We start from the raw sequence: 57,377 nt of genomic DNA on the forward strand, positions 1-57,377 counted from the left end.
ACTCCAGCAGACGTGTCTTCCGCGGCGGACGCCTGCGCCGCCTCGCCGACCACCAGGGCGTGCGGATCCTCTACGAGGGCGAGATCGCCGGCGGTGACCTGCGCCACGAGGTCGGCGGCTCCACCGACTTCGCCGCCTGGCAGGACCTGGACACCCTGCCGGGCCTGAACCGGGTGCGCCTGGTCGACGTCGCGCTGCGGCTGTGGCGGGAGCGGCCGGCGGCCGGACACCTGGACCCCGGGGCCCGTCCCCTACCCCGGGAGATGAACGAGGAGTAACCGTCCTCCGGACGCTCGCAATCGACTCCGTGACCGCACCTCTACCCCGAGATCCACGTACGGTGATCGGCGCTGCGCGTTGCTGTCGTGTTCACGCACAGGTCATCCCCGGTGCCAAGCATCCAGAGCGAGCGGGATGTTCGCGAGAGCGATCGCCCGCGACCACTGCCGACGCGTTCGCACTCGGGGAGATCGCGCCATGTCGCGCATACGCTCTGTCGCCACCTCCGCCATGGGGGTCCACCGCCGTACCGTCCTCGCCGCCGCCGGAGCGGTCTCACTCTCCGCGGGCGTCGGCTACGCCCTGCGCCCCACCGACAGCCAGGCAGCCGCCAGAACCGCCGAGGCGCCCGTCGCCCACTCCCGGCAGGCCGCCGCGGCGACCGCGCTCGCGCCCTACACCAAGGGCACGACCCTCTCCTCCGTCGCCGCACCCCGCAACAGCTCCGGCTACCGGCGCCTCGGCGACGGCGCGGGCTGGAAGCGGGTCGTCCGCAGCGAGCTGGCGGCCCCCAAGTCCGGCCGCGCGTCCCGCCGTACGCCCCTCGCCGCGTTCGTGCAGTTCACCGACCTGCACCTGCAGGACGTCCAGCACCCGCTGCGTCTGGAGTACCTGCGCTCCACCGACCCGCACGCCTGGCGCCCGCAGGAGGCGCTGACCGTGCAGGGCGCCATCTCGCTCGTCGAGCGGGTCAACGCGCTGCGCGGCGCCCCCGTCACCGGCTCGCCGCTCCACTTCGTCATGACCACCGGCGACAACACCGACAACAACGCCCACTCCGAACTGGAGTGGTTCATGAAGGTGATGAGCGGCGGCCGCATCACGCCCAACACCGGTGACCCGCGGCACTTCGAGGGCGTGCAGAACAGCGGCCTCAAGCTGTACTGGCAGCCCGACTCCACCACCCGCGACGGCGACAAGGCGCTCGGCTTCCCGTACCTGAAGGGGTTCCTGGCCGCCGCCATCCGCGAGGTGCGCAGCCCCGGCCTCAACCTGCCCTGGTACTCCACCGTCGGCAACCACGACGCCCTCCCGCTCGGCTGCTACGGCTCCCACGGCGACCCCTACCTCGCCGAGGCGGCCATCGGCGGCAAGAAGCTGATGAACGTCACCGCGGCCGAGGCCAAGAAGATCCAGGACGCCATCAAGAAGGCCACCGACCCCAAGGGCGTCGGCTACCGCGACTTCCTCAAGGCGCACGCCCGCTCGATGCACTCGGTCACCCCGGACGAGAAGCGGGCGCCGTACACCTCCGCGGACTATCTGAAGGCCCACCTGGACCCCGCCCACCAGGGTCTCGGCCCGGTCGGCCACGGCTACTCCTCGGCGAACCTGGACGCGGGCACCCAGTACTACGCCTTCCGCATCTCCGAGGACGTCATCGGCATCAGCCTCGACACCACCGACGCCGGCGGCCACTACGAGGGCTCCGTCGGCACCGCCCAGCTGAAGTGGCTGGAGAAGACGCTCAAGGACAACAAGGACTCCTACGCCGTCGTCTTCAGCCACCACACCAGCAAGACGATGACCAACACCCGCCCCGACCCGGCCCACCCGGGGGAGCGCCGCCACAACGGCGCCGAGGTGGTCTCGGTGCTGTCCGCCCACGCCAACGTGCTGGCCTGGGTGAACGGCCACATCCACAAGAACGTCATCACTCCGCACCAGGCGTCCGGCGGCCGTTCCTTCTGGGAGATCTCCACCGCCTCGCACGTCGACTACCCGCACCTCGCCCGGATCATCGAGCTGGTGGACAACAAGGACGGCACGGTCTCCCTGTTCACCACCCTGATCGAGTCCGCGGCCCCGCACCGGACCGACTTCGCGGACCTGTCCCAGACCGGCCTCGCCGCCCTCTACCGCGAGCTGGCCTACAACGCCCCCGGCGCCAGGACGACCCTCGCGGGCGCCGCGGCCGACCGGAACACCGAACTGGTGCTCAAGAAGGGCTGATATTCACTCAACCGGCCTACAGGCAGGCAACCTTCGCACACCACCACCAGGTCCCTTTCCCCGACCGAACCGAACGGCACAGTTGGGGGAAGACATGCGCGCACGTACGACCCTGGTGGGCGCCACCGCCCTGCTCCTGTCGGCGGCCCTGGTGGGCCCGGCCTTCGCGGCCGGCTCCGCCACGGGCGGCCACCTGGCCACACGCAAGGCCGTCGAGGCGGCCGTCCGGGCCGGCGTGCCCGGCGTGACCGCCACCGCGAAGGACACCCACGGCACCTGGTCCACGACGGCCGGCGTCGGCGACACCCGCACGGGCGGGCCGCGCTCGGCGGCCGACCACTACCGCGTCGGCAGCATCACCAAGACGTTCGTCTCCACCGTCCTGCTCCAGCTGGAGGCGGAGGGCCGGCTGTCGCTCGACGACACGGTGGAGAAGTGGCTGCCCGGGGTGGTGCACGGCCACGGCCACGACGGGAGCCGCATCACCGTCCGCGAGCTCCTCAACCACACCAGCGGCATCTACAACTACACCTCCGACGAGGACTTCGGCCGCACCTACTTCACCAAGGACGGCTTCTACGCACACCGCTACGACCCGATCACTGCGAGTGACCTGGTCGCGATCGCGATGCGGCACGAGCCGGACTTCGCGCCGGGCACGTCCTGGCAGTACTCCAACACGAACTACGTCCTGGCCGGCATGGTGATCGAGAAGGTGACGGGCCACTCGTACGCCGACGAGATCACCCGCCGCATCATCGCCCCGCTGCACCTGACGGCCACCTCCCTGCCCGGCACGCGGGTCACCGTCCCGCGGCCCAGCAGCCGCGCCTACTCGAAGTTCACGGAGACGACGGGCCCGTCGTACGACGTCACGAAGCTCAACCCCGCGATCGGCTCCTCGGCCGGCGAGATGATCTCGGACTCCGCCGACCTGGACCGCTTCTACAGCGCCCTCCTGCGGGGCAAGCTGCTCCCGCCCCGGCAGCTGCAGGAGATGAAGACCACGGTGAAGGGCACCGGGTACGGCCTCGGCCTGGCGGACATTCCGCTGAGCTGTGGCGTTCACGTCTGGGGCCACGACGGCGGCATCCACGGCTCCGTCTCCGCGGCGGTGACGACCGCCGACGGCCGTCACTCCCTGGCGGTCAATTTCAACGGGGACTGGACCGGGGACATGATCGCCGTGGTGGAGGGGGAGTTCTGTTAGTCAACGTTTCATTCGCGTAGTTCTGTGTTAACCCGCACGTAATGTCCGTACCGCCTCATTTTGGCTAACCCGCTGTGGACGGGGTTGGCTCGATCTTCTCGATCATTTATGCAAGGCGGGTGGTCGTGTGCGTACGAGGCACGGACTGCGTGTGCTGTCGGTCTACGAGGGCTTCTTCTCCGGAGGGGCCAGGATCGTGCACAGTGAAGTCGTACTGGGACTGGCCGAGGGCGGCCAGTCCCACCAGGTACTCAGCATCCATGGTGAGGTCCACCGCGAGGCCACCAGGCAGCGCATGGAGGACGACCACTGCTACCGCGCGTTGACGGCCGGCGAGGTCGGCGTCACATCGCTCGGCCGCACCGCGGGCCTGGTGGACGGCTCGGTCGCGGCGTCTGTTTTCAGCGGACCGGAGCTGGCCGAAACCGCCCGAGCCATGGCCGGGGCGGACGTGATCCTCTCCCTCAAGGAGCAGCCGCTCGCCCTCCTGAACCAGGCCGGGCTGCCCCGCCGCCCGGTCGTGGTCTGTCTGCACCGCTCCGACCCCGAGAACCAGGGCCCCGCCCTGGACGAGCTGAAGGCGGCGATAGCCGACGGCACGGTGGCTGCGTGCGTGTGCTGCGCCGAGTCGACGCGGGCCGCCTACGAGGCCGCCGGCATCCCGGCCGAGCTGCTGCACGTGATCCCCAACGGCGTCGACCTGCTCCGGTTCCGCCCGGACGCGGCGGCCCGGCTGGAGTTCCGCAGGTCCCTGGGCATCCCGGCCGCCGCCCCGGTGGTGGTCTTCGCGGCCCGGTATGCGCACATGAAGAACGTCCCGCTCTTCCTCCGGGCCGCCCGGACCTGGCTGGCCCGCGAGGGCGGCGGTCACGTGGTGATGTGCGGGGCCGGGATGACGGACGCCAACCCCGCCCTGCGGGCGGATCTGGAGGCCGCCTTCGCCGGGGAGCCGGGCCTGGCCGGCCGGGTGCACCTGCTCGGTGTGCGGCACGACATGGAGGCCGTCTACGCCGGCTCCGACGTCGTCGCCCTGACCTCCGTCTCCGGGGAGGCGGCGCCGCTGTGCCTGATCGAGGGCATGATGTGCGGCGCGGTCCCGGTGACGACGGACGTCGGCGACAGTGCGGCGATCGTCACCGGCCACGGCTTCGTCACCCCGCCCGACCCCGGCGCGATCGCCCTGGCGTGGTCGGCCGCGATCGCGGGCCGCGCCGAGCTGGCTCCCGCCCTGGAGCGCAGCCGGGAGCGCTTCAGCCGCACCCGCATGATCGCCGCGTACGCCGCGCTGCTCGACGAGGTGTACGCCTCACACGTGGGCGGGCAGCTGATCGCCGCGCAGCACGCTGTAGGCGACGCCGTCCCGCCACCGGCCGTCCCGGAAGACGATGCCGCGTAGTACGCCCTCGCGAGTGAAGCCGGCCTTCTCCAGGGCCCGCTGCTCGGCGAGGTTCTCGGCCTCGGTGTCCGCCTCGATCCGCATCACGGGGGTGTGGGCGAAGAGATGGCGGACGAGCTGTAGCTGGGCCCGGGTGCCGATCCCGCGCCCACAGGCCTCGGGCAGCAGCTGGGCGCCGATGTTCCAGCAGTGGGTGGAGGGCGAGACGACGCGCTTGCGCCAGGCGACGAACCCGAGCGGGTCGGCGGCGGCCGCCACCATCAGCAGGCCGCCGTCCTCGCCGAGCAGCCCGTTCTCGGCGAAGCGGCGCCGGAAGCGCCCGGGGTCCGACCAGCCGTACCACTGGAACGGTCCGGCGGTCTCCGGCTCCAGCAGGAACCGTTCCAGCACGGTCAGGTCGTCCTCGCGAGCGGGACGCAGTACGACGGCTTCATCGCTCATCCTGTCACGGTAACGCGCTTGTTCACGACGGTAGTTGGACATGAGGAGGGGCCACCGGCGTCGTCCCGGTGGCCCCTCCTCTCCCCTCCTGGTGCGCGCCCGGTCCGTCACTACCGGGGGAGCACCACGACGTAGGCGGCCGGGTCGCGGTCGCCGGAGGCCATCAGGGCCGTGCGGACCACCGTCGCCTGTTGCTCCAGGGACTGCCGGAGCTTCCTGGGGGTGATGTAGACGACCGTGATCCCCAGGCGTTCCAAGTGCTCGCGCTTGCGCGCGTATTCCGACCAGAGGGCGTCGTCGTCCTGCCGATGGCCTTGGCCCGGTGCCCGGGTGTCCAGTTCGACCGCGACCGCCTGCTCGGGCCAGTACGCGTCCACGCCGCCGAGGTGGGGGCCGCCGGGCAGGCGCAGGTCCACGTTCCAGACCGGGTCGGGCAGGCCGCACTCGGCGACCATCCGGTAGAGGCGGTCCTCGGCGATCGCCCGGCCCTCGGCCACCAGCGAGTCCACCGCGTCCACCACGTGCGGGCGGTTCAGCAGCTTCGCCTGGGTCAACTCCCTTACGACTGCGGCCGGTTCGCAGTGGCCGGCGCGTACCGCCTCGGTCAGCAGCCGGCGTACCGCGACCGCGTCCGTCAGCTCCGCCACCGCGTCCGCCAGCGCGCGCGGCACCGGCGCCACCGGCAGGCCCGTCACCGCGCAGGGGGTGGGCAGGGAGGGCGTGCGCAGGACGTGGACGTACCCGCTGGAGCGCAGCCGGCGCAGGCGGGGGATCAGGACGTCGACCCGGTCCAGGGAGAGGAGCGGCGGGGTGGAGGAGAACCCGTGCAGGGTGAGGGCCGCGAGGCCCGTGATGACGGCGTCCGCGTACACCGGGCGGTGCGGCTCGTCGGCCGTGGGCTGGGCCGGGACACCCGGGGCCGGCTCCCGCGCGGCGTACAGCAGGGCGCCGTGCAGCCGCTCCTCGCTCGTCGGCGGGCCGGGGTGGAGCAGGACCACGCCGGGCAGCAGCTGCTGCCAGGGGCTGCCGGGGCGGCACTGTTCGGTCAGCTCGGCCGTGGAGATGCCGTGGGACCGGAGCTGACCTACCGTCAGAACGCGGCGGTGGGCCTCGGAGAGGTGACGGAGGGGGCGGGGGGGAAGTGGGGTGTTGTGCGTCATGGCGTCGGGATTCCCGCGCCCCGTCCCCTCTTTAACCGCTGTTACACGGTCGTCGATAAATGCGGACAAGACGGCACTAAAGGACGCATGTTCGGGTGCCGAGTAGGCACGGAAAACCCCTGGTCCAATCGGGTGCGGACCAGGGGTTACGGCTGCTATTGCCTGAATTCCGTAACGGTCACCGACCGGGAAAGCTCAGGCCAAGGATCACGCTCCGGCGGCCGCCGTGTCGCACGCCTGTGCGCGCAGCGAGCGCGCCAGGTCGTCCCGCGCCTCCAGTACCAGCCGGCGCAGCGCGGGCGCCGCGTCCGCGTGGCCCGCGAGCCACGCGTCCGTCGCGTCCAGCGTCTCCTGCCGGTCCTGGAAGCCGGGGAACAGGCCCCGTACGACGTCCATGCCGATCTGGATCGACCGCTCCTGCCACACCCGCTCGATCGCCGCGAAGTACTTCTCGGCGTACGGCGCCGTCAGCTCCCGCTGCGAGGGCCGGTCGAAGCCCGCGATCGTCGCCTCCACCAGCGCGTTCGACAGGGCGTCGGACTCCACGACCTGCGCCCAGGCCTGCGCCTTGACCGCCGCCGACGGGCGCGCGGCCAGGCAGCGGACCTGGTGGCGCTTGCCGGACGCCGTGTCGTCACGGGCCAGTTCGGCCGCGAGGACGGACTCGTCGGCCACCCCGTGGGCCGCCAGCGGCTCCAGGAACGCCCAGCGCAGCTCCTGGTCCACCTCCAGCCCCTCGACCGTCTCCGTGCCGTCGAGCAGGCCCTTCAGCAGCGCCAGATCCGTCTCGCCGGCGGCGACCGTGGCGAAGAACCGCGCCCAGGCCAGCTGGTGCTCACTGCCGGGCTCGGCCGCCTGCAGCTCGCGCAGCGCGCCCTCGGCGAGCAGCTCCTCACCGGTCGCCCGCCACTCGGGGGCCGCGTAGTGCACCAGCGCCGAGTCCGCCCACGCGTGCAGCATCTGCAGCACACCGATGTCGGACTCCCGGCCCGCGAACCGCAGCACCAGGTCCACGAAGTCCCGCGCCGGCAGCAGGGCGTCCCGGGTCAGGTTCCACAGCGCCGACCAGCACAGGGCGCGCGCCAGCGGGTCGGTGAGCGCGCCCAGGTGCTCGCGCAGGGTGGCCAGCGAGGTCTCGTCGAAGCGGATCTTGCAGTAGGTCAGGTCGTCGTCGTTGACCAGCACCAGCTCCGGGGCCTCGGCGCCGGCCAGCTCCGCCACGACCGTGCGCGGACCCTCGACGTCCGTCTCCACGCGCGCGTACCGCTCCAGGGCGCCCTCGGGCGTACGGCGGTACAGGCCCACCGCGACCCGGTGCGGGCGCTCCTCGGGGTGCGACTCCGGTGCCTCCTGCACCACCGCCAGCTCGGCCACCCGGCCCTCGGCATCCAGCAGCACCTGCGGGGTCAGCGAGTTCACCCCGGCCGTCTGCAGCCAGGAGCGGGCCCACGCGGACATGTCCCGGCCGCTGGTCTCCGCCAGCACCGACAGCAGGTCGCCCAGGCGCGTGTTGCCGTACGCGTTCCGCTTGAAGTAGCGGCGGGCGCCCTCCAGGAACGCGTCCTGGCCGACGTACGCCACCAGCTGCTTGAGCACCGAGGCGCCCTTCGCGTAGGTGATGCCGTCGAAGTTGAGCTTGGCGTCCTGCAGGTCGCGGATGTCCGCGGTGATCGGATGCGTGGAGGGCAGCTGGTCTGCGCGGTAGGCCCAGGCCTTGCGGCGGTTGGCGAAGGTGATCCAGGCATCGGTGAAGCGGGTCGCGCCGACGTTCGCGAACGTGCCCATGAAGTCCGCGAAGGACTCCTTCAGCCACAGGTCGTCCCACCACACCATGGTGACCAGGTCGCCGAACCACATGTGCGCCATCTCGTGCAGGATGACGTTGGCCCGCGCCTCGTAGGACGCCTGCGTCACCTTCCCGCGGAAGATGTACTCCTCGCGGAAGGTCACCATCCCCGGGTTCTCCATCGCGCCCAGGTTGTACTCGGGCACGAACGCCTGGTCGTACTTCCCGAACGGGTACGGGTAGTCGAAGTGCTCGTGGAAGAAGTCCAGGCCCTGCTTGGTGACCAGGAAGACGTCGTCGGCGTCGAAGTGCGGGGCGAGACCCTTGCGGCACATCGCGCCGAGCGGGATCTCCAGCTTCGTCCCGTCCTCGAGGATCCGCTCGTAGGAGTCCGTCACATAGTGGTACGGACCCGCCACCACGCACGTGATGTACGTCGAGATCGGCTTCGTCTCCGCGAACCGCCAGACGCCGTCGGCGAGTTCCCCGGCGCCGTTGCTCCACACGGTCCAGCCCTCGGGCGCCTGCACCTCGAAGCGGTACGGCGCCTTGAGGTCCGGCTGCTCGAAGTTCGTGAAGACACGGCGGGCGTCGGCCGGCTCGTACTGGGTGTAGAGGTAGACCTCGCCGTCCTCGGGGTCCACGAAGCGGTGCATGCCCTCGCCGGTGCGGGAGTAGGCGCACTGCGCGTCGACCGTCAGCTCGTTCTCGGCGGCCAGGTCGTCCAGCGCGATCCGGGTGCCGTCGAAGACCTCGCCCGGGTCCAGGTCCTTGCCGTTCAACGTGACCGACGTCACGCTCGGGGCGACCAGGTCGGCGAACGTGGACGCGCCCGGCTCGTTGCAGCGGAACCTGATCGTGGTCACCGAGCGGAAGGTGCGCGGCTCGCCGCCCCCGTCGCCCACGGCGGAACGCAGGTCCAGCGCCACCTCGTACCCGTCGACGGACAACAGGGCGGCCCGCTCGCGGGCCTCGTCGCGGGTCAGATTCTCACCGGGCACGGGCGGCACTCCCTCGTGATCGCTTGGATGGGACGGATCAGGACCGATCCTGCCACGCACTCCTGACACGGGACACCAGGGAATGAGGATGGTGAAGGGAATGTTGACCTTTCAAAAGCCCATTCCGCTGAGGAGACGCATGTCCGAGACCGTGACCACGAGCGGCAAGACCCCCGTGGACTTCTGGTTCGACCCGCTGTGCCCGTGGGCCTGGATGACCTCCCGCTGGGTGCTGGAGGTGGAGAAGGTCCGCGAGATCGAGGTCCGCTGGCACATCATGAGCCTCGCCGTCCTCAACGAGAACAAGCTGGACGAGCTGCCCGAGGAGTACCGGGAGATGCTCGCCGTCAAGGCGTGGCAGCCGGTGCGCGTGGTCACCGCGGCCTGGCAGAAGCACGGCGCGGACATCCTCGGCCCGCTCTACACCGCGCTCGGCACCCGCTTCCACAACAACGGCGAGGGCGCCACCCTGGAGGCCATCGCCGGTGCGCTCGCGGACGTCGGCCTGCCCGCCGAGCTGATCGAGTACGCCGAACAGAAGGACTTCGAGTTCGACGCCGAGCTGCGCGCCTCCCACAAGGAGGGCATCGAGAAGGTCGGCCAGGACGTCGGCACCCCGGTCATCGCGGTCCCGGGCCCCGACGGTGAGCAGATCGCCTTCTTCGGTCCGGTCGTCACCCCCGCCCCCAAGGGCGAGGAGGCGGCCCGCCTGTGGGACGGCACCCTCGCCGTGGCCTCCGTCCCCGGCTTCTACGAGATCAAGCGGACCCGCACCAAGGGCCCGGACTTCAGCAACCTGTAAGCCCTGAACCCGGTAAGTCCTTCCGGAACGGGCCCGGCGGTCAGCGCCGGGCCCGTTCCCGTGCCTCCGCCAGGCGCCCGAGGTGCTCCTCGTATCCCTTGGCGTAGTACGCGGCCCGGTCCGCGTCCGGCTCGACGACCCGGGTCGGCTCGGTCCAGGCCGCCGCGTCCAGGGCCGTGCCGAACCGCTCGGCCGCCGCCAGCACCGCGCCCCGCGCGCCCACCTCGCCCTCGACCACCCGCAGCGGGCGGCCCAGCACGTCCGCCAGGAGCCGCATCCAGGCGGGGCTGCGGGTACCGCCGCCGCACACCGCCAGCGTCCCGGTCAGGCCGGCCGCCGCCAGGCAGTGCCGGGCCGCGTAGCCGATCCCCTCGCAGGTGGCCCGGATCAGGTCGGCCGGCGTCGACTCCAGGGAGACACCGGTGAGTTCGGCCCGCAGCCGGGGCTCCACGAAGGGGGCGCGCTCACCGGAGGGTGCGAAGTACGGCAGCACGCGCACCCCGTGGGCGCCCGGCGGGGTGGCGGCCAGCAGGGCGTCGACCTCCTCGTGCCGCACGCCCGTCGTGTTCAGCACCCAGTCCAGGGCCGCCGTGCCGACCATCGCGGGCATCGCGCGCAGCCAGTGCCCGGGCCGGTCGGTGGAGATGTACAGGCCGGCCGGTTCGCCGTCGAGGTCCAGGTCGGTGGTGGCGACCAGCGCGGCCAGACAGGTGCCGACGATCAGCAGGCCGTCACCGGGCGCGGTGACGCCCGCGCCGAGAGCACAGGCCGGCAGGTCGTACGGGCCGTTCGCCAGCCGGGTGCCGGGCGGCAGCCCGGCGCCGCGCGCCGCGCCCGTCGCCACCGGATCGCTGACCGGCGCGAGCAGGCCCCGGCGGTGGGTCAGACCGAGCAGCTCCACGACCCGGTTGTCGTAGGACCGGGTGCGCGGGTCCAGGAACGGCATCGACGCGTCCGACACGTCCGTCACCGCCCGTGCCGCGCCGGTCAGCCGCTGGAAGACCATGTCCTTGCAGTAGACGGCCGCCGCGGCCGCCTCCAGGACCTTCGGCTCGTACCGGTCCAGCCACGCCAGCAGCGGGCCCGGACAGCCCGGGAACATCGCGCCGCCGGTGCGCCGGAACACGGTCTCGAAGGTGCCGTCCGCCAGCCACTGGTCGACCAGTTCATGGGCCCGGCCGTCCATCCAGGAAGCCGCCGGCCGCACCGGCCGGCCCGCCGGATCCACCAGCCACACCCCGTCGCCCTGCCCGGTGAGTCCGGCCAGCTCCACCGGCTCCGGCACCCGTGCGGTCAGCGCCCCCAGCACGGCGACGACCGCCCCGTACACCTCCTCCATGTCCTGCTCCACGGCCCCGCCGCGCAGGTCGAGCCCCACCGGCCGTGCCTCGACACCCAGTTCGCGCCCGCCGCCGTCGAACGCGGCGGCCTTCACCATGGACGTGCCCACATCGATCCCGACGAACATGCGGCTCCCCTTTTTTTGGCTTCGTTCGCCTGCGGGGGCGCCTCAGCCGGTGTCGAGAGCGCGATCGTGCTCAGCCCTTCGGGCCTCCGCGCTCCCCCAAGCTCTCGGCTTCGCTCGAGCAGGGGGGACCCCCATACACTCTCGACACCGGCGCGCCCCCTCCGGCTCTCTTCGCGGCCGACGCGTCGGCACACCGTGCGCTGGTGGGCCGTTACCGGAGGCAGTGCGCGAGCGGCTCCCCGCGCACCCAGCGGCCCACCTCGGCGGCGGCGATCCGGGCCGCCTTCTCCGCGACCGCCCGGCTGGCCCCGCCCAGGTGCGGGGTGAGCACGACACGGTCGGCGAGAGCGGGCAGCCGGGAGTCCGGCGGGAGCGGTTCACGGGCGTAGGTGTCCAGGGCCGCCGCCGCGAGCCGCCCGCCCTCCAGCGCGTCGCACAGCGCGTCCTCGTCCAGCAGCGGTCCCCGGGCCGCGTTCACCACCACCGCCCCGGGCGGCAGCAGAGCCAGCTCGCGGGCGCCGATCAGACCACGGGTCTCGGCGGTGAGCCGGGCGTGCAGGGTGATGACGGCGGAGCGGCGCAGCAGGTCGTCCAGCGAGGACACCCGCAGCCCGTGCACCTCCCCGCGCACATAGGGGTCGTACACCAGCACCCGCGCCCCGAAGGCGCACAGCACCCGCGCCACCCGGCTGCCCACCGCGCCGTAACCGACGAGTCCGACCGGCAGGTCCTCCAGCTCCAGGCCGCTGTGCTCATAGGTGTAGTACGCCGATCCGGCCCAACTCCGCTCGCGGGCGAGGAGTTCATGGGCCTGGGGGATGCGGCGCAGGGCCGCCAGGAGCAGGCCGACGGTGAACTCCGCGGTGGCGGCGGCGTTGCGCCCCGGCGCGAAGCACACCCGGACGTCGTGCCGCCCGGCCGCCTCCAGGTTGACGTTGACCGGCCCGCCCCGGCAGACCACGACCAGCCGCAGCTCCGGGCAGGCACCGAGAACGCGTTCGGTCACCGGGCCCATCTGCGTGACCAGGACCTGCGCGCCGGCGAGGGCGCCGATCAGCTCGTCCTCGGCGTCGCTGGCCTCGCTCACCTCGGCGACGGGGCCGAAGGGCTGCAGCGGCCAGCCGAGGGTCAACTCCCGCACATCACAGGCCGCTTCCTTCCCGAGCGCGGCCGTGATGAGGGACGGCAGGACGAAGTGGTCGCCGGCGGCCACCACACGCACACTGGAGGTCATCGCAGGGTGTCTCCCGTCTCGGCGTCGAAGACATGGGTGAGTCCGGCCGCCACCCGGACCCGCTCGCCGTGCGCGAGGCGGACCTCGGGCCCGGTGAGCACCACCAGGTGCCGCTCCACCCCGTCGAGGGCGAGCGTGGCGATGCCCGACTCCAGCAGGGGTTCGTGGGCCACGACCCGGGCGGGGATGCCGTCGGCGCCGCCGGTGAGGCTCAGGTCCTCGGGGCGGACACCGACCACCACGGCCCGGCCCTCGGCCACCGGCACGGGCAGCGCGATCCGCACCCCGGCGGACAGACGGGCGTGGCCGTCGGCGGTGGCGGCGCCCGGCAGCAGGTTGATCGCCGGCTCGCCGACGAAGTCCGCCACGAAGGCGGAGGCGGGGCTGTCGTAGATCTCGTAGGGCGTGCCGAGCTGCTGGATCACACCGTCCCGCATGACGGCGATCCGGTCGGCGAGGGACAGGGCCTCCTCCTGGTCGTGCGTGACCAGGATCGTGGTGTGCCCCAGATCGCGCTGGATGCGCTTGAGCTCCCGGCGGGTGGTGTCGCGCTGGGCCGCGTCCAGATGGGACAGCGGCTCGTCCAGGAGCAGGACGTCCGGCTCCCTGATCAGCGCGCGGGCCAGGGAGACGCGCTGCTTCTGCCCGCTGGACAGACCGGCCGGGCGGGCGTCGAGGACGTCGGTGAGGCCGACCCGCTCGGCGATCTCGGCGACCTTGCGCCGCACGTCGCCCCGCAGGCGCCTCGGGCGGGCCCGCAGCCCGAAGGCCAGATTCTCCGCGACCGTCAGCGGCGGGTACAGCGCGTAGTTCTCGAAGGCGACCCCGATGTTCCGCGCCTGTGCCGGACGGCCGGCCACCGAGGCGCCCCCGACCAGGATGTCCCCGCCGGACACCGCCTCCAGACCCGCGATCATCCGCAGCGTGGTGGACTTGCCGCAGCCCGACGGCCCCAGCAGCCCGAGCAGTTCACCGGACTCCAGACTCAGGTCCAGGCCCCGGACCGCCTCCACCGCCGGGCGGCCCCGCGACCGGTAGGTCTTGCGCAGCTCACGTAACTCCAGCGCGGTCATCGCCCTCCCTCGGATCCGTGGCGCACACCTCGTAGCGCACCTTGTGCTCGTCCAGATCGCGCAGCGCGTCCGGCGACGCCCCGTCGTCCACCAGCAGCAGGTCGAAGCGGGAGAGCGGGGCGACCCGGTGCAGGGCGACCCGGCCCAGCTTGGTGTGGTCGGCCAGCAGCACGTTGCGCGCGGCCGCGTCGAGCATCGCCCGCTTCACGGAGACGATGTGCTGCTCCTGGTGGTAGGCGTAGCCGCCGTGCACGCCCGACGTCGACACGAAGCCCACGTCCACCCGCAGCTGCTCGACCGCCTCCACGCACGACACCCCGAGGAACGACGAGTGCAGCTCGTCGTAGTCGCCGCCCAGCGCCATCAGATGGATGCCCCGCCGCCCGGCGAGCAGGTTGATCGCCTCCAGGAAGTTGGTGACGACCGTGAGCGGGGTGATCTCGCCCAGCCGCAGCCGGCGGGCCATCTCCAGGGTGGAGGTGGAGTCGTCGAGGAGGATCGCCATGCCGGGCTCTATGGACTTCAGCGCCCGCTCGGCGAGCGCCGCCTTCTGCGGGCGCATGGTCTTCAGCCGGTACTGCACGTTCGACTCGAACACCCCGGACGGCTGCGCGGTCACCCCGCCCCGGAACTTCCTTACGATGCCCTGCCGTTCGAGTTCGTCCAGGTCCCGGTGGATGGTCATCAGGCTCACCCCGAACCGCTCGGCCAGCTCGGCCGCGGAGGCCGAGCCCTCGGCCAGCACCAGTTCGGCCATGGCGGCCTGCCGGGCCGCGGGTCCCTGCTGTGCACCTGTGCTCATCACGTGCTCTTCCCGATCCGTCGTCCCGGACGCCCTGGCCGGTCGGCCTCGAACACCAGCAGGTTCTCAGGCCGGACGGCCGGACGGACCGGTTCGTCGGGACGCAGGCCCGCCGCCTCGCTCCGGGGCGCGACGAGCGACAGGTGCTGCGCGCCGATCCGCACGGTGACCTCGACGGACCGGCCGAGCACCTCGGTGACGTAGACCGATCCGGAGAGCCGGTGGCCGTCCCCGGCCGGCCGGACGTCCCGGGGCCGTACCCCGACCAGCACCTCGCTGCCGGCGGGCGCCCGCACGGGCAGCGGCAGTTCGACCGCGCCGTCCGCCGACCGGAAGGCCCCCGCCTCCGTCACCGTCCCCGGCAGCAGATTGATCCGGGGCCGCCCGAAGGCCCGGGCGACCTCGGTGTCGTGCGGCCGGTACCAGATGTCCTCCCGGGTGCCGGTCTGCACGATCCGTCCGTCCCGGATGACCCCGATCCGGTCCCCGAGCGCCAGCGCCTCGACGGAGTCGTGGGTGACGTACAGCGTGGTGGTGCGCCGGACGGACCCGATCGCCTTCAGCTCGGCCCGCATCTGCTGGCGCAGCTTGGCGTCCAGGTGGGAGAGGGGCTCGTCGAGGAGGAAGGCGCGGGCCGGGCGGACCAGCACCCGGCCGAGGGCGACCCGCTGCCGCTGCCCGTTGGACAACTGCCCGACGGACCGGTCCAGCAGGCCGCTGATGCCGAGCAGTTCGGCAGTCGCCCCGACCCGCTCCCGGGCCTCGGCGGCGGGCAGCCGGTGCCGTGGGGAGCGCAGCGGCGAGACGAGGTTGTCGTACACCGAGCGGTGCGGATAGAGGGCGTAGCTCTCGAAGCACATGGCCACACCCCGGTCGTACGGCTCCACGTCCCGCACGTCCCGCCCGTCGATCTCGACGGTTCCCGAGTCGGGCCGCTCCAGCCCGGCGACGGTCTTCAGCGTGGTGGTCTTGCCGGCTCCGGACGGTCCGAGCAGACAGAAGAACTCGCCCTCCTCCACCCGGAGTTCCAGCCCGTCGAGGGCGGTCGTCCGGCCGAAGGACTTGTGGACGTCCCGCAGCGCTACGCTCACGACTTCACCGCCCCGAACGACAGCCCGCGCACCAGATACCGCTGGATGGCCAGCGCCAGCAGCAGCGGCGGTACGACGGAGACCAGCGCGGCCGCGGCCGTGAGGTTGTACTTGGGCCGGTCGCCGCCCAGGAAGGACAGCGCGCCCACGGTCACGGTCTGCGCCGAGCTGGAGGTGAGGATCAGCGGGAAGACGAAGTTGTTCCAGGCGAAGATGAACGCCAGCAGCGACACGGCCGCGACACCCGGCTTCACCAGGGGCAGGGCGACCTTGAAGAAGGCCTGCTTGCGGGAGTAGCCGTCGAGCAGCGCCGCCTGCTCCAGCTCCGGGGTGAGATCGGCGAAGTACGACCGCATGATCCACACCACCAGCGGCAGCGTGACCAGCTGCAGCACCCACACCATGCCGACGTACGTGTCGAACAGCCCCAGCTTCTGGTAGAGCACGAACAGCGGGATGATCACGGTGAGTTCGGGCGCGAACCGGAACGACAGCAGCGTGAACATCAGGTTCTCCGAGCCCCGGAACCTCCAGCGCGCCGAGGCGTAGGCCGCCGGCAGTCCGACCACCAGCGAGAGCGCGACCGCGCCCACCGACACCACCAGGCTGTTGACGAAGAACCGCACGAAGGGGATGCCCTCGCTGCCGCCCAGCACGGTCCGGTACGAGTCGAGCGTCGGGGTGAACGAGAAGTAGGTGCTGAAGAGCTGGTCGGCGGGCTTGAGGGACAGGATCACCATCCAGGCGACCGGGAAGAGCGCGAAGAGGAAGTAGAGGACCAGGGCGGCATCGGCCAGCCAGCCCAGCAGGCGTTTCTTGTACGTCACTCGACCTCGGCCGCCTTCCGCTGGATGCGCCCCAGATGCCGGACGAGGACCATCGCGGCCAGGTACACCACGGCCCACAGCACGATCGTGTAGCTGATCCCGAAGGAGTACCGCTGGAAACGGATCGCCTCCAGATACGCCCGGATCTGCAGGACGAGCGTGGAGTCGCCCGGACCGCCCTCCGTCAGGGCGTAGATGATGTCGAAGACCTTCAGCGAGTCCATGAACCGGAAGATCACCGCGACCAGCACGTACGGCCACAGCATCGGCAGGGTCAGCCGCCGGAAGGTGTACCACCGGCCGGCGCCGTCCACGGCCGCCGCCTCGAACGGGGAGGCGGGCAGCGACCGCAGACCGGCCAGCGCCAGAATCGCCACGAACGGGGTGTAGACCCAGACGTCCACGGCGATCGACGACAACAGGGCGCCGGCGGGCGTGTCCGTCCACTGCACTCCGCCGAGCCCGAAGGGCCTCAACAGGTGGTTGACCACGCCGACCGACGGCTGGAGCATCAGTTTCCAGATGATCGCCGCGATCACCGGGGCGATCATCAGGGGCAGGATCAGGATCTTCTCCAGCACCCGGCCGACCAGGGACGAGCGGTGCAGCAGCAGGGCGACGGCGACCCCGAGCACGGTCTCCGCGGCGGCCGCGCCGACCGCGTACAGCACGGTCACCCAGGCCGAGTTCCAGAAGGCTTCCTGCGTGAACACCGTCTCGTAGTTGTGCAGCCCGACCAGGTCGGGCTGCGGCTTGCTCGCCGAGAAGTCGAACAGCGTGTAGTACAGGCCGAGCCCGAACGGATACAGAATCCCGCAGGTCAGCAGCAGTGCGGGGACGATCAGCAGGTACGGCCGCAGGGCGGCCCGCCGGCCCATCGCCCTCAGCCCACCTTGGACTTGAGGTCGCTCGCCAGCCCGTTCAGCACGGACCCGGCGTCCTTCCCGCCGTAGATCTCCTGGAGGGCGGCGGCCCAGCTGGTGGTGGCGTCGAAGAACTGGGCCTGCGGGGTGAACTGGATCTTCGTCTGGTCGACGACCGTCTCGAAGGTCTCGATGAAGCCGGGCAGGTGCCGCATCTTGTCCTTGTAGGCGCCGTCCTGGCTGACCGACTTCCGCACGGGGTCGATGTGGTTGTTCGTGAGGGCGGCCCGGCGCAGGTGCTCCTTCCCGGTCGCCCACTGCAGAAAGAGCCAGCCGGCGCTCTTCCGCCTGCTCCTGGCGTTCATGCCGAGCGACCAGATCCACATGTTGGTGGCGAGCGACCCGTCCGGTCCCTTCGGCCCGGGGTGGAAGGCGATCTTCCCGGAGGCGGGCGAGGCCCCCTGCACGGCCTGGAAGTAGGCGGCCGTGTCCGCGTCGAACAGCATCCCGGCCTTCTTCGCGCCGAGGTCGCTGGAACACTGGTACCAGGTGTACGACGTCCAGGACGGCGGCCCGCCCTGCTTCACCATGCCGGCCCAGTCCTCGGTGAAGGCGACGGCCTTCGGGGTGTTCATGGCGGGGGTGAGCTTCCCGCCCCCGACGGTGAAGTCGTGCAGCCCGTTGCGGGCGTACATGGTCATGAACCCGGGGTGGATGGTGGCCCAGCTGCGGGACCCCCGTACGGCGATCCCGTACATGCCGTCGAACCCGGCACCGGGAGCCTTCTTCTTGATCACCCCGGCCAGCTCGCGCAGCTCGTCGAAGCTCTCGGCCGGCTTCAGCCCCAGCCTGCCGAACACCTCGGTGTTGTAGGCGACCACGTTGGTCTCCCAGCCCCACGGCAGCGCGTACTGTCCGCCCCGGCCGAGCGGGGCGCCCGCCTTCAGGGACCACTGGTCGGCCTGGAGAAGGTTCGGGAAGAAGTCGGCCCGGTCCCATTCGGCGCCGGTCGCCGAGGAGTTGCGCATCCACGGCCCGAGGTCCTCCAGCCACCCCGGTGGCCCGTACTGCCACACCATGTACGCGCCGAGCATGAAGACGTCGTAGGAGGCGCGCCCGCTGGACAGGTCGACGGTGAGCTTGTCGAAGTAGTTGTCCTCGGGGAAGACGTCGTACTTCACCTCGATGCCGGTCTTCTCGGTGAAGGCCTTCAGGTCGGCGATCAGGGCGTCGGTGTACGGGTGCTTGTTGAGCAGCGCCTTGACGATCGTGCCCTTCTCCCGCTTCCAGTCGAAGGAGCCGGTGACGTCGTCCGCGGCCGAGCCGCCGCCGTTGTGACTGTCGTCGCCGCCGAAGCCGGTACCGCAGGCGGACAGCAGCGGGGCCGCGGCGGTGGCGGCGGTGAGGGCTCCGGTGAGCGCGAGGAAGCGCCGGCGGTCGTGCACGTGCCTGTCCATCCGTGACCTCCGTCGGTGGGGCGGTGGGGTCGGGCGGGGTTAACAGCGCGAATCGACTCGATAACAGAGGGTGTAACGGCGAGAGAAGGCCGTCAATCCCTTGTGCACGGGGAAATCAGGGGGAAATCTCGGAGGAGCATGGGAAGTTCACAGACCGGTTCGCTATCTGCGGGAGGTCCGGATGGGGTTGGCGTGGCTCGGGATCGACCTCGGGACGCAAGGGGTGCGCGCCCTGCTCGTGACGGCCGACGGCGGCGTCCTCGGCAGCGGAGCGGCGCCCCTGCGGCGCGGGCGGCGGGACGGGGTGCGGCACGAGCAGGACCCGGGGGAGTGGTGGGAGGCGGTGTGCGCGGCCTGCGGGTCTGCGCTCGACGGGGCGCGGGTGCCCCTGGGCGGGGTCGCGGTGTGCGGGACCTCCGGGACCGTACTGCTCACGGACGACGCCGGCCGCCCGGCGAGCCCGGCGCTGATGTACGACGACGGGCGGGCGGCCGCCGAGGCCGGCCGGCTGCGGTCGGCGGGGCTCACCGTGCAGGACACCTGGGCGCTGCCGAAGGTGCGCTGGCTGGTCGGCCGGTACGGCCCCGGCCGGGTGGCCCACCAGCCCGACCTGGTCAACGCGCGGCTCGTCGGCCGGCCCGTCCCCGCCGACTCCAGCCACGCCCTGAAGACGGCGTACGACGCGGTGCGCGACCGCTGGCCGGACCTCACCGGCCTGCCCGCGGGGACCCTCCCGGACGTCGTACGCCCCGGCACCCGGCTCGGCGAGGTCTGCCCGGCCGCCGCGGCGGCCACCGGCATCCCGGCCGGCACCCCGGTCGTCGCGGGCATGACGGACGGCTGCGCGGCACAGATCGCCTCGGGTGCGCTGCGGGAGGGCGCGTGGAACTCGGTGCTGGGGACGACCCTGGTCCTGAAGGGAGCCGCCGCGGACCCGGTCCACGACCCGGCCGGCGTCGTCTACAACCACCGTGCGCCCGACGGCACCTGGCTGCCCGGCGGCGCCTCGAGTGTCGGCGCCGGTGTCCTCACGGCCCGCTTCCCGGGTGCCGACCCGGCCGCGCTGGACGCCGCGGCCGCCGCCTTCGAGCCCTCGAACGCGGTCGCCTACCCGCTCGTCTCCCCGGGCGAGCGCTTCCCCTTCCGCGCCCCGCGCGCCACTGCCCTCCTCCTCGGCGTCCCCGAGTCGGACGCCGACCTGTGGGCGGCCCTCCTCCAGGGCGTCGCCTTCACCGAACGCCTCTGCCTGGACTACCTCCACCACCTCGGCGCCCCCCTGCACGGCCCCCTCACCTTCACCGGCGGCGCGGCCCGCAGCCCCTACTGGACCCAGCTCCGCGCCGACGTCCTGGGCCGCCCGGCCAGGGTCCCGGAACAGCCGGAACCGGCCCTGGGCATGGCCGCACTGGCCGCCTACGGCACCGGTGCCGCACCCACGCTGGCGGAGGCGGCCGAGCGCATGGCCCGCCCCGGCACGACCGTCGACCCGCGCCCGGACCGCTCGGCCCGCTTCACCGAGCCGTACGGCCGGCTGGTGGGCGAGCTGGAGTGCAGGGGGTGGCTGCCGAAGGAGGTCGCCGCACATGCGCGGGCGCGGCTGGCCCGGGATACTCCGGGCTCATGAGTGCGACCCTCCTCCTCGCCCGCCACGGCCAGACCGTCTGGCACGCCGAGAACCGGTACGCCGGGGTGAGCGACGTGGCCCTGACCGACACGGGGCGCGCCCAGGCCGAGGCGCTGGGCCGCTGGGCCGCGGTCCACCCCGTGGACGCGATCTGGACCTCGCCCCTGTCCCGGGCGATCGCCACCGCCGAGCCGGCCTGCCGGGCCCTCGGCCTCACTCCGCATCGCGAAGCCGGCCTGCGGGAATGCGACTTCGGGGTGGTGGAGGGCCGTACGCTGGCCGAGTTCGAGGCCGAGGACCCGCAGGCGGCGCAGGCCTTCCGCGTCGATCCGGTGGCGCACCCCTTCCCCGGCGCCGAGGATCCACGCGCCGCCGCGGCCCGGGGAACGGCCGCCCTGCGCCGGATCGCGGCCGCGCACCCGGACGAGCGGGTCCTCGTCGTCGCCCACAACACCCTGCTCCGACTGGTGCTGTGCTCGCTCCTGCACATCCCGGTGGGGGAGTACCGCCGCGTCCTGCCGCGGTTGCGCAACGCGGCGGTGAGCGAGATCCGCGTCACGGAGTACGGTGCCGCGCTGCTGTCGCTCAACATCCCCTGCGAGTGACCGGTCACGGGTGTGGCAGCAGCCCCCGCTCCATCGCGACGACCACCGCCCGGGTGCGGTCGTTGACGCCCAACTTGGCGAACAGGCGCAGCAGATGCGTCTTGACGGTGGCCTCGGAGATGACGAGCCGACGGCCGATCTCGGCATTGTCTGCCGACGCCCGGGCACAGCGCCACGAACAGCAGCCAGCCGACGAGCGCCCGCCACCCTCGGGGTGGGGAAGACCCCCGCGAGTCACGTCCTCGCGGGGGTCCTCTCTCATCCGCCTGCCGACGTGAACGGTGAGAAGACGATCACGAGGCAGGACGACTCCGGGTGCCTCAGGGGGCGAGCAGGAGCACGTCCGTGCGGGACTTCGCCGCCGCGTACCGCCGGGCCACGTCCTGCCAGTCGACGACCTGCCACATCGCCTCGACGAAGTCCACCTTCTGGTTGCGGTACTGGAGGTAGAAGGCGTGCTCCCAGGCGTCGAAGACCAGGATCGGGGTCGAGCCCTGACCGACGTTGCCCTGGTGGTCGTAGACCTGCTCGACGATCAGCCGCCCGCTCAGCGGCTCGTACGCCAGCACGCCCCAGCCCGAACCCTGGGTGGTGGCCGCCGCCTTGGACAGCTGCGTCCTGAACGCCGCGAAGGATCCGAAGGACTCCTTGACCGCCTCCGCCAGCTCGCCCACCCCGTCCTGCGCCAGCGGCTCGCCGCCGCCGTCCTTCGGGCCGGTCATGTTCTGCCAGTAGATGCTGTGCAGGATGTGCCCGGAGAGGTGGAAGGCCAGGTTCTTCTCCAGGCCGTTGACCGCCCCCCACGACTCCTTGTCCCGCGCCTCGGCGAGCTGCTCCAGCGTGTCGTTGGCGCCCTTCACATAGGCCGCGTGGTGCTTGTCGTGGTGCAGCTCGATGATCTCGGGGCTGATCACCGGCGCGAGCGCGGAGTAGTCGTAGGGCAGGTCGGGCAGCGTGTAGACGGGCATGGGCGGTCCCCTTCGAACCTCTTATTGCAAAGAGCTTGCAACTACACGCTAGCAACAAAAAGACCCCCGCGGGTGCACCGCGGGGGTCTTTCAGGACGGGCTCGAAGGGGAGGGGCGAGGTCAGGACCGGGCCCGCACCCGCTGCCACACGTACCCCACGACCGCCAGGAACAACGTCATCCCGCCGGTCGAGTACAGCTGGACCCGGGTCCCCTGCTCCCGGGCCATCAGCACGAAGATCGCCGCCATGCCCGCCAGCGCGACCCACGTCAGGAACGGGAACGCCCACATGCGGACGACCAGCTTCTCCGGCGCCTCCCGCTCCACGCGCCGCCGCAGCAGCAGCTGGGAGACGGCGATGAAGATCCAGACGACCAGGATGACCGCGCCGATCATGTTCAGCAGCCAGGGGAAGACGTCGTCGGGCCGCCAGTAGCTCAGCAGCACGCACACGAAGCCGAAGACCGAGGAGACGAGGACGGCGATGCGCGGGACACCGCCGGAGACCTTCGCCAGGACCTTGGGACCCTGACCGCGCTCCACCAGCGAGTAGGCGATGCGCGAGGAGCCGTAGATGTTGGCGTTCATCGCCGAGAGCAGGGCGACCAGCACGACGACCTTCATCACCTGGCCGGCGCCGGGAATGCCCAGGTGGTCGAGGGCGGCGACGTACGGGCCCTTGTCCGGGTCCGCGATGTCCTTCGAGTCCCACGGGACCAGCGTGACCACGACCGCCATGGAGCCGACGTAGAACAGCGCGATGCGCCACATCGCCGTACGGACCGCGCCCGCCACGCCCTTGACCGGGTTCTCGGACTCGGCGGCCGCGATCGTGACCGTCTCCAGGCCGCCGTAGGCGAAGACGGAGGCGAGCAGACCGATGACCAGACCCTCGCCGCCGTGCGGGAAGAAGTCGGTGAGGTTGGAGGCGCCCGGGGAGTCCGTGCCGGGGAGCACGCCGGCGATGGCCAGCCCGCCCAGGACCAGGAAGAGGCTGATCGCGCCGACCTTCAGCGCCGCGAACCAGAACTCGAACTCGCCGAAGTTCTTCACCGCGGCCAGGTTCGCCCCGCAGAACACCAGCATGAACAGGGCGACCCAGGCCCACTGCGGGGTGCCCGGCAGCCAGCCGGTGACGATCTTCGCGGCGGCGATGCCCTCCAGGCCGACGGCCGTGCACAGCAGGACCCAGAAGGACCAGCCCGCCGTGAAGCCCGCCCAGGGGCCCATCGCCCGCTCGGCGTGCGCCGAGAAGGAACCCGAGGAGGGGTGGGCGGCGGACATCTCGCCGAGCATCCGCATCACCAGCATCACCAGGAGGCCGGAGAGAGCGAAGGCGATCACGATGGACGGTCCGGCGGCGGCGATACCGGCGCCGGAGCCGACGAACAGGCCCGCGCCGATCACACCGCCGAGGGCGATCATCGACAGGTGGCGCTGCTTGAGGCCGTGGGACAGGGAGACGCCGTCCTGCTGCTGCGGTGGCGTCTCGGTGGTGGTGTTGCTGGGCATGGGCGCGGCTCGTCCCGTCCATGAGGGTGGCAAAAACGCCCACAGTCTGGGCGGCCCGTCCGCTCACGCGGACAGGCGGCCCAGTATGCGGACAACCCCTTTACGGAGGGTGAAGGCGACGTTACGCGGCCACGGGTGTGTAGTGCGAGGCGTCACCCTCGATCGAGTAGCTCTCCTTGCCCTCGATTCCGACCGGGATGTCACCGGCGACGGTCACCCGGTGCAGCCGGCGCGGCCGGCCGTCGTAGTTGTCGATGGCGTAGTGCTGGGTGATGCGGTTGTCGAAGAGGACCAGCTGGTTCGGGGACCAGCGCCAGCGCAGGATGTTCTCCGGACGGGTGACGTACGCCTGGAGCAGGTCGAGGATCCTGCGGGACTCGCCCACCGACAGGCCGACGATCCGCTGAGCGAACCCGCCGATGAACAGCCCGCGTTCACCGGTCAGCGGGTGGACGCGGACCACCGGGTGCGCGGTGCGGTACGTGATGGACGTGAACTGGGCGCGCTGGGCGGCCTTCTCCTCGTCGATCTCCTCGGCCGGCACCGCGTAGTCGTAGTCGTTGGTGTGCTCGGCCCACAGGGTGTCGGCGAGCCGGCGCAGCGGCTCGGGCAGGTCGCGGTAGGCGGCCGCCGCGTTGGCGATCAGGGTCTCGCCGCCGTACGGCGGGACGGTGATCGAGCGCAGGGTGCTGGCCTGCGGCGGGTTGAGGACGAAGGTGACGTCCGTGTGCCAGTGGTTGGCGCGGCCCCGCTCGCTGTCCACGGGCAGCACGTTGGGGGCACCCTCGACGGCGCCGACCGTCGGGTGGGCGGTGGTCAGGTCGCCGAGATGGCGGGCGAAGGCCTGCTGGCCCGCGTCGTCGAGGTTCACGTCGTCGAAGACGAGCGCCTTGTGGACGTTCAGGGCCTCGCGGATCGCGGCGGCCTCCTCGGCAGCGAGCGGCCGGGAGATGTCGACGCCGGAGACCCGGGCGCCGATGCGTGCGGTGACCTTGGTGATCTCGATGGACATGTGCGCTGGTCCTTTCACACGAGGGAAGCGGTGTACTGGTTGGCGGGGCGGGGGAGGCCGTAGCGCTCCCGCAGGGTCTGGCGGGGGCGGCCGTCGTACTCGGTGCGGAGCAGGCCGCGGGTGCGCAGGACCGGTACGACGTGCTCGACGAACGCCTCCAGACCGGAGGGCAGCACGGCCGGCATGATGTTGAAGCCGTCGGCGGCGCCCTGCGTGAACCAGGTCTCGATCTGGTCGGCGACCTGTTCGGGCGTCCCGGCGAAGGTGAGGTGCCCGCGTCCGCCGCCGAGCCGCCCGATCAGCTGCCGTACGGTCAGCCGCTCGCGCCGGGCCAGCTCCACGATGAGCGTGTAGCGGCTCTTGGCGCCCTCGACGGCGGACTCGGGCGGCAGGTCGGCCGGGAGCTGCGCGTCCAACTCCAGTGTTCCCGGGGTGAGCTGCAGCAGGCTCTCCAGGCGGCCCACCCCGTGGTCGTACACGATGTGGTCCTCCAGCAGCCGCTCGGCGGCCCGCGCCTCGGCCTCCGTCGAACCGATCACCGGGACGATGCCGGGCAGCACCTTGATGTGGTCGGGGTCCCTTCCCTCCTGTGCGGTCAGGGACTTGAGGTCGCCGTAGAAGGCCTGGGCGTCCCGCAGTGTCTGCTGGGCGGTGAACACCGCCTCCGCGTACCGGGCCGCGAACCGCTTGCCGTCCTCCGAGGAGCCCGCCTGCACGAGAAGGGGGTAACCCTGGGGGGAGCGAGGTACGTTGAGCGCGCCCGCCACGCTGAAGTACGCCCCCTTGTGCCGGGGCGGGTGGATCTTGGCGTCGTCGCCCCAGACCCCGGCCGCCTTGTCGGCGACGATCGCGTCGTCCTCCCAGCTGTCCCAGAGCTTGAGGGCCACGTCGAGGAACTCGGCGGCGCGGGCGTACCGCTCGGCGTGCGCGGGTTCGCCGTCCAGGCCGAAGTTGCGGGCGGCCTCGGCGCCCGCGGTGGTGACGATGTTCCAGCCCGCCCGGCCACCGCTGATGATGTCGAGCGAGGCGAACTTGCGGGCCAGGTTGTAGGGGGAGTTGTACGAGGTGGAGGCGGTCGCGATCAGACCGATGTGCTCGGTGGCCGTCGCCAGGGCGGTGAGCAGGGTGAGCGGCTCCAGGGCGCCGGCCGGGCGCTGCGCGACGCTGCCCCACAGCTGCGGACCGTCGGCCAGGAAGAGGGAGTCGAAGGTGCCGCGCTCGGCGATGCGGGCGAGCCGCACGTAGTGGTCCAGCTCGACGTGCGCGTACGGGTCGCTCTCCGGCAGCCGCCAGGACGCCTCGTGGTGGCCGGTGTTCATCAGAAACGCGTTCAGGTGGAGCCGGCGGGTCATGCGTGGTCCTCCGTGACACCGAGTGCGGCCAGCAGCCGCTCGCGGTACTCGCCCAGCACCGGCTCGCGGTAGGAGCGCGGGTGGGGGTGGTCGATGGTCAGGTCGAGGCCGATACGGCCCCGGTCCAGGACGAGGACCCGGTCGGCGAGCACGATCGCCTCGTCCACGTCGTGGGTGACGAGCAGCACCGAGGGCCGGTGGCGCTTCCACAGCTCGCGCAGCAGGTGGTGCATCCGGATCCGAGTGAGCGCGTCCAGCGCGCCGAACGGCTCGTCGGCCAGCAGGAGTTCGGGTTCGCGGACCAGGGAGCGGGCGAGCGCGGCCCGCTGTGCCTCGCCGCCGGACAGCTCGCCCGGCCAGGCCCGCTCCCGGCCCTCGAGGCCGACCTCGGCCAGCGCCGAACGGCCGAGCTCGACGGCGTCCTTGCCGTCCAGGCCGAGGAGTACGTTGTCCAGCACCCGGCGCCAGGGCAGCAGCCGGGAGTCCTGGAACACGACCGACACCCGCTCGGGCGCGGTGAGGTGCCCGCTGCCCGCGACCCCGTGGTCGAGGCCCGCGACGGCTCGCAGCAGGGTGGACTTGCCCGAGCCGCTGTGCCCGAGCAGGGTGGTGAACTGGCCTGCGGGCAGGTCGAGATCGATGCCGTCGAGGACCGTACGCCCCTCGAACGACCGGGTCAGGCCCCGCAGCCGGACGGCGGGCCGGGTCAGCTGCTCAGTGTGCGGCGCCACGACAGCACCCTCCGTTCGATCAGGCGGACCACGCTGTCGGAGACCAGGCCGAAGACGCCGTAGACCAGCAGGCCGACCAGGATGACGTCGCTCTGGCCGTAGTTCTGGGCCTGGAACATCAGGTAGCCGAGGCCGCTGGTGGCGTTGATCTGTTCCAGGACCACCAGGCCCAGCCAGGAGCCGGTGACGGCGAGCCGGAGTCCCACGAAGAATCCGGGCAGCGCTCCGGGGATCACGACCTGCCGGATGAAGGTGAACCTGGACAGGCCCTGCACCTCGGCGAGTTCGACGTACCGGCTGTCGATGCCGGACAGCGCGGCATGTGTGTTCAGGTAGAGCGGGACGTAGACGACGATCGCGATGACGGCGATCTTGAATGTCTCTCCGATGCCCAGCCAGAGGATGAACAGCGGGATCAGACCGAGGGTCGGGATCGCCCGGTTGAGCTGCACGGTCCCGTCGATCAGTGCGTCCCCGGCCCGGCTGAGCCCGGCGGCGAGCGCGAGGGCGACCCCGGCGGTCAGGCCGATCGCGAAGCCGTACGCGGCCCGCGTCAGCGAGGTCAGGATGTCGGTGGGCAGCGTGCCGTCGGTCCACAGCCGGGCGCCCGTGCGCAGCACGGTCCAGGGCGCCGGGATCGCGCCCGGGTCCAGCCGGCCGGCGGCAGAGGCGGCGGCCCACAGGACGAGCAGCAGCAGCGGGCCGGCCAGCCGGGCCGCGGGCAGGCGGCGGCCGGGGGAGAGGCGGCGCCGCCGGCGGACCTGGGGGAGGTCCCCGGCGGTCGTGGCCGCCACGGCGGTCGTGGTCGTGGTCACGGCGCTCACCTCCGGTACTCCGCCGGTACGGCCTTGGCGGCGAGGGACTCGAAGCGGTGGTCGAAGAGCGAGGAGACGTCGAACTTCTTCACGAAGCCGCCCGCGGCGAGCAGGTCGGCGGTCTCCTGCTCCCACTTGACCGCCTCGTCCCAGCTGGGCGGGAACAGCGGCTTGTTGGCGAGCCTGGAGATGCCCCGGGCCTGCTCCAGGGTCAGGTTCTGCGTCTTGACGTAGAACTCCTCGTTCCACACGTCCGGGTGCTCGTACTGCCACACCTGGCCCTTGGCCCACTGCGGGATGTACGCGGCGATCGCGGCGGCCTTCGCCGGGTCGGCCAGCACGGAGACCGGCGCCCACAGCAGGTTGAGCAGGTCGACGACGTCGGTGCGGATGGCGTGGGCGCCCTTGCCCTCGTACTGCTTGAGGTAGGCGGGCGCCTGGCTGTTGGCGAGCGGGGCGATGTCCACCTGCCCGGACTGCAGGGCGGTCAGGAACTGGTTGCTGGTCAGCGGGACCAGCGTCACCTCGTCGTACTTCAGCCCCGCCTGCTTCAGCGCCCGGAGGAGCACGACACCCTGCGCCTGCCCCTGGGAGAAGGCGAGTTTCCTGCCCTTGAAGTCCGCGACCGTCCGGATGTCGCTGCCCGGCTTGGTGGCGAAGAGGTAGTTGGGCTTGCGGGTGATGTCGATCGCCACGATCTTCGCGTCGAAGCCCTGGTAGTGCGCCTGGATCGGTGGAATGCCCGCGTTGTTGGCCAGATCCAGGGACTTGGCGCGGAAGGCGTTGATGACATCGGGACCAGCCCCGATGTTCACCCAGCTCGACACCGCGAACGGCAGGGCGGGCAGCTTGGCCAGCCTGAACTGGAGCTGCTGCACACCCAGGTACGAGGCGACCTTCAGGCTGGTGCCGGTCGGCACCTTGTCGGCGAGCGGCTTCGTGGCCGTGCCCTCGGTGTCGGCGGCGGCGCTGCCGTGCGCGCAGCCGCTGAGACCCGCCACGGCGGCGGACGCGCCCAGCACGGAGGTGAGAAAGAGACGACGGTGCATGGGAGTACTCCCCTGAGGAAAAGGGCGGAAAGGCATGCAGAAATCCGGGTGGGGGCAGGCCGGAAAAGAAAGAACTCACGCAACGGAAACACGCGCTTCATGCGCGGCAACGTGTCAGCAACAGAAGGTGCGACAGCTCGTGTGCGGGTTCATGACCAGCATGTTCCCGGCCATGCTCGACCCCTGTCAACATTCGGAGTTTCTGAATTAAATAGCCTCAGCTGACGCACTCAACGGGTCCCGGTACAGCACGTCGAAAACAACCGATCCGCCCGCCACCGCCAGCACGGAATCGGGGAAACTGGTCGGGTGGACAGCCGTCGCACGGCTGTTTCCGGCCGCTTCCCTGAGAGCGTGGAGGCAGTCCGTGAAGTGGATGACACCCACCTCGGTCACCACGACGGTCTCCGGGTTGAGCACGTCCAGCAGCAGCCCGGCCGCCCGTCCGGTCGCCCGGGCCCGCTCCACCAGCAGCCGCCGGGCCACCGGGTCCCCGGCCGCCGCCGCGGCCACCACCTGCATCGGGTTCACCCCGTCGATCACCCCGGCCTCCCGGGCCCGTCGGCACAGCGTCCGTTCGCTCAGTTCCACCTGGAGGCAGCCGGTTCGCCCGCAACCGCACGGCTCGGTGCCGCCCGGCACCGGAAGGTGGGCGATGGCACCGGCCTGGGACCGGGGCCCGTGGTGCACCTCGTCGTTGGTCGCGAAGGCCGCGTCGACCACGTTGCCGACGAACAGATGCAGCACGCTGCTGCTGCCCCGGACCCGCCCGAACAGCCGCTCGCCGTTGACCAACGCCCGCGCGTGCCCGTCCACCTGGACCGGCAGCCCGGTGCGGGCACCGAGCATCTCCCGCACCGGCACCTCGCGCCAGCCCAGCAGTTCGTGCTCGACGACGGTGCCCGTCTCCCGGTCCACCCAGCCGCCGACCGCGACCCCGACGCCCAGCGGCCGACGGCCCGGCACCTGCGCGAGCAGTGCCTCCAGGCCCTCGGCGGCCCGCGTCAATACCCGGCCCGGATCGGTCCGTTCGTGCTTCAGCCGCCGCTCGGCCACCACGCGGCCGCGCAGGTCCAGCAGTGCGACGGTGGTGTACGGCACGGCCACGTGCACACCGCAGACCAGGAACCGCTCATGGTCGAGGTCGACCGGCACATGCGGCCGGCCGACCCCGTTCGAACGGCGGGGCGCCGCCTCCTCATGGATCAGCCCGAGCCCGGCCAACCGGGCGCAGTGCTCGGTCACCGACGCGGGGGACAGCCCGGTCAGCCGGGCGATGGTGCTGCGCGCCACCGGCCCGTGCTCCAGCACGGACCGCAGCACGACGCTGGCACTCGTACGCCGCCGGTCGCTGTCGGCGGCACGGGGAACGGGGGAGACAAGGGTGGATGCCGCGGTACGGGGCATGGAGGACCGTCCTCGGAAACGGGGCCGACACGTCTCGGAGAGGAGCGGCACACCGCAGGGCGCCGCTACCCCGGGCGGCGACAGGTGGCCGTGCCCTGGCGTCGCAGGTCGACATAGCGACGCGACGTGAAGTACCGGGCCTGGGCAACCATGCGTTCGAAGCTAGCAAAGCGCCCCCGCGCTGCCCAGACGGCGACCGACGGGCGAGACGGCCACCAGGGCATTGGTGGAACCATACAGACGCGGCGTCAGGTCCCCCCGTACCATGCACCACTTCACCTCAGTGACCGGTATCACGCCGTACCCGGTGTAACCCGCACCCTTTGTTCGGAGCCCACCAAGGGCCGGTTCCCGCCTTTGTCGAGCACTGACGGTGATCAGCGTGCGGCGGCCGGGATAGCGTCACAGTGTTCCCACCTGCCCACACCACTCGCGGAGTCCCCATGAGCACCGCCACCGTCGCCGCCCGCCCCGGCGCCGTCCTCGCCGACCTCCTTCCCGCGTCCCGCGTGCGTGACGCCGCCCTCGTGGTCGGTGGCGCCGTGCTCACCGGTCTCGCGGCCCAGCTGTCGGTTCCGGTGCCCGGCTCCCCGGTTCCGGTGACCGGCCAGACCTTCGCCGCGCTGCTCGTCGGCACCTCGCTCGGCGCCCGCCGCGGCTTCCTCTCCCTCGCCCTGTACGCCGTCGCGGGTGCCGCCGGCGTGCCGTGGTTCGCGGACGGCACCTCCGGCTCGGGCGCCGTCTCCTTCGGCTACATCCTCGGCATGCTGCTCGCCTCCGCGCTGGTGGGCGCGCTGGCCGCACGCGGCGCCGACCGCTCCCCGCTGCGCATGGCGGGCACGATGATCCTCGGCGAGGCCGTCATCTACGCCATCGGCGTCCCCTACCTGGCCGCGGCCGCCGGCATGTCCGCCTCCCAGGCGATCTCGCTCGGCCTCACCCCGTTCCTCATCGGCGACGCCCTGAAGGCCGCCCTGGCGATGGGCCTGCTGCCCACCGCCTGGAAGTTCGTCAGCAAGCGCTGACGCCGTAGTTCTTGCAGAAGAGGTTCGCCGGGTCGTACCGCTCCTTGGGCCCGGCGAGCCTCTTTTGCGTGTCCGTGCCGCTCAGGCCTCCTGCCGCCGGCGCTGCGACCACCACACCCCGGCCGCGCCGGCCGCGATCAGCGCGGCGCCCGCGGCGCCCAGGGGCAGCAGGTCACGCCCCACACCGGTCTTCGGCAGCTCGTCGCCGCCCGGTGCGACGGGCTTGTTGTCGGTGCCGAGGAGCAGCGGGGTGGCCGGGGCGTTCGGCGACGGGTTGGTCGTGCCGAAGGGCACCGGGCCCTGCTGCCAGAAGGTCTTCTTCCCGTCCGTGGTCTGCACGGGCAGACAGATCTTGCCGGCCTTGCTCAGGTCGTAGGCTGCCTGGACCGCGTACGACTTGGACCGCCCGGCCGCGAGCGTGCCGACCGGGCAGCTGAAACCGCTGTTCGCACCTTCCGGCAGGTTCTTTTCCGCGATGGCCGAGCAGCCCTGAACACCGGTGATCTTCAGCGCGTCGAATCCGACGACCAAAAGCCGAATGTCACCGCTGTCCTTGCTGCCGTCGTTCTTCACGGTGGCGGTAATCGCCGTCTTTTTCGAACTGTTGTCGACCGAGATCCTCTCCGGCAGCAGCGTGCGCAGCTTCACGCCCGCCGGTGCCTCGTCGACCGCCTTTCCTCCCTTGTCGCTGCCCGTTCCCTGGTCATCGGCGGCGGCCGTGCAGGCGAGGACCAGCACGGCCGAAAAAGATGCCATGACCAGCGATCCCGCGATGCCCGCCGTGCGACGAGAACTCATGTTCGCCCCCCTTGCAACCCCCTGGACTGCGCCTGAATTCGCAGTACTTGAAGAGGTACCACAAGATTTCCCCGCACTATGCTGGTACGGCTCGAAGTGTGACCGTTGTGTTTCAGCAGAGACGGTCGTTGAGGGGGGTGCGAGGCATTGCCGGGAAATTTGGGGGAAGCGGGAGAACCGAGGGCCGGCGGGATTCCGGGGCTGCTGGTGAACGCGCGCTATCGACTGGTCGAAAGCATCGGGCAGGGGGGAATGGGGCGGGTGTGGCGGGCCGTCGACGAAATGCTCGACCGGCTGGTCGCGGTGAAGGAGATACGCGTCGACGGGCAGGCCGCTGAGGACAGCGGCACACACCGCGAACGCACGCTGCGCGAGGCCCGGGCGACGGCCCGGATCGACCACCCCAACGTCGTGCGCGTGTACGACGTGGTGGACGAGGGCCAACGCCTGTGGATCGTCATGGAGTTGGTCACCGGCCGCTCACTGGAGCGGATCATGACGGAGGAGGGCCCGCTGAGCCCGCGCGAGACCGCGCGCATCGGCCTCGGCCTGGTGGCCGCGCTGCGCCAGGTGCACGCCGGCGGCGTCCTGCACCGGGACATCAAACCGGGAAACGTCCTGGTGGAAACGGGAGCGGGCCGGGTCGTCCTCACCGACTTCGGCATCGCCGCGATCCAGGACGCCAAGGCCCTCACCATGGTCGGCATGCTCGTCGGCTCCCCCGACTACATGGCTCCCGAGCGTATCTCCGGCCGCCGCCAGGGCCCTCCGTCCGACCTGTGGTCCCTGGGCGCGACCCTCTCCGCAGCCCTGGCGGGCAACTCCCCGTTCACCCGCGACACCACCCTGGCCACCCTGCACGCGGTCCTCTACGAAGAACCCCGCCTCCCCCCGACGGCAGGCCCCCTGCACCCCCTCCTCGCCGCCCTCCTGGCAAAGGACCCGTCGCACCGCCCCGGCCTGAGCGAGGTCGAGCGGGCCCTGAGGGTGGTGATGCATCCGTCACCGACCCCGACGGTTCCCCTGGGGGAGGTGACGGTGGCGGGGGAGGTGCCGGTGGTGGGGGACGACGGTCCGGTGATGCCGGGACCGACGATGCCAGGGGTGACTGCGCCAGGGCTGACCGTGCCTGGGCTGACCGTGCCTGGGTCGACCGGTCCTGCTGTGGCGGGTGCCGGGCCCACGGGGGCCGCCTCAGCACCCGGAGTCGAGCCGGTGACTCCTGGACCGGTGGAGTCCGGGCCGAGCGGAGCCGGGACGGTGGGGCCCGAGTCGGGCGGTGTCCCCGTTCCTGGCGGCAATGGCTCTGCCGATGTCGGTGGCGGTCACGCTCCTGGCGACCACGACCACGACCACGACCACGACCACGACCACGACCACGACCACGACCACGACCACGGTCCTGCCCGTGTCGGCGGCGGCCCACGCCCCGGTGACCCCGGCCCTGCCCCGGTGAGCGGCGGACATGCTCCCCCCGACCACGGACACACCCCCGTCGGCAGCGGCCCAGGCCCTGCCGGTGGCCGGGGCGGACTCCTCGCGGCACCTGACGAAGCCGTGCCCGGGGGTGATCCGGTGCAGCAGTCCGCCGGGGCTCTCGGGCGGGCAGGTGCGGTGACCCGGCGTCGGGCGGGTGCACCGTTCGAGCCGGCCGGGGCGCCCGAAGGGCAGGACGGGCCGCACTTCCGTCGTACCGCGCTCCTGGCCGTTCTCGGGGTCGTCGCCGTCGGTGTCGTGATCGCCGTGCTGGCCGCCACCTCCGGCGGGGGCGGGCGGCGGGAGGAGGCCCGGGGCGGGACCGCCACGGCTTCCTCGCCCAGGGTCTCGGACTCCGGGGCCGTCACCCCGACCGGCTCCCCGACCGTCGACGGGACCTCGCGGCCGCACAGTCCGCCGCCCGGCTCCAGGACGGAGGCGGGCGGGTTCGCATGGATTCCGCCGCAGGGATGGCGGCGGGACGTGAAGACCGGGGCCGAGGTCCACTACACCTCGCCCGACGGGCGCCAGGAACTCGTCGGCAAGTCCTCCCTGGCCCGGGGCGACCTCCTGGACACCTGGAAGCGCTCGGAGGAGAGCGCCCGGCAGGGACGCGACTACGTCAAGATCCGGCTGGCGGAGACCAGATTCCAGGGGTACCCGGCGGTCGTCTGGGAGTACACCTTCACCCTCAAAGGCACCCCCTGGCACGCCCGCCTCCTCGGCTTCGACGCGGACGGGAAGTCGTACCAGATCAACACCTGGTACCAGCCGGAGACCGAGCGGCAGGCCATCAGCCTCTACGACCGCGTCAAGGCCAGTTTCATGGTCCTGTGATGCGCGAAGGAGGGAGCCCCGAAGGACTCCCTCCCCGAAACGCGGCCGTGGGCCGGATCAGCCGACGCTCACCTTGTCGACCGGCTCCGCCTCCGCGGCGGAAACCGGCCGGCGACCGACGACCTTCTCCTTGATCACGGCGACGGCGACCACGAGCGCCGCGACCAGCACGGACAGCAGCACCGTCGTACGGCCACTGCTCTCGCCCTTCGTGTCCGTCAGCATGTAGCCGAGGACGAACACGATCAGTGCGGCCGTCGCCCAGGTCAGGTAGGGGTACAGCCACATCTTCACGACGAGCTTCTCCGGCGCCTCCCGCTGGATGATCCTCCGCATCCGCAGCTGCGAGAAGCAGATGACCAGCCACACGAACAGAGCCACCGCACCACTGGAGTTGACCAGGAAGAGGAAGACCGAGTCCGGGAACTTGTAGTTGAAGAAGACCGCGACGAAGCCGAAGAGGACGGAGGCGAGGATCGCCGCCAGCGGCACGCCCCGGGACGTCGTACGGGCGAACGCCTTCGGCGCGTCACCACGCTGACCGAGCGAGAACGCCATCCGGGAGGCCGTGTACAGGCCCGAGTTGAGGCAGGACAGCACCGAGGTCAGCACGATGAAGTTCATGATCTCGCCGGCGTGCGCGATGCCGAGGGAGTTCAGGGCGGCGACGTACGAGCCGTCCTTCGCGATCGAGGGGTCGTTCCACGGCAGCAGGGAGACGACGACCAGGATCGAGCCCAGGTAGAAGACGCCGATACGCCAGATGATGCTGTTGGTCGACTTGGTGACCGCCTTCTGGGGGTCCTCCGACTCGCCGGCCGCCAGCGTCGCGATCTCGCTGCCCATGAAGGAGAAGACGACCAGCAGCACACCGGTGAGGATGGCGCCGGGTCCGTGCGGCAGGAAGCCGCCGTGCGAGGTCAGGTTGCCGAAGCTCGCCTTGTCGGCGTGCACGCCCGGCAGGACACCGAAGATGGCCAGCAGGCCGACGACGATGAACGCGCCGATCGCCACGACCTTGATGCCGGCGAACCAGAACTCGAACTCGCCGTAGGAGCCGACCGAGACCAGGTTGGTCGCGGTCAGGACGGCCATCACGATGAGCGCCCAGCCCCACTGCGGTACGGCCGGGATCCAGCCCTCGAGGATCTTCGCGCCGGCGGTGGCCTCGACGGCCAGCACGACGACCCAGAAGAACCAGTAGAGCCAGCCGATGGAGAAGCCGGCCCAGCGTCCGAGCGCGCGGTCGGCGTGCGCGGAGAAGGAACCGGAGGTCGGGTTGGCGGCGGACATCTCGCCGAGCATGCGCATCACCAGCACCACGAGCGTGCCGACGAGGGCGTACGACAGGAGGATGCCCGGTCCCGCGGTAGCGATACCGGAACTGGAACCGACGAAGAGGCCGGCTCCGATGACGCCACCGATCGCGATCATCGTCAGATGGCGGTTCTTGAGTCCTGCTTGGAGGCCCGAACCAGGGGTCATGGACGGATTTCCTTTACGCCAGGGGGAGCAACTCGCACCAGCGGTGTACGAGCCGGTCCAGTGAAACCGAGGCGAACGAATCCGGGAACCTCCGAATCCAGATCGTTACTTGAGGTTTCCTTGAGGTTCTATGGGTTCAGTCACATTTTCTGGGCTCGACACCCGAGGCTGCTGCCCGGAAACAGGCGTGTCACACTCGTCCCATGCGCGTGTATCTCGGCTCCGACCATGCGGGCTACGAACTCAAGAACCACCTCGTCGAATGGCTCACGGCGGCGGGGCACGAGCCCGTCGACTGCGGGCCTCTCATCTATGACGCCCAGGACGACTACCCGCCCTTCTGCCTGCGTGCCGCGGAGAAGGCGGCCGCGGACCCCGAGGCTCTCGGCATCGTGATCGGCGGCTCCGGAAACGGGGAGCAGATCGCCGCGAACAAGGTGAAGGGTGTGCGGGCGGCTCTCGCGTGGAGCGAGGAGACCGCGGCGCTGGGACGGCAGCACAACAACGCGAACGTCGTGGCCGTGGGTGCGCGGATGCACAGCACGGAGGAGGCGACCAAGTTCGTCGAGGTCTTCCTCAACACGCCGTTCTCCGGTGACGAGCGTCACATCCGCCGCATCGACATGCTGTCGGAGTACGAGACGACGGGCGACCTGCCCCCGATCCCGCCCCACCACCCGCAGCAGTAAGCCCGGGCACTCCGCCTCAGGCCCCGCGCTGCCCACTCACCCAGCCGACTCGGTCGGCCGACAGGGGTGGGCGGAGCGGGACAGGCTGCTCCCCCCTTGTCCCGCCCTTCTGCCGACCGAGACGGGTGGGCGGGTGGGAAAGTCACGGCAGGAAAGGACACCTCAGCCTTGCCAGAAGGGCACACCATCCACCGGCTGGCCCAGGACTACGCCGAGCGCTTCCAGGGCACCGCTCCACGGGTGACCAGCCCCCAGGGCAAGTTCTCGGACGCGGCCGACCTGCTGAACGGTGCCCTTCTCACCGGCACCGAGGCCCACGGCAAGCACCTCTTCCTCCGGTTCCGCGACACCGACTGGGTCCACATCCACCTCGGCCTGTTCGGCAAGGTCGGCTTCGGCCCCACCCCGGCACCCCCGCCCACCGACACCGTCCGGCTCCGCCTCGCGAACGACACCGCGTACGTCGACCTGCGCGGCCCGACGACCTGCGCGCTCATCACGGACGACGAGAAGCGGGCGATACACGACCGCCTCGGGCCCGACCCCCTGCGCGCGGACGCCGACCCGGGCGCGGCACACCGGAGAATCTCCCGCAGCCGTACGACGATCGCGGCACTTCTGATGGACCAGAAGATCATCGCCGGCGTGGGCAACGTCTACCGCGCCGAGGTCCTCTTCCGGCACCGGATCGACCCGTACCGCGAGGGCCGGGACATCACCCCGGCCCAGTGGTCCGCCATCTGGGCCGACCTCGTCGCGCTCATGCGCGAGGGCGTGCGCAACAACCGCATCGACACGGTCCGCCCCGAGCACACCCCGGAGGCGATGGGCCGCCCGCCCCGCGTGGACGACCACGGCGGCGAGGTCTACGTCTACCGCCGGGCCACCCTGCCCTGTCACATCTGCGGCACCGAGATCCGCACCGCCGGCCTCGCCGCCCGCAACCTCTTCTGGTGCCCGACCTGCCAGCAGCCCTGAGCGGGAGCCGTCAGAAGCCGTGCGGCAGCCACGGGGTCACCGGTGAGGCGAACGCCACCGACGCCTCCGTCAGCGCCCCGTCCCGCAGTTCCCGTACCCGGCCGGCCGCCGCCAGCGACAGCAGGGTCACACCGCCGAGGTAGGCCGCGCCCAACTCCCGTACGGACAGGGTGAGATCGGCCGAGTCGGTGGTGCGCTCGCAGGACGCGCCCTTGGTGTCCCCGGTCAGCCGCCAACGCCCCGCGTTCCAGGGGCAGAAGTCGTCCGCCACCTCCAACACGACGTCCACCGGCGCCTGATAGGCGCGCGCCGCCAGCGCCGCACCGACGTCGACCAGACGGACGTAGCACGAGTCCCGCAGTCGCGGCACACAGCGCCGGATGTCGGAGACCAGGTACTGCCACGCGTCGTCGACCGGCCGTCCCCGCACGGTCAGGTTCGTCATCAGGTCGATGTCGAACAGGAAGCGCCACAGGGCCGCATCGGTCGCCGGGTCCAGCGCGGCGAGGCCCTCCAGCGACACCGTGCCGTTGTGCCCGGTCGGTCCCCAGCCCAGCTTGGTGCGGAAGCGGGCGTACCCGGTGACCTCGCCGTCCCGCTCGGCGACCACGCACTGCAGCGCGGACGCGCCCTCCCGCTCGCTCTCCGGGTCGAGCAGCGCCACCCGCTCCCAGCCGGGCTGCCGGGCCAGCATCCCGGGCCGGCGCGGCACCAGCGCCGCGTACACCGCCTCGCACTCGGCGAGGACGTCGGCGGGCTGCGCGTACCGCAGCCGTATGTCCTCGGTGCCGGCGGGCAGGGCCAGCCGCACCCGGCTGGTGTCGATCTCGGCGTGCAGCTGGAAGGTGGCGGCGCCGTATCCGAAGCGGCCGTAGATGGCCGGCTCGGAGGCCGTCAGCGCCGCGAGCGGCTCGCCCAGGGCGTGCAGGTCGTCCAACTGGCGCCGCATCATCGAGGTCAGCACGCCACGCCGCCGGTGCGTTGCGGCCACGCTCACCATGGTGACGCCCGCGGCGGGCACCTGGGACCCGCCCGGCACGGTCATCCGGAAGCTGAACGCCCCCGCCGTGCCCACCAGCACGTCCCCGTCCCAGGCGGCCAGGGACCGGTCGAACTCGGTGAGCGATCTGTCCAGTTCGCGCTCCTCGGCCGACGCCGGACCCGCGCCGAAGGCACGGATCAGGTTGTCCCACCAACCGTCCCACTCCTCGGGGCGCAGCACCTTCAACTCGGTCGTACGGTCAGTCGCCATGAGCCATGCCTATCAGGGCATTGCGGGACGAGCCAGTGAATTTCTCCCGGTCGGCGGCGCGATGACCCTCCGTGCCGTTCACTGTGTAGTTCAACCGCGAAGTTGAGCCTCTCACGGGGGACAAGTGGGACCTCCCGTGCCAAGCGGCTGGTCCGATCGATAGGGTCCCGAACTAATGGCAGCAGGACGAGAGCGGCGCGCGAAGGCCGAGACGTTCACGGCCCGGTGGAAGATGCAGTGGCACCGGGTCCGCGTCGGCCTGCGCAGAAGCGCCGTGGACTACTTCCGCGGCGACGGTTCGGACTGGATCGCGCTCGCCGGTCTGCTGCTCACCATCCCCGTCCTCGCGGCCATGACCCTCGCCAACTCGGTGTGGTGCTCCCCGGGCACCCTCGTGCTGCCGATCGTCGCGGGCGGCCTGCTGCTGCGTCCGGCGAGCCTGCTCGGCCTGTACGCGGCGGCGGCCACCGCGCTGATCGTGGAGTCGGTGCGGCTCGGCCCGTACACCGAGGGGCCCTCGCGGGTCACCCCCGGTGTGGTCCTGGTGGTCGCCGCGTGCGGCTTCTTCGGCCTGCTGACCGCGCAGTTCCGCAGCCGGGTCGGTGTGCCGTGGCGGCGCGGCGGCACCATGCTCTTCGACCTGCGCGAGCGGATCCGGGTGCAGAGCAAGCTGCCGAAGCTGCCGCAGGGCTGGCACCACGAGATGGCGCTGCGCCCGGCGGGCGGCCAGTCCTTCTCGGGCGACTTCGTCGTCGCGGCCCGTACGAACAGCGGCCGCACCCTGGAGGTCGTGCTCACGGACGTGTCCGGCAAGGGCATGGACGCGGCATCGCGTGCGCTGCTGCTGTCGGGCGCGTTCGGCGGACTGCTGGGCTCCCTCGCCCCGCACGCCTTCCTCACGGCCGCCAACGGCTATCTGCTCCGCCAGGACTGGGACGAGGGCTTCGCGACCTCCATCCACCTGGTGCTGGACCTGGACTCCGGGGACTACGAGCTGTACTCGGCGGGCCATCCGCCGGGGCTGCAGCTGAGCGCGGGCAGCGGCCGCTGGGAGGAGAAGGCCGCCGAGGGCCCGCTGCTGGGCGTGTACGACGGCGCCCAGTTCGACCCCGTCAAGGGCTCGCTGCGCCCCGGGGACGTGCTGATGCTGTTCACGGACGGACTGGTGGAAACCTCCGACCGCGACATCGTGGAGGGCATCGACCGCCTCACCGGAGAGGCCGACCGCTATGTCGCCGGCGGCTTCCACGGCGCCGCCTGGCACCTCATCGAGGCGGTCGCGAAGGACGTCAACGACGACCGGGCCCTGCTCCTGATCTGCCGCCAGGCAGCGCCGGCCACGGCCCGCTGAGCCACCCCCGGGGAACGCCGGGGGTGGGGTTTTCCCCCGCCCGGATCCGCCAGCCGTCCGCATGGTCCGGCCACCCTCCGTATCCGTACGGTCGACAGACGTCACCGAACGCCCACGACCGGAGGGACCCGCATGCCAAGCGACTGGGCCGTAGAACTGCACGGAGTCACGCGCCACTACGGCCGCGGAGGCTCCGCCGTGCACGCCCTGCGCGGCATCGACCTCGCCCTTCCCTCCGGCACCTTCACCGCGGTGATGGGGCCCTCCGGCTCCGGCAAGTCCACGTTCCTGCAGTGCGCGGCGGGCCTGGACCGCCCCACCGCGGGCCGGGTCGTGCTCGGCGGCACGGACATCACCGGGCTGAGCGAGAACAAGCTGACCGCGCTGCGCCGCACCCGCCTCGGCTTCGTCTTCCAGGCCTTCAACCTCCTCCCTTCCCTCACGGTCGAACAGAACGTCGTCCTGCCCATGCGGCTGGCCGGCCACCGACCCGACCGCCGCCGCTCGGCCGAGGTGCTGGCCCAGGTCGGCCTCGCCGACAAGGCCAGGCGCCGCCCGAGCGAGCTGTCCGGCGGCCAGCAGCAGCGCGTGGCCGTCGCCCGGGCCCTGGTCACCCGCCCCGACGTCGTCTTCGCCGACGAGCCCACCGGCGCCCTGGACACCAGCACCGCCGCCGAGATCCTCGCCCTGCTGCGCGACGCCGTGGACTCCCAGCGCGCCACGATCGTCATGGTCACCCACGACCCGTCGGCGGCCGCCTGGGCCGACCGCGTCCTGTTCCTGGCCGACGGCCAACTGGTCGACCACCTGGACCGAGCCCCCGCAGCCCACATCGCGTCCCGCATGACGGCCCTCACCGCCCACGCGGCCCGCACCCGCCCGGCGGCCTGATGCGCTCCAATGGCCTGGCAAGAGCATCCCTCCGCTTCAAGCCCTCCACCTTCGTCGGCACCTTCGTCGCCCTCGCCCTCACCGCGATGATCGTGGCGGCCTGCGGGATCCTCCTGGAGACCGGCGCCCGCGCCAAGGTCCCGCCCCAGCGCTACGCCCACGCCCCGGTGGTCGCCTCGGCCGACCAGCGCGCCCGCCTGGGCCACGCCGGCGAAGGCGACAGCCAGCCCGTCCCGGACCGAGCCCGCCTCGACAGCTCCCTGACCGCCAAGGCAGCCACCGCTCCCGGCGCCCGCACCGCCGTACCCGACATCACCTTCCCGGTACGCGGCCCCCACGGCACCCCGTACACCGCCCACAACTGGACCTCCACCACCTTCACCGGCGAGCACCTCATCACCGGCCGCCCACCCGCCCCCGGCGAAGTCGTACTCGCCCACGACAGCACCGAGAACACCGAGAACACCGACAGCATCGACAGCACCGAGAACACCGACAGCACCGACACCACCCGCACCGTCGGAGACCGCATCACCCTCACCACCCCCGACGGCACCCACATCACCTACCGCATCTCCGGCCTCACCCAAGCCCCCCGCACCACCGTCTGGCTCTCCGACCCCGACGCCCTACGGCACTCCGGCCACCCCGGCCGAGTCGACGCCATCGCCGTACTCCCCGAGCCCGGCGTCACCCCCGCCACCCTCAGGTCCCAGGTGGCCCGCGCCCTGGGCCACCACGCCCTCGTGCACACCGGCGACGACCGGGGCGCGGTGGAAGACCCCTCCCTCGCCCAGGCCCGGGAACTGCTCACCGGACTCGGCGGCTCCTTCGGCGGCGTCGCCACGCTGGTCGCCGTGTTCACCGCCGCCGGCACCGTCGCCCTCGGCATCGGCCAACGCGCCCGGGAGTTCGCCCTGTTGCGTGCCATCGGCACCACCCCGCGCCAGATCCGCCGCACCATCGCCACCGAGGCACTCCTCGTCGCCCCGCCGGCCGGCGCGGCCGGCTGCCTGCCCGGCATCGTGCTGGCCCACTGGTGGTTCGGCCAGCTCCAGGACAAGGGGGCCGTACCGGACGCCGTACGACTCGCCGTCTCCTGGATCCCGCTGGTCACCGCGGTCGGCACCGTCTTTCTCACCGCCCTGTGCGCCGGCTTCCTGGCCGCCCGCCGCAGCTCCCGCATCAAGCCGGGCCAGGCGCTCGGCGAGGCGTCCGTGGAGCGGCCGCGCATCGGCTGGATCCGCACCCCCCTCGGCCTGGCCGCCGCCGTGGGCGGCTGCCTCTGCGCGGACCTGGCCTCATCCACGAGCGGCGAGGACGCGGCCAACGCGGCCCTCGGCATCGTGCTCCTGTTCATGCTCGCCGTCGCCCTGCTCGGCCCGCTCGTCGCCCGCGCCTGCGCCGCCCTGTTCGGGCTGCCGCTGCGCGGGGCCGGCGCCCCGGCCGAACTCGCCGCCGCCAACTCCCGCACCAACGCCCGCCGGCTCGCCTCCGCGATCACCCCGATCGTGCTCGCCATGGCCTTCGCCTCGGTCCTGGTCTTCCTGCAGACCAGCGAGGAGAAGACCACCGCCGACCAGCAGCGCGCCGGGGTCACCGCCGACCACATCGTCACGGCCGAGCCGGGCCTCGCCCCCGACGCCGTACGCCGGGCCCGGGACACTCCCCGGGTCACCGCGGCCGTCGGCCTGTTGCGCAGCTCGGTCCTCGTCCCGGTCTCCGGCTCGCTGCGGTCCGCCTCCGCCCAGGGCGTCACCGGTTCCGTACGCGACCTGGCCGCCGTCCAGGACCTGGACGTCCGGCACGGGCGCCTGACCCTGCGGCCCGGCGAGATCGCCGTGGACGCCGGCCTCGCCCGCGACGCCCATGTGCGCGTCGGCCGGCGCCTGCGCCTCCGACTGCCCGACGGCACCCGGGCCGCCCCGCTGGTCGTGGCGACGTACGGCCGCGGCATGGGCCTGTCCGAGCTGACGGTGAGCCGCGCCGACCTCGCCGGCCACGTCACCTCCGCCTTCGACACGGAGCTGTGGACGAAGGGCGGTACGACGGCCGGTCTCGCCCCTCTCGGCACGGTGCTGGACCGGTCCGGCTACTCCGCCGCCCAGTCCCTGGACCGGCAGCTCAACGCCTGGGCCAACGCCGTGATGGCCGCCGTGCTCGGCGGGTTCGCGGCCGTCGCCGCCGGCAACACGCTGGTGATGACCGTCCTCGCCCGGCGCCGGGAACTCGACACCCTGCGGCTGGTCGGCTCCACGCGGCGGCAGGTCCTGCGGATGATCCGCTGGGAGGCCCTGCTGGTCACCCTCGCGGGCATCGCGCTCGGCACCGCCATCGCCGTGGCCACGCTGGTGCCGATGACGAACGGGCTGACCGGGCAGGACCCGTACATCCCGCCCGTCGTCTACGGTGCCTTCGCCGGCGGCATCCTGCTGCTCGGGCTGACCGCGGTCACCGTCCCGGCCCGTGCGGCGCTGCGCCGGGAGACACTGGACGAATGACCGGGACACCACTCACCCTGGCCGAGGTCGAGAGCCTCGCCCGCACCGCGCACGCGGGGCAGACCGACAAGGCGGGACGGCCGTACGCGGAGCACCTGGCGGCCGTGGCCGACGGGGTGCGCGCCCGCGGCGGGGACGCCGAGCAGATCGCGGCGGCCTGGCTGCACGACTCCGTCGAGGACGACGCGCTGAGCGAGGAGTGGCTGACGGCGGCCGCCCTGACCCAGCGCACCAAGGCCATCGTGCGTGCCGTCACCAAGCGGGCGGGGGAGGCGCCGGAGGCGTACGCGCGCCGGATCCTCGCCACCCCGGGCGCGCTGCTGGTGAAGCAGGCCGACCTGGCGCACAACGCCGACCCGGAGCGGCTCGCGGCCCTGGACGAGCCGACCCGGAAACGACTGACCGAGAAGTACACACGGATGCGCGCACTTCTCGGTCTCGATCAGCGGGGCCGGACGCCCGGGCAGCGGAGCTAGGGGGTTTCGTTCGGATCGGCCCGGGTCCGCGGCGTCCGGCACGGCACCTCGCCGCGTTGCCGGACCACCCGGATACGCCCAGTACGCGGGTGATCCTCCGCCTTGCGATGCACCGCACCGGACGCCGCGGCCTGATCCGGCCTGATCCAAACGGAACCCCCTAGACGCCGACCTTCTGGCGTTCGCGTTCCTTCTGCTGGCGCTCGCGGGCCAGTTCGGCCGCGTCCTGCTTGAACGCCCACTCCATCTTCGGCTCCATCGCGAACCGGAACACCCGCTGCACGGGCCGGGTGCACAGCAGTGTGACGACGGCGGCCGCGGCGACAGTCACCGCGATCTCGCCGAGCGGGTGGTGCAGCCAGGCGTGGTCGAACCAGCCCCGGTAGTCGGCGAGCTTCACCAGGAAGCCGTGCAGCAGATAGCCGTACAGGGTGCCCGCGCCGAGCGCCGTGAACCACATCCTCCGGCGCGGCACCCAGGCGAAGAAGCAGGCCGTCAGCACCAGCGAGCAGCCCAGCATCGCGAGCACCATCACCGGACCGCACCACCAGGGCGCGCCCAGCTCCTGCGCGGAGTCGCGGTGGTAGAACCAGGCGGTGTTCATGCGCGGCACCGCCCACCAGCCGACCGCCAGCGCCACGGCGAAGACGGGCACCGAGGCGATCCGCACCGAGCGGCGGCGCACCAGCTGGAAGTGCTCGGGCTTCATGCACAGGCCGAGCACGAAGTACGGCAGGAACTGCAGGACGCGCTGGAGGTCGAGGTCGTCACCGATGCTCGGCGTGACGCTGGCCAGCATGGCGAGGCCGACGGCCAGTGGCAGCGGCCAGCGCACCAGCTTCCAGATCGGTGTCGTCAGCCGCCAGACGAACAGCGCGACCAGGAACCAGGTCAGGTACCAGGGATCGAGGAGGCTGATCGGCTCGTGGGAGCCGTCGACGGCGTTCTTGAAGAGCGGGTACGCGGTCTCGAAGAGGACGTACGGCACGGCGACACCGGTGATGAGCCGCTTCAGCCGGTCCGGACGCATGTCGAAACTGCGCGAGAAGAAGCCGGAGATGATGATGAACGCCGGCATGTGGAAGGTGTACACGACGGTGTACACGCCCTCCAGGATCCGGCTGTCGCCCTTCAGCGGTTCCCAGGCGTGCCCCATCGCGACGAGCACGATCGCCAGGTACTTGGCGTTGTCGAAGAATGAATCACGCTGTTTGCCCGGTCTGTCCGCGGGCGGCTGCCGCTTCTGCGTACTCATCGGGGTACGCGGACCGGGCACTCCGTCCGCCGGCGACTGTGCCGGGGGGAGCGGCCTGCGGCTGTGGCCGGGGGACGAGGCGGCGTCAAACATCTCAGGCACCCTAGCGTCGACTGTGGGATTCCGTAAAACCCCCGTGGTCATTCCTGGTTATCGCCTTCGGGTACCCGCTGATTTACATGTCGTGCCTCTTCTGTCCACGTGATGATGGGCACAACCAAGCCCTCCGTTCAGACTCAATGTCCCGATTCATCCCGACTAATTGGGGCATAGTGCGCCCCTGTGGCATCAATTCGAATTCCCTGCGCACATGATGTGTGGGCACGGAAACGAAGCTGCGCAATTCCCTGTGGAGTCGGGTGCGGGTGTCCCGTCGAATTACTGTGCGGGGCGTCGCCCGCCGCGGGTGCTTGTCCAACGTTGCGTCACGAACCGCATACGGTGGCCGGGTTGGTGGCACGATGGTTCTGGCGGGGGTGCGGGGCAGTACCCCCGGGCCGGGAGAGCGGACCGACCGAGGGTGTGATCAGTTGTGGCCATTTCACTGTCTGTGGTGCTGCTGTTGGCGATCATCCTTGTGGTGCTGATCCGAGGCGGGAGCATCAAACCGGGTCCGGCCATCGTCGCCGTCCTCTTCGGTTTCTTCCTCGCCTCCACCGGCATGGCGCCCTCCATCAACCGGTTTCTGAACTCGATAGCGGAGACCATCAACCAGATCAAGTTCTGACGCCGGCGGGGGCCGAACCACTTCGTCTTCCACCGACGGGCCGATCGTCATCCGCGGGCTGCGCGGCGCGGCCGGGCGCGGCTACTTCGTGTGCTTCGACGGCGACAGCACGCACACCACGATCACCCGGACAGACCTCGCCCACGGTACGGCCCGCTGGACCGCCGAGGTGGTCCGCCCCCTCTGCTCCGCCGCTGCCGAGGGTCCGCACGGTCGCTGTCGCGGTCGTACGGGCACACGATGGAGATGACGGAGTTGGCAAGCGACCCGGCGATGCGCCGGGACACGACAGCCGGAGGGAGGCGCGACGCCATGCCCCAGTTCATGGACGTCCACCACGGGATGGAGGGCATCACCGCCGACCAGCTGATGCAGGCCCACAAGGCCGACCTCGCCATCGAGAAGGACGAGGGCGTCCACTTCGAGAAGGCCTGGGCGGATCCGGAGTCCGGCACGGTCTACTGCCTTTCTGAGGCCCCCACGGCCGAAGCGGTCCAGCGCATCCATGAACGCGCCGGTCACCTGGCCGACGAGATCCACCCGGTCCCCCTGACCGCGTGACCGACCCGGAAGAGCCCGGCCCGAAGGATCACGCCTAGGGGTGAACCGGCGCGAGAGCCCTGGGAACGACTGAAGGCCCAGAGAGAGGAAACCACCTCTCACCTGGGCCTTCGGCCTTCGGAGCGGGCGACGGGAATCGAACCCGCGTAGCTAGTTTGGAAGACTAGGGCTCTACCATTGAGCTACGCCCGCGACAGCGCGCCGCAGGTCGGTGACCACGGCACTGCTGAGCATCGTAGCGGGTCGCCCGCCGCGGAGGCCAACGCGTTTGGACTGCGGCGATGCCACCCGCGCGGCAGTCTGCAAAGCAGCCGACGGATCCGGCCGGGGCATGTACCCTACGTGTCGCACCAGACGGGGTGTGGCGCAGCTTGGTAGCGCGTCCGCTTTGGGAGCGGAAGGCCGTGGGTTCAAATCCCGCCACCCCGACCACCGGCTCGCGGTGCCGCAATGATCGCCTTTTGGGGCGCTGACCGGCTGCGGTTACTATGCAAGCTGCGCGCCCGTGTGTCCCGGCCCACTCGGCCTACGAACTCCTCCGGGCGGCGAAATCCGCCGGACCCGTCTGGCTCCGGCAGAACCCAAGAAGTCAGCCACAAGGAGACCGAACCGTGAAGAGCGCCGTGGAGACCCTGAACCCGACCCGGGTTCGGCTCACTGTCGAGGTGCCCTTCGAGGAGCTCAAGGACAGCCTCGACGCGGCGTACAAGAAGATCAACCAGCAGGTCACGGTGAAGGGCTTCCGCAAGGGCAAGATCCCGGCCCGCGTCATCGACCAGCGGTTCGGCCGCGGTGCGGTGCTGGAGGAGGCCGTCAACGACGCGCTCCCGAAGTTCTACACCGAGGCGGTCAACGAGGCCGAGCTGAGCCCGCTGGGCCAGCCCGACGTCGACATCACCGAGCTGAAGGACGGCGAGACGCTGAACTTCACCGCCGAGGTCGACGTCCGCCCGGCCCTCGAGATCCCGGACTACTCCGGCATCGAGGTCGAGGTCGACGCCGTCGAGGTCACCGACGAGGACATCGAGAAGTCGGTCGAGCAGCTCCGTGAGCGCTTCGCCTCCACCTCCCCGGTCGAGCGTGCCGCCGAGGACGGCGACGTCGTCACCATCGACCTGGAGGCCAAGGTCGACGGCGAGGTGCTGGAGGACGGCATCGCCAACGGCGTCTCCTACACCATCGGCTCCGGCGAGCTGCTGGACGGCATCGACGACGCCGTGAAGGGCCTGGAGGCCGGTGGCGAGGCCACCTTCACCTCCGAGCTGAAGGGCGGCTCCGCCGCGGGCAAGGAGGCCGAGGTCACCGTCAAGGTCACCCAGGTCGCCGCCCGTGAACTGCCGGAGCTGGACGACGAGTTCGCGCAGCTCGCCTCCGAGTTCGACACCCTGGACGAGCTGAAGGCCGACAGCCGCAAGCGCCTGGCCAACATGAAGCAGTTCGACCAGGCCACCCAGGCGCAGGAGCGTGTCCTGGAGAAGCTCCTCGAGCTGGTGGAGGTCCCGGTCCCCGAGAAGCTGCTCGATGACGAGATCAACACCCGCAAGCACAACCTGGAGCACCACCAGCTCGGCCAGATGGGCCTCACCCTCGAGAAGTACCTGGAGATCCAGGGCAAGACGGTCGAGGAGTTCGAGACCGAGACCCGCGAGGCCGCGGTCAAGGGCATCAAGACCCAGTTCGTCCTCGACGAGCTGGTCAAGAAGGAGAACCTCAACGTCAACCAGGAGGAGCTCACCGAGCACCTCATGCGGCGTGCGGCCTCCTCCGGCATGTCCCCCGACCAGTTCGCCCAGGCCGTCGTCGAGGGTGGCCAGGTGCCGCTCCTGGTCGGCGAGGTCGCCCGCGGCAAGGCCCTGGCCGTCGTGGTCGAGTCCGCCACGGTGAAGGACACCAACGGCGAGGTCATCGACCTGGACGACGAGGACGAGACCGAGTCCGCCGCCGAGGGCGCCGAGGACGCGGCCGAGGGCGCCGAGGACGCGGCCGAGGAGAAGACCGAGGGCTGAGTCCCACGGCGTCTGTGACGACGTAGACGGGCCCCTGAGGACTTTCTCAGGGGCCCGTTTGTCGTACCGGCTCGTACCGGCCAACCTGGAGGGGCACGGGACCGCAAACCGCACCGCCAAACCGGCGGGGCACTCCGCTACGCCCCCGGCGAACACCCGCTTCTCCGGGATTCCCCGAAGCGGCCTGAGCGTTAGGGTCCATGAGTACGAGGGCAAGCTGGACTTCCCGCTAAGCCCCGGCAGGACTACGTGAGACGGCCCGGCGCCGTCGTAAGACGAGCAGGTGGATACGTGACGAATCTGATGCCCTCCGCCGCCGGCGAGCCTTCCATCGGTGGTGGCCTCGGCGACCAGGTCTACAACCGGCTGCTCGGCGAGCGGATCATCTTCCTCGGCCAGCAGGTCGACGACGACATCGCCAACAAGATCACCGCTCAGCTGCTGCTCCTTGCGGCCGACCCCGCCAAGGACATCTACCTCTACATCAACAGCCCCGGCGGCTCGGTGACGGCCGGCATGGCGATCTACGACACCATGCAGTACATCCCGAACGACGTGGTCACGATCGGCATGGGCATGGCGGCCTCGATGGGCCAGTTCCTGCTCACCGGCGGCACCGCCGGCAAGCGCTTCGCCCTGCCGCACACGGACATCATGATGCACCAGGGCTCCGCGGGCCTCGGCGGTACGGTCTCGGACATCAAGATCCAGGCCCAGTACCTGCTGCGCACCAAGAAGACCATGTCCGAGCTGACCGCGCTGCACTCCGGCCAGACCGTCGAGACGATCGTTCGCGACGGCGACCGCGACCGCTGGTTCACCCCGGAAGAGGCCAAGGAGTACGGTCTCATTGACGAGATCATCACGCACGCCTCGGGTGTTCCGGGAGGCGGCGGCACCGGTGCCTGACCGGCCCGGCCACGCCAAGCACCGCCGAGACCCCAGCCCCCCGAACGCCACCAGGACGGTGAACCCCATGAGCAACTTCCACGGCGCCGCCAGCGGCCTGTACGAAGGGCCCCGCCCCGACAGCCGCTACGTCATCCCGCGCTTCGTCGAGCGCACCTCCCAGGGCATCCGCGAGTACGACCCGTACGCGAAGCTCTTCGAGGAGCGCGTGATCTTCCTCGGCGTCCAGATCGACGACGCCTCCGCCAACGACGTCATGGCGCAGCTGCTGTGCCTGGAGTCGATGGACCCCGACCGGGACATCTCGATCTACATCAACAGCCCCGGTGGTGACATGACGGCCCTCACGGCCATCTACGACACCATGCAGTTCGTGAAGCCCGACATCCAGACGGTCTGCATGGGCCAGGCGGCCTCCGCCGCGGCCATCCTGCTCGCCGCCGGTACGCCGGGCAAGCGCATGGCGCTGCCGAACTCGCGCGTGCTGATCCACCAGCCGGCCGGCTCCACCGGCCGCGGCCAGCTCTCCGACCTGGAGATCATCGCCAACGAGTTCACCCGGATGCGCGACCAGCTGGAGACGATGCTGGCCAAGCACTCCAACCGGCCGATCGAGAAGGTCCGCGAGGACATCGAGCGCGACAAGATCCTCACGGCCGAGGAAGCGCTCGAGTACGGCATCGTCGACCAGATCATCTCCACCCGGAAGATGAACAACGCCGAGGTCCGCTGACGCGGGTCGACATCCTCGTCGACGTATTCTCTGCCCCTCTTGGCACGGTGCACGTCAAAGTGAACCCTGCCAAGGGGGGCCCGAACACAGGGCCCGGCAAGGTACCGTCGGACATAAGGCAGCACCAGGAGCCGCTGGATTCGAAAGCGTCCAGGCGTCTCCCAGGCGAAGGGGAAGCACACCGTGGCACGCATCGGTGACGGCGGCGATCTGCTCAAGTGCTCGTTCTGCGGCAAGAGCCAGAAGCAGGTCAAGAAGCTCATCGCAGGGCCCGGTGTGTACATCTGCGACGAGTGCATCGATCTCTGCAACGAGATCATCGAGGAGGAGCTCGCCGAGACGAGCGAGGTGCGCTGGGAGGAACTCCCGAAGCCCCGCGAGATCTACGAGTTCCTGGAAGGCTACGTAGTCGGCCAGGAAGCGGCGAAGAAGGCGCTCTCCGTCGCGGTGTACAACCACTACAAGCGGGTCCAGGCAGGCGAGAACGGCGGCGCCCAAGGCCGCGACGACGCCATCGAGTTGGCGAAGTCCAACATCCTTCTGCTCGGCCCCACGGGCTCCGGCAAGACCCTCCTCGCGCAGACCCTGGCCCGCATGCTCAACGTCCCGTTCGCCATCGCCGACGCGACGGCGCTGACGGAGGCGGGCTATGTGGGCGAGGACGTCGAGAACATCCTGTTGAAGCTGATCCAGGCGGCGGACTACGACGTCAAGAAGGCCGAGACGGGGATCATCTACATCGACGAGATCGACAAGGTCGCGAGGAAGAGTGAAAACCCTTCCATCACCCGCGACGTCTCGGGCGAGGGCGTCCAGCAGGCCCTGCTCAAGATCCTCGAGGGCACCACGGCCTCCGTCCCGCCCCAGGGCGGCCGCAAGCACCCCCACCAGGAGTTCATCCAGATCGACACGACGAACGTCCTGTTCATCGTGGGCGGTGCCTTCGCGGGCCTGGAGAAGATCATCGAGTCGCGGGCCGGCGCGAAGGGCATCGGTTTCGGCGCGACGATCCGCTCCAAGCGCGAGCTGGAGGCCAAGGACCAGTTCGAGGACGTCATGCCCGAGGACCTGGTCAAGTTCGGCATGATCCCGGAGTTCATCGGCCGCCTCCCTGTCATCACCTCGGTCCACAACCTGGACCGCGAGGCCCTCCTCCAGATCCTGGTCGAGCCCCGCAACGCGCTCGTCAAGCAGTACCAGCGCCTCTTCGAACTCGACGGCGTGGAGCTGGACTTCGAGCGCGAGGCCCTGGAGGCCATCGCCGACCAGGCCATCCTCCGCCAGACCGGCGCGCGCGGCCTGCGCGCCATCATGGAGGAGGTCCTCATGTCGGTGATGTACGAGGTCCCGTCCCGCAAGGACGTGGCCCGCGTCGTCATCACCGCGGACGTGGTCCACTCCAACGTGAACCCGACCCTGATCCCGCGGGACGCGCGGGGGCGGGGCTCGGGGGAGCAGAAGACAGCCTGAGCTTCTCGGCGCCGACGGGCAGGCACCCTGTGTTGGGTGCCTGCCCGTCGGCGTGTCAGACCAGTGCCGATCGGATCGAGCCATCGTTCCGGCGGCAACTGGAGCCCTCCCTGTTTCCGTGATCAAATCAGCCCGACCAGGTCAGACGTGTGTTCGAATATCTGGCTGTGCAAAACGGGAGGACTCCGAATGACTTTCCAGAGGGCGAAGCGCATGGTGGCCGCGGCCGGTGTGGTGGTGGCGGCAGGGGCCCTGCCGATCCTCGTGGCCTCGCCGGCGAGCGCCACGCAGGGCGACTGCTCCAACTACGTGGCCACGCATGGATACCGCGCCGGCGTGAAGGTGAAGGCGGCGTGCGGCAACAAGGCAATGCCCTTCCCAGGCGGCCCCGACATCGCCAATCCGTTCTGTATCCACGGTCTGGTGGCCCTCGGCGTGAGTAACGGCGTTGCCGGCGAGGCGTGTGTACGAGCCTGACCATGCAGAAGGCGGCTCGGTGCCACCGAGCCGCCTTCTGTGATGCGGGAGTGCTGCTACGGGGTCCTCAGGCCTTGACGCGTACATCCTTGCGGAGCTTGGCAGTGATCTCCGCGGCGTCGCTGATGGACATGCTCTTGCCCGTCATCGCGCTGGCCACGTCGGCGTTGATGGTCACGCCGAGGGTGCTGTGGTCGCCCCAGATGCACACGGGCATGATCATCTGCTTCGGGCCCGAGGAGCTGGACCCCGATCCAGTCATGTCCAGCTTCACGGACTGGCACTTCATTACGGCGCCGTCGAGGCCCGCCGGCTCCTGCTCCTCGGGGCTGCCGACCAGCGTGCCCTTGGTGTCGTCGCCGCTCTGGTCCTTCTCGGACTCCTTCTTCATGTTGGCGAACATCGCGTCGACGACGGCAGCGGGGTCGTCGATCTGGCCGTAGACGCCGCCGAACTTCAGCATCTTCATGGCGAGGGGGTTGCTCTTGTCGCCGGACTGGTACTCCGCGCCAACTGACTTGGCGTTCTTGACGCCGGCCTTCCGGGCAGCCGACACATCGCTGTCCGTCATGGCGTCTTCGCTGGAGCCGGCACCCTTCTGGTACTCGCCGTTGATCACGGTGGTCGGAGTGATCAGCTTGTGCGGGCCGTCGTCAGCGACGTCGGCGCTGCTGCTCCCGCTGAGCACGAAGTAAGCACCCACCGCGATCGCCGCGACGACCGCCACGGCCCCGATGATCAGGCCCGTCTTCTTCTTGCCGCCGCCCGCGGCGGGCGGCTGCGGGACGCCGTAGGGCTGCTGGCCGTACTGCTGCTGCTGGCCGTACGGGTTCGGCTGCTGCTGCGGCGCGCCCTGCTGCGGGTAGCCGTAACCGGGCTGCGGAGGGGCCGGAGGGGCCTGCTGGGGGTAGCCGTAGCCGGGCTGGGGTGCCTGCGGCGGCTGGCCGTAGGGGCCCGGCTGGCCGTAGGGACCAGGCTGCCCCGGCTGGCCGTAGGGCGGCTGCTGGCCGTACGGGCCCGGCTGGTTGTTGCTCATTTCTGGGTTCCCCTCCAGATGCTTATGTGTTCCTGACATCCTGGACCAGGCACAGGAAGCACACGGCACCGGGGGCCTGACCGTTACAGAAGAAACGCGTTTCGGGACCACCCCGTGACACCTCTAAACTGACCCCCGTGACCGAGAACGCTCAGCAGCAGCCACCCGCGCCCGACACCGAACTGCCGACCCAGTACGCGCCGGCCGATGTAGAGGGGCCGCTGTACGAGCGCTGGGTAGAGCGGGGTTACTTCGAGGCGGACGCGAAGAGCGACAAGCCGCCGTACACGATCGTCATCCCGCCGCCGAACGTCACCGGCAGCCTCCACCTGGGCCACGCCTTCGAGCACACCCTCATCGACGCCCTGACCCGCCGTAAGCGCATGCAGGGCTACGAGACGCTGTGGCAGCCCGGCATGGACCACGCCGGCATCGCCACCCAGAACGTCGTCGAGCGAGAGCTGGGCAAGGAGGGCAAGTCCCGCCACGACCTCGGCCGCGAGGCCTTCGTCGAGCGCGTCTGGCAGTGGAAGGGCGAGTCCGGCGGCCAGATCAGCGGCCAGATGCGCCGCCTGGGTGACGGCGTCGCCTGGTCCCGCGAGCGCTTCACGATGGACGAGGGCCTCTCCCAGGCCGTCCAGACCATCTTCAAGCGCCTGTACGACGACGAGCTGATCTACCGCGCCGAGCGCATCATCAACTGGTGCCCCCGCTGTCTGACGGCCATCTCGGACATCGAGGTCGAGTACCAGGACGACGACGGCGAGCTGGTCTCCATGAAGTACGGCGAGGGGGACGACACCATCGTCGTCGCCACGACCCGTGCCGAGACCATGCTCGGTGACACCGCCGTCGCCGTTCACCCCGACGACGAGCGGTACAAGCACCTGATCGGCAAGCTGATCCGCCTGCCGCTCACCGACCGCTCCATCCCGGTCGTCGCCGACACGCACGTCGACCCCGAGTTCGGCACGGGCGCCGTCAAGGTCACGCCCGCGCACGACCCGAACGACTTCGAGATCGGCCAGCGCCACAACCTGCCGTCGCTCACCGTCATGGACGAGCACGCGGTCATCACGGCCCACGGCCCCTTCCAGGGCCTGGACCGCCTGGAGGCCCGCTCCGCCATCGTCGCCGCGCTGCGCGCCGAGGGCCGGATCGTCGCCGAGAAGCGGCCCTACGTCCACAGCGTCGGCCACTGCTCGCGCTGCAAGACCACCATCGAGCCCCGCCTGTCCATGCAGTGGTGGGTCAAGGTCGGCCCGCTGGCCAAGGCCGCCGGTGACGCCGTCCGCGACGGCAAGGTCAAGATCCATCCGCAGGAGATGGAGAAGCGGTACTTCGACTGGGTCGACAACCTCCACGACTGGTGCATCTCACGGCAGTTGTGGTGGGGTCACCGCATCCCCGTCTGGTACGGCCCGAACGGCGAGGTCGTCTGTGTCGGCCCCGACGACGAGGCCCCGACCGGCGAGGGCTGGCACCAGGACACCGACGTCCTCGACACCTGGTTCTCCTCCGGCCTGTGGCCCTTCTCCACGCTGGGCTGGCCCGAGCAGACCGAGTCGCTCGCGAAGTTCTACCCGAACTCCGTCCTGGTCACCGGCTACGACATCCTCTTCTTCTGGGTCGCCCGGATGATGATGTTCGGCCTGTACGCGATGGACGGCACCCCGCCGTTCCACACCATCGCCCTGCACGGCATGGTCCGCGACCAGTTCGGCAAGAAGATGTCGAAGTCCTTCGGCAACGCGGTCAACCCGCTGGACTGGATGGACAAGTACGGCTCCGACGCGCTCCGATTCACCCTCGCGCGCGGCGCCAACCCCGGTGTCGACGTCCCGATCGGCGAGGACTGGGTCCAGGGCTCCCGCAACTTCGCCAACAAGATCTGGAACGCCACGCGCTTCGCGCTGATGAACGGTGCGACGGTGGACGGCCCGCTGCCGGACGCCTCCGCGATGTCGGCGACGGACCGCTGGATCCTGTCCCGCCTCAACTCCGTCATCGCCGAAGTCGACGCGCTCTACGACGACTTCCAGTTCGCCAAGCTGTCCGACGCCCTCTTCCACTTCGCGTGGGACGAGGTCTTCGACTGGTACGTCGAGCTGTCCAAGACGACGTTCCAGGCGGGCGGCGAGCCGGCCGAGGTCTCCAAGCGGGTCCTCGGCGAAGTCCTCGACGTCACCCTCAAGCTGCTGCACCCGATCGTCCCGTTCGTGACGGAGACCCTCTGGACCACCCTCACCGGTGGCGAGTCGGTCGTCATCGCCGACTGGCCGAGCGACAGCGGCTTCCGTGACGCGGCCGCCGAGCGCGAGATCGAGTCGCTGCAGTCGGTCATCACCGAGGTCCGCCGCTTCCGCGCCGACCAGGGCCTCCAGCCCGGCCAGCGCGTCCCGGCCCGCCTCACCCTCGACGGCACGGCCCTCGCCCCCCACGAGGCCGCGATCCGCCAGCTCCTGCGCCTCCAGCCGGAGGGCGAGTCCTTCACGGCCACGGCCACCCTGCCGGTCGCCGGAGCCGAGGTCGCCCTCGACCTGTCCGGCACGATCGACGTGGCCGCGGAGCGCAAGCGCCTTGCGAAGGACCTGGCCGCCGCCGAGAAGGAGAAGGCCCAGGCCACGGCCAAGCTCGGCAACGAGGCGTTCCTGGCGAAGGCCCCGGACAACGTGGTCGACAAGATCCGCGGGCGCCTTGCCAAGGCGGACGAGGACATCGCGCGGATCCAGGCCCAGCTGGAGCGGCTGCCGCAGGCGTAAGCCTTGGTACGGCGCTGAAGGCCTCCGGAACCGTAAGGTTCCGGAGGCCTTCGTGTACCCGGGGGCAGGTTCCGCTCACCCGCGCTTGCGGGGTGCCGCCGCGCCCACCCTCCCCAGGCTCTCGGCTCCGCTCGAGCAGGGGGGACCCCCGTCGCCCCGGCTGCACGACTGCCCGCAGCCACGTACGGCACCTGGGCGGCCGACGGTGCCGCAACTCCCCAGGGGCGCGGGGCTGTGCCGATGTGCGGCTCCGCCGCGTGGGCACGACCAGCCCCCCACGTACCCGCAGCCGGTGGACAAGACAAGCCATCCCATACCGGCGCCGCGAAGCCACCGCCCGCTCCGTAGACTGGCCCCGTGAGCGACCTCCCGCACGAAAACGACCAGCCCGACCCCCTCGACGCCTTCGAAGAACTCATCGCCGAGGAGACCGACCGCGACCCCGACCTCGCGGTGATCGAGGCCGGCAGCCGCACCCTGCGCACCCAGGGCGGCCCGCCGCAGGCCGACGTGCCCGCGCGGCCGGAGGACCCCGAGGTCGACCGGGCCCTGCGAGAGGTCGAGGCGGAGCTGGCGGGCCGCTGGGGCGAGACCAAGCTGGAGCCCTCCGTCAGCCGTATCGCCGCGCTGATGGACGTGCTGGGCGAGCCGCAGCGGTCGTACCCCTCGATCCACATCACGGGCACGAACGGCAAGACCTCCACCGCCCGCATGATCGAGGCCCTGCTCGGCGCCTTCGACCTGCGCACCGGCCGGTACACCAGTCCGCACGTGCAGTCGGTCACCGAGCGGATCAGCCTGGACGGCGCACCGATCTCCGCCGAGCGGTTCATCGAGACGTACCAGGACATCAAGCCGTACGTCGAGATGGTGGACGGTCTGCAGGAGTACCGGCTGTCGTTCTTCGAGGTCCTCACGGGCATGGCGTACGCCGCCTTCGCGGACGCCCCCGTCGACGTCGCCGTCGTCGAGGTCGGCATGGGCGGCAGCTGGGACGCGACGAACGTGATCGACGGTGACGTCGCGGTGGTCACCCCCATCTCCCTCGACCACACCGACCGGCTCGGCTCGACGCCGGGCGAGATCGCCGCCGAGAAGGGCGGCATCATCAAGCAGGACGCGACCGTGATCCTGGCGCAGCAGCCGGTGGATGCGGCGCAGGTGCTGCTGAAGAAGGCCGTCGAGGTGGACGCGACCGTGGCCCGGGAGGGGCTGGAGTTCGGCGTCGTGGCCCGGCAGGTCGCGGTCGGCGGCCAGCTGGTCACCCTGCGCGGCCTGGGCGGCGAGTACCCCGAGGTGTACCTGCCCCTGCACGGCGCCCACCAGGCGCACAACGCGGCCGTGGCGCTCGCTGCCGTGGAGGCGTTCTTCGGTGTCGGCTCGCTGCGCGCGGAGCCGCTGGACATCGACACCGTGCGCAAGGCCTTCGCGGCCGTGTCCTCGCCGGGCCGGCTGGAGGTCGTGCGGCGCTCTCCCACGATCGTGCTGGACGCGGCGCACAACCCGGCGGGCGCCGAGGTCACCGCCGAGGCCGTGCGGGAGGCGTTCGACTTCACCCGGCTGATCGGTGTGATCGGGGCGAGCGCCGACAAGAACGTGCGGGGGCTGCTGGAGGCTTTCGAGCCGATCTTCGCCGACGTCGTCGTCACGCAGAACTCCACGCACCGTGCCATGGACGCGGACGAGCTGGCCGCGATCGCCGTCGAGGTGTTCGGCGAGGAGCGGGTCCAGGTCGAGCCGCGGCTGCCCGAGGCTCTGGAGGCC

The 57,377-nt window shown here is 71.0% G+C and carries 48 protein-coding genes, 2 tRNA genes and 1 pseudogene (2 of these 51 running past the window's edge); 25 read left to right on the top strand and 26 right to left on the bottom strand.

Annotation, left to right across the window (positions count from 1 at the left end; all coding sequences use genetic code 11):
* The 4 genes from FB157_RS10705 to FB157_RS10720 all read left to right on the top strand — a co-directional run.
* Window positions 1-278, top strand: the 3' portion of a protein-coding gene (locus tag FB157_RS10705) for an NUDIX hydrolase (protein ID WP_186581444.1). Its footprint begins 211 nt before the window's first position; 278 of the gene's 489 nt are visible here — the last part of the coding sequence; its start codon lies off the left edge, out of view; its stop codon occupies window positions 276-278.
* 199 nt (window positions 279-477) lie between these two features.
* On the top strand, window positions 478-2,232 hold the full coding sequence (locus FB157_RS10710) for a TIGR03767 family metallophosphoesterase (protein ID WP_145878320.1): 1,755 nt from the start codon (window positions 478-480) through the stop codon (window positions 2,230-2,232).
* 94 nt (window positions 2,233-2,326) lie between these two features.
* Window positions 2,327-3,442, top strand: coding sequence for a serine hydrolase (locus tag FB157_RS10715; protein WP_186581445.1), 1,116 nt, complete (start codon window positions 2,327-2,329; stop codon window positions 3,440-3,442).
* A 151-nt stretch (window positions 3,443-3,593) separates the two neighbouring features.
* Entirely contained in the window at window positions 3,594-4,838 is a 1,245-nt protein-coding gene (locus tag FB157_RS10720) for a glycosyltransferase (protein WP_145878686.1), read from the top strand.
* Here FB157_RS10720 and FB157_RS10725 read toward each other — a convergent pair.
* The 3 genes from FB157_RS10725 to pepN form a co-directional block, all read right to left on the bottom strand.
* Window positions 4,749-5,279: a GNAT family N-acetyltransferase gene (locus tag FB157_RS10725; protein ID WP_145878321.1), complete on the bottom strand. Its 531-nt coding sequence runs from the start codon at window positions 5,277-5,279 to the stop codon at window positions 4,749-4,751. The genes FB157_RS10720 and FB157_RS10725 overlap by 90 nt on opposite strands.
* Window positions 5,280-5,389: 110 nt before the next feature.
* Window positions 5,390-6,439: a hypothetical protein gene (locus FB157_RS10730; protein ID WP_145878323.1), complete on the bottom strand. Its 1,050-nt coding sequence runs from the start codon at window positions 6,437-6,439 to the stop codon at window positions 5,390-5,392.
* Between the two features lie 207 nt (window positions 6,440-6,646).
* Window positions 6,647-9,226 carry an aminopeptidase N gene (gene pepN / locus FB157_RS10735; RefSeq protein ID WP_145878324.1) on the bottom strand — a complete coding sequence of 860 codons (2,580 nt, stop codon included), beginning with the start codon at window positions 9,224-9,226 and terminating at the stop codon, window positions 6,647-6,649.
* Window positions 9,227-9,365: 139 nt separating this feature from the next.
* On the opposite strand from pepN, the gene FB157_RS10740 reads away from it, so the two are divergent.
* Window positions 9,366-10,028 carry a DsbA family protein gene (locus FB157_RS10740; RefSeq protein WP_145878326.1) on the top strand — a complete coding sequence of 221 codons (663 nt, stop codon included), beginning with the start codon at window positions 9,366-9,368 and terminating at the stop codon, window positions 10,026-10,028.
* A gap of 40 nt (window positions 10,029-10,068) precedes the next feature.
* On the opposite strand, the gene FB157_RS10745 is transcribed toward FB157_RS10740, so the two are convergent.
* From FB157_RS10745 to FB157_RS10785, 8 genes are all read right to left on the bottom strand, one after another.
* A complete protein-coding gene (locus tag FB157_RS10745) occupies window positions 10,069-11,496 on the bottom strand; it encodes an FGGY-family carbohydrate kinase (RefSeq protein ID WP_145878328.1) in 1,428 nt (475 codons plus the stop codon).
* A 211-nt stretch (window positions 11,497-11,707) separates the two neighbouring features.
* A complete protein-coding gene (locus tag FB157_RS10755) occupies window positions 11,708-12,730 on the bottom strand; it encodes a 2-hydroxyacid dehydrogenase (RefSeq protein WP_145878332.1) in 1,023 nt (340 codons plus the stop codon).
* Window positions 12,727-13,803, bottom strand: coding sequence for an ABC transporter ATP-binding protein (locus FB157_RS10760; protein ID WP_145878334.1), 1,077 nt, complete (start codon window positions 13,801-13,803; stop codon window positions 12,727-12,729). The genes FB157_RS10755 and FB157_RS10760 overlap by 4 nt, the downstream gene beginning before the upstream one ends.
* Complete coding sequence (locus tag FB157_RS10765) at window positions 13,781-14,605, bottom strand: DeoR/GlpR family DNA-binding transcription regulator (RefSeq protein WP_261386250.1); 825 nt, start codon at window positions 14,603-14,605, stop codon at window positions 13,781-13,783. Before FB157_RS10765 ends, FB157_RS10760 begins: the two co-directional genes overlap by 23 nt.
* Window positions 14,605-15,696 carry an ABC transporter ATP-binding protein gene (locus tag FB157_RS10770; protein WP_145878336.1) on the bottom strand — a complete coding sequence of 364 codons (1,092 nt, stop codon included), beginning with the start codon at window positions 15,694-15,696 and terminating at the stop codon, window positions 14,605-14,607. Before FB157_RS10770 ends, FB157_RS10765 begins: the two co-directional genes overlap by 1 nt.
* Window positions 15,693-16,523: a carbohydrate ABC transporter permease gene (locus FB157_RS10775; RefSeq protein ID WP_145878338.1), complete on the bottom strand. Its 831-nt coding sequence runs from the start codon at window positions 16,521-16,523 to the stop codon at window positions 15,693-15,695. The genes FB157_RS10770 and FB157_RS10775 overlap by 4 nt, the downstream gene beginning before the upstream one ends.
* The gene (locus FB157_RS10780) at window positions 16,520-17,401 is read right to left on the bottom strand and encodes a carbohydrate ABC transporter permease (protein ID WP_145878340.1); all 882 of its coding nucleotides are present in this window, start codon (window positions 17,399-17,401) and stop codon (window positions 16,520-16,522) included. The genes FB157_RS10775 and FB157_RS10780 overlap by 4 nt, the downstream gene beginning before the upstream one ends.
* A 5-nt stretch (window positions 17,402-17,406) precedes the next feature.
* On the bottom strand, window positions 17,407-18,843 hold the full coding sequence (locus tag FB157_RS10785) for an extracellular solute-binding protein (protein WP_145878342.1): 1,437 nt from the start codon (window positions 18,841-18,843) through the stop codon (window positions 17,407-17,409).
* A 181-nt stretch (window positions 18,844-19,024) separates the two neighbouring features.
* Here FB157_RS10785 and FB157_RS10790 point away from each other — a divergent pair, with 181 nt between their 5' ends.
* Window positions 19,025-20,467, top strand: coding sequence for an FGGY-family carbohydrate kinase (locus tag FB157_RS10790; RefSeq protein ID WP_145878344.1), 1,443 nt, complete (start codon window positions 19,025-19,027; stop codon window positions 20,465-20,467).
* Window positions 20,464-21,072, top strand: a complete 609-nt coding sequence (locus FB157_RS10795) for a histidine phosphatase family protein (protein ID WP_145878346.1) — start codon at window positions 20,464-20,466, stop codon at window positions 21,070-21,072. Before FB157_RS10790 ends, FB157_RS10795 begins: the two co-directional genes overlap by 4 nt.
* A 4-nt stretch (window positions 21,073-21,076) precedes the next feature.
* Here FB157_RS10795 and FB157_RS10800 read toward each other — a convergent pair.
* From FB157_RS10800 to FB157_RS10840, 9 genes and pseudogenes are all read right to left on the bottom strand, one after another.
* A pseudogene (locus FB157_RS10800) lies at window positions 21,077-21,220 on the bottom strand (response regulator transcription factor); the annotation flags it as partial.
* Window positions 21,221-21,392: 172 nt separating this feature from the next.
* A complete protein-coding gene (locus tag FB157_RS10805) occupies window positions 21,393-22,040 on the bottom strand; it encodes a superoxide dismutase (protein ID WP_145878347.1) in 648 nt (215 codons plus the stop codon).
* Between the two features lie 120 nt (window positions 22,041-22,160).
* Window positions 22,161-23,552 carry an amino acid permease gene (locus tag FB157_RS10810; RefSeq protein ID WP_145878349.1) on the bottom strand — a complete coding sequence of 464 codons (1,392 nt, stop codon included), beginning with the start codon at window positions 23,550-23,552 and terminating at the stop codon, window positions 22,161-22,163.
* Between the two features lie 121 nt (window positions 23,553-23,673).
* On the bottom strand, window positions 23,674-24,564 hold the full coding sequence (locus tag FB157_RS10815; RefSeq protein ID WP_145878351.1) for a TauD/TfdA family dioxygenase: 891 nt from the start codon (window positions 24,562-24,564) through the stop codon (window positions 23,674-23,676).
* A 14-nt stretch (window positions 24,565-24,578) separates the two neighbouring features.
* Entirely contained in the window at window positions 24,579-25,916 is a 1,338-nt protein-coding gene (locus FB157_RS10820; RefSeq protein ID WP_145878354.1) for an LLM class flavin-dependent oxidoreductase, read from the bottom strand.
* Window positions 25,913-26,647 (bottom strand): ABC transporter ATP-binding protein, encoded by a 735-nt coding sequence (locus FB157_RS10825; protein ID WP_145878356.1) that lies wholly within the window; start codon window positions 26,645-26,647, stop codon window positions 25,913-25,915. Before FB157_RS10825 ends, FB157_RS10820 begins: the two co-directional genes overlap by 4 nt.
* Window positions 26,623-27,471 (bottom strand): ABC transporter permease, encoded by an 849-nt coding sequence (locus tag FB157_RS10830; protein ID WP_145878358.1) that lies wholly within the window; start codon window positions 27,469-27,471, stop codon window positions 26,623-26,625. The genes FB157_RS10825 and FB157_RS10830 overlap by 25 nt, the downstream gene beginning before the upstream one ends.
* Window positions 27,468-28,511: an ABC transporter substrate-binding protein gene (locus FB157_RS10835; RefSeq protein ID WP_261386251.1), complete on the bottom strand. Its 1,044-nt coding sequence runs from the start codon at window positions 28,509-28,511 to the stop codon at window positions 27,468-27,470. The genes FB157_RS10830 and FB157_RS10835 overlap by 4 nt, the downstream gene beginning before the upstream one ends.
* 207 nt (window positions 28,512-28,718) lie before the next feature.
* Window positions 28,719-29,918 (bottom strand): ROK family transcriptional regulator, encoded by a 1,200-nt coding sequence (locus FB157_RS10840; protein WP_145878362.1) that lies wholly within the window; start codon window positions 29,916-29,918, stop codon window positions 28,719-28,721.
* A 443-nt stretch (window positions 29,919-30,361) separates the two neighbouring features.
* Between FB157_RS10840 and FB157_RS10845 the strand changes: the two genes are divergently transcribed.
* Entirely contained in the window at window positions 30,362-30,943 is a 582-nt protein-coding gene (locus FB157_RS10845) for a biotin transporter BioY (protein ID WP_145878364.1), read from the top strand.
* 81 nt (window positions 30,944-31,024) lie between these two features.
* Here FB157_RS10845 and FB157_RS10850 read toward each other — a convergent pair whose 3' ends face one another.
* Entirely contained in the window at window positions 31,025-31,741 is a 717-nt protein-coding gene (locus tag FB157_RS10850) for an LPXTG cell wall anchor domain-containing protein (protein WP_145878366.1), read from the bottom strand.
* A gap of 207 nt (window positions 31,742-31,948) precedes the next feature.
* On the opposite strand from FB157_RS10850, the gene FB157_RS10855 reads away from it, so the two are divergent.
* Window positions 31,949-34,054, top strand: a complete 2,106-nt coding sequence (locus FB157_RS10855; RefSeq protein WP_145878368.1) for a serine/threonine-protein kinase — start codon at window positions 31,949-31,951, stop codon at window positions 34,052-34,054.
* A 57-nt stretch (window positions 34,055-34,111) separates the two neighbouring features.
* On the opposite strand, the gene FB157_RS10860 is transcribed toward FB157_RS10855, so the two are convergent.
* On the bottom strand, window positions 34,112-35,539 hold the full coding sequence (locus FB157_RS10860; protein WP_145878369.1) for an amino acid permease: 1,428 nt from the start codon (window positions 35,537-35,539) through the stop codon (window positions 34,112-34,114).
* 203 nt (window positions 35,540-35,742) lie between these two features.
* Between FB157_RS10860 and FB157_RS10865 the strand changes: the two genes are divergently transcribed.
* Entirely contained in the window at window positions 35,743-36,228 is a 486-nt protein-coding gene (locus FB157_RS10865) for a ribose-5-phosphate isomerase (protein ID WP_145878371.1), read from the top strand.
* A 168-nt stretch (window positions 36,229-36,396) separates the two neighbouring features.
* Window positions 36,397-37,206, top strand: a complete 810-nt coding sequence (locus FB157_RS10870; RefSeq protein WP_145878373.1) for an Fpg/Nei family DNA glycosylase — start codon at window positions 36,397-36,399, stop codon at window positions 37,204-37,206.
* Between the two features lie 10 nt (window positions 37,207-37,216).
* Here the strand turns inward: FB157_RS10870 and FB157_RS10875 are convergent, their stop codons facing one another.
* Window positions 37,217-38,458, bottom strand: coding sequence for a GNAT family N-acetyltransferase (locus tag FB157_RS10875; RefSeq protein WP_145878374.1), 1,242 nt, complete (start codon window positions 38,456-38,458; stop codon window positions 37,217-37,219).
* Between the two features lie 175 nt (window positions 38,459-38,633).
* Here FB157_RS10875 and FB157_RS10885 point away from each other — a divergent pair, with 175 nt between their 5' ends.
* The 4 genes from FB157_RS10885 (at window position 38,634) to FB157_RS10900 (ending at window position 43,677) form a co-directional block, all read left to right on the top strand.
* Window positions 38,634-39,809: a PP2C family protein-serine/threonine phosphatase gene (locus FB157_RS10885; protein WP_145878376.1), complete on the top strand. Its 1,176-nt coding sequence runs from the start codon at window positions 38,634-38,636 to the stop codon at window positions 39,807-39,809.
* 132 nt (window positions 39,810-39,941) lie between these two features.
* Window positions 39,942-40,700: an ABC transporter ATP-binding protein gene (locus tag FB157_RS10890; RefSeq protein ID WP_145878378.1), complete on the top strand. Its 759-nt coding sequence runs from the start codon at window positions 39,942-39,944 to the stop codon at window positions 40,698-40,700.
* The gene (locus tag FB157_RS10895; RefSeq protein WP_145878380.1) at window positions 40,700-43,201 is read left to right on the top strand and encodes an FtsX-like permease family protein; all 2,502 of its coding nucleotides are present in this window, start codon (window positions 40,700-40,702) and stop codon (window positions 43,199-43,201) included. Before FB157_RS10890 ends, FB157_RS10895 begins: the two co-directional genes overlap by 1 nt.
* Window positions 43,198-43,677, top strand: coding sequence for an HD domain-containing protein (locus FB157_RS10900; RefSeq protein ID WP_145878382.1), 480 nt, complete (start codon window positions 43,198-43,200; stop codon window positions 43,675-43,677). The genes FB157_RS10895 and FB157_RS10900 overlap by 4 nt, the downstream gene beginning before the upstream one ends.
* A gap of 160 nt (window positions 43,678-43,837) precedes the next feature.
* On the opposite strand, the gene FB157_RS10905 is transcribed toward FB157_RS10900, so the two are convergent.
* Complete coding sequence (locus FB157_RS10905; RefSeq protein WP_261386252.1) at window positions 43,838-44,932, bottom strand: acyltransferase family protein; 1,095 nt, start codon at window positions 44,930-44,932, stop codon at window positions 43,838-43,840.
* 532 nt (window positions 44,933-45,464) lie between these two features.
* On the opposite strand from FB157_RS10905, the gene FB157_RS10910 reads away from it, so the two are divergent.
* Entirely contained in the window at window positions 45,465-45,659 is a 195-nt protein-coding gene (locus FB157_RS10910) for a hypothetical protein (RefSeq protein ID WP_145878385.1), read from the top strand.
* Between the two features lie 312 nt (window positions 45,660-45,971).
* Window positions 45,972-46,220: an SCO4226 family nickel-binding protein gene (locus FB157_RS10915; RefSeq protein WP_145878690.1), complete on the top strand. Its 249-nt coding sequence runs from the start codon at window positions 45,972-45,974 to the stop codon at window positions 46,218-46,220.
* 121 nt (window positions 46,221-46,341) lie between these two features.
* On the opposite strand, the gene FB157_RS10920 is transcribed toward FB157_RS10915, so the two are convergent.
* Window positions 46,342-46,412: transfer RNA gene (locus tag FB157_RS10920), tRNA-Gly, on the bottom strand.
* Window positions 46,413-46,575: 163 nt separating this feature from the next.
* Between FB157_RS10920 and FB157_RS10925 the strand changes: the two genes are divergently transcribed.
* From FB157_RS10925 to FB157_RS10950, 6 genes are all read left to right on the top strand, one after another.
* Window positions 46,576-46,652: transfer RNA gene (locus FB157_RS10925), tRNA-Pro, on the top strand.
* A 179-nt stretch (window positions 46,653-46,831) separates the two neighbouring features.
* The gene (gene tig, locus FB157_RS10930) at window positions 46,832-48,226 is read left to right on the top strand and encodes a trigger factor (protein WP_145878386.1); all 1,395 of its coding nucleotides are present in this window, start codon (window positions 46,832-46,834) and stop codon (window positions 48,224-48,226) included.
* Between the two features lie 303 nt (window positions 48,227-48,529).
* Window positions 48,530-49,135, top strand: a complete 606-nt coding sequence (locus tag FB157_RS10935; protein WP_145878692.1) for an ATP-dependent Clp protease proteolytic subunit — start codon at window positions 48,530-48,532, stop codon at window positions 49,133-49,135.
* A 67-nt stretch (window positions 49,136-49,202) separates the two neighbouring features.
* The gene (locus FB157_RS10940; RefSeq protein WP_145878388.1) at window positions 49,203-49,868 is read left to right on the top strand and encodes an ATP-dependent Clp protease proteolytic subunit; all 666 of its coding nucleotides are present in this window, start codon (window positions 49,203-49,205) and stop codon (window positions 49,866-49,868) included.
* A 183-nt stretch (window positions 49,869-50,051) separates the two neighbouring features.
* On the top strand, window positions 50,052-51,338 hold the full coding sequence (gene clpX / locus FB157_RS10945) for an ATP-dependent Clp protease ATP-binding subunit ClpX (RefSeq protein WP_067003552.1): 1,287 nt from the start codon (window positions 50,052-50,054) through the stop codon (window positions 51,336-51,338).
* Window positions 51,339-51,527: 189 nt separating this feature from the next.
* Complete coding sequence (locus FB157_RS10950) at window positions 51,528-51,815, top strand: hypothetical protein (protein ID WP_145878390.1); 288 nt, start codon at window positions 51,528-51,530, stop codon at window positions 51,813-51,815.
* A gap of 67 nt (window positions 51,816-51,882) precedes the next feature.
* On the opposite strand, the gene FB157_RS10955 is transcribed toward FB157_RS10950, so the two are convergent.
* The gene (locus FB157_RS10955; protein ID WP_145878391.1) at window positions 51,883-52,851 is read right to left on the bottom strand and encodes a hypothetical protein; all 969 of its coding nucleotides are present in this window, start codon (window positions 52,849-52,851) and stop codon (window positions 51,883-51,885) included.
* 137 nt (window positions 52,852-52,988) lie between these two features.
* Between FB157_RS10955 and FB157_RS10960 the strand changes: the two genes are divergently transcribed.
* Together FB157_RS10960 and FB157_RS10965 are read left to right on the top strand one after the other, a co-directional pair.
* Window positions 52,989-55,613 (top strand): valine--tRNA ligase, encoded by a 2,625-nt coding sequence (locus tag FB157_RS10960; protein WP_145878393.1) that lies wholly within the window; start codon window positions 52,989-52,991, stop codon window positions 55,611-55,613.
* Window positions 55,614-55,970: 357 nt separating this feature from the next.
* Window positions 55,971-57,377, top strand: the 5' portion of a protein-coding gene (locus FB157_RS10965; protein WP_145878395.1) for a folylpolyglutamate synthase/dihydrofolate synthase family protein. It continues 108 nt past the right edge of the window; 1,407 of the gene's 1,515 nt are visible here — the first part of the coding sequence; its start codon is at window positions 55,971-55,973; its stop codon lies off the right edge, out of view.

This window comes from Streptomyces sp. BK340 (assembly GCF_007827595.1).
GTDB lineage: Bacteria > Actinomycetota > Actinomycetes > Streptomycetales > Streptomycetaceae > Streptomyces.

What these genes read in the sequence shown, in the direction of transcription:
- FB157_RS10805 (WP_145878347.1), bottom strand. Translation starts at nt 22,040, where the DNA reads ATGCCCGTCTACACGCTGCCCGACCTGCCCTACGACTACTCCGCGCTC.
- FB157_RS10840 (WP_145878362.1), bottom strand. Translation starts at nt 29,918, where the DNA reads ATGCCCCGTACCGCGGCATCCACCCTTGTCTCCCCCGTTCCCCGTGCC.
- FB157_RS10900 (WP_145878382.1), top strand. Translation starts at nt 43,198, where the DNA reads ATGACCGGGACACCACTCACCCTGGCCGAGGTCGAGAGCCTCGCCCGC.
- FB157_RS10890 (WP_145878378.1), top strand. Translation starts at nt 39,942, where the DNA reads ATGCCAAGCGACTGGGCCGTAGAACTGCACGGAGTCACGCGCCACTAC.
- FB157_RS10815 (WP_145878351.1), bottom strand. Translation starts at nt 24,564, where the DNA reads ATGTCCATCGAGATCACCAAGGTCACCGCACGCATCGGCGCCCGGGTC.
- FB157_RS10835 (WP_261386251.1), bottom strand. Translation starts at nt 28,511, where the DNA reads ATGCACCGTCGTCTCTTTCTCACCTCCGTGCTGGGCGCGTCCGCCGCC.
- FB157_RS10810 (WP_145878349.1), bottom strand. Translation starts at nt 23,552, where the DNA reads ATGCCCAGCAACACCACCACCGAGACGCCACCGCAGCAGCAGGACGGC.
- FB157_RS10715 (WP_186581445.1), top strand. Translation starts at nt 2,327, where the DNA reads ATGCGCGCACGTACGACCCTGGTGGGCGCCACCGCCCTGCTCCTGTCG.
- FB157_RS10905 (WP_261386252.1), bottom strand. Translation starts at nt 44,932, where the DNA reads ATGAGTACGCAGAAGCGGCAGCCGCCCGCGGACAGACCGGGCAAACAG.
- FB157_RS10955 (WP_145878391.1), bottom strand. Translation starts at nt 52,851, where the DNA reads ATGAGCAACAACCAGCCGGGCCCGTACGGCCAGCAGCCGCCCTACGGC.
- FB157_RS10790 (WP_145878344.1), top strand. Translation starts at nt 19,025, where the DNA reads ATGGGGTTGGCGTGGCTCGGGATCGACCTCGGGACGCAAGGGGTGCGC.
- FB157_RS10875 (WP_145878374.1), bottom strand. Translation starts at nt 38,458, where the DNA reads ATGGCGACTGACCGTACGACCGAGTTGAAGGTGCTGCGCCCCGAGGAG.
- FB157_RS10865 (WP_145878371.1), top strand. Translation starts at nt 35,743, where the DNA reads ATGCGCGTGTATCTCGGCTCCGACCATGCGGGCTACGAACTCAAGAAC.
- FB157_RS10755 (WP_145878332.1), bottom strand. Translation starts at nt 12,730, where the DNA reads ATGACCTCCAGTGTGCGTGTGGTGGCCGCCGGCGACCACTTCGTCCTG.
- FB157_RS10820 (WP_145878354.1), bottom strand. Translation starts at nt 25,916, where the DNA reads ATGACCCGCCGGCTCCACCTGAACGCGTTTCTGATGAACACCGGCCAC.
- FB157_RS10740 (WP_145878326.1), top strand. Translation starts at nt 9,366, where the DNA reads ATGTCCGAGACCGTGACCACGAGCGGCAAGACCCCCGTGGACTTCTGG.
- FB157_RS10785 (WP_145878342.1), bottom strand. Translation starts at nt 18,843, where the DNA reads ATGGACAGGCACGTGCACGACCGCCGGCGCTTCCTCGCGCTCACCGGA.
- FB157_RS10710 (WP_145878320.1), top strand. Translation starts at nt 478, where the DNA reads ATGTCGCGCATACGCTCTGTCGCCACCTCCGCCATGGGGGTCCACCGC.
- FB157_RS10780 (WP_145878340.1), bottom strand. Translation starts at nt 17,401, where the DNA reads ATGGGCCGGCGGGCCGCCCTGCGGCCGTACCTGCTGATCGTCCCCGCA.
- FB157_RS10885 (WP_145878376.1), top strand. Translation starts at nt 38,634, where the DNA reads ATGGCAGCAGGACGAGAGCGGCGCGCGAAGGCCGAGACGTTCACGGCC.
- FB157_RS10950 (WP_145878390.1), top strand. Translation starts at nt 51,528, where the DNA reads ATGACTTTCCAGAGGGCGAAGCGCATGGTGGCCGCGGCCGGTGTGGTG.
- FB157_RS10895 (WP_145878380.1), top strand. Translation starts at nt 40,700, where the DNA reads ATGCGCTCCAATGGCCTGGCAAGAGCATCCCTCCGCTTCAAGCCCTCC.
- FB157_RS10765 (WP_261386250.1), bottom strand. Translation starts at nt 14,605, where the DNA reads ATGAGCACAGGTGCACAGCAGGGACCCGCGGCCCGGCAGGCCGCCATG.
- FB157_RS10745 (WP_145878328.1), bottom strand. Translation starts at nt 11,496, where the DNA reads ATGTTCGTCGGGATCGATGTGGGCACGTCCATGGTGAAGGCCGCCGCG.
- FB157_RS10915 (WP_145878690.1), top strand. Translation starts at nt 45,972, where the DNA reads ATGCCCCAGTTCATGGACGTCCACCACGGGATGGAGGGCATCACCGCC.
- FB157_RS10860 (WP_145878369.1), bottom strand. Translation starts at nt 35,539, where the DNA reads ATGACCCCTGGTTCGGGCCTCCAAGCAGGACTCAAGAACCGCCATCTG.
- FB157_RS10725 (WP_145878321.1), bottom strand. Translation starts at nt 5,279, where the DNA reads ATGAGCGATGAAGCCGTCGTACTGCGTCCCGCTCGCGAGGACGACCTG.
- FB157_RS10730 (WP_145878323.1), bottom strand. Translation starts at nt 6,439, where the DNA reads ATGACGCACAACACCCCACTTCCCCCCCGCCCCCTCCGTCACCTCTCC.
- FB157_RS10760 (WP_145878334.1), bottom strand. Translation starts at nt 13,803, where the DNA reads ATGACCGCGCTGGAGTTACGTGAGCTGCGCAAGACCTACCGGTCGCGG.
- FB157_RS10850 (WP_145878366.1), bottom strand. Translation starts at nt 31,741, where the DNA reads ATGAGTTCTCGTCGCACGGCGGGCATCGCGGGATCGCTGGTCATGGCA.
- FB157_RS10795 (WP_145878346.1), top strand. Translation starts at nt 20,464, where the DNA reads ATGAGTGCGACCCTCCTCCTCGCCCGCCACGGCCAGACCGTCTGGCAC.
- FB157_RS10940 (WP_145878388.1), top strand. Translation starts at nt 49,203, where the DNA reads ATGAGCAACTTCCACGGCGCCGCCAGCGGCCTGTACGAAGGGCCCCGC.
- FB157_RS10935 (WP_145878692.1), top strand. Translation starts at nt 48,530, where the DNA reads ATGCCCTCCGCCGCCGGCGAGCCTTCCATCGGTGGTGGCCTCGGCGAC.
- FB157_RS10845 (WP_145878364.1), top strand. Translation starts at nt 30,362, where the DNA reads ATGAGCACCGCCACCGTCGCCGCCCGCCCCGGCGCCGTCCTCGCCGAC.